This is a genomic window from Micromonospora sp. NPDC049049 (assembly GCF_040649115.1).
Taxonomy (GTDB): domain Bacteria; phylum Actinomycetota; class Actinomycetes; order Mycobacteriales; family Micromonosporaceae; genus Micromonospora.
Window position 1 is genome coordinate 1 of the sequence record NZ_JBEZEX010000038.1, and the last position, 54,552, is coordinate 54,552.

A 54,552-nucleotide genomic window follows, 5' to 3' on the forward strand; every position below is an offset into this window, starting at 1 on the left:
GCCGCGCGGCGCGACCCCGCCGCCGGACGACCCGGAGAGCGGGTCGTCGAAGTTCGGCGCGTACCGGACCGAGCTGGACGACCTGCGGCAGCGACCGCCGTGCCGCGTGCGGAGGATAGGCTCGCGGCATGACGGTGGCGGTACGGGTGATCCCCTGTCTCGACGTGGACGCCGGGCGGGTGGTCAAGGGGGTCAACTTCCTCGACCTGCGTGACGCCGGCGACCCGGTGGAGCTGGCCGCCGCGTACGACCGTGCCGGCGCGGACGAGTTGACCTTCCTCGACGTCACGGCGTCCTCCAGCGACCGGGGCACCATGCTCGACGTGGTGCGCCGCACCGCCGAGTCGGTGTTCATCCCGCTGACCGTCGGCGGCGGCGTCCGGCAGGTCGCCGACGTGGACACGCTGCTGCGCGCCGGTGCGGACAAGGTCGGCGTGAACACCGCCGCCATCGCCCGTCCGGAGCTGCTCGCCGAGATCGCCGACCGGTTCGGCAGGCAGGTGCTCGTGCTCTCCCTCGACGTGCGGCGGTCGCCGAACGGCGGCACGCCCAGCGGCTTCGAGGTCACCACCCACGGGGGTCGGCGTGGCACCGGCATCGACGCCGTGTGGTGGGCGCACCGGGGCGCCGAGTTGGGCGCGGGGGAGATCCTGCTCAACTCGATGGACGCCGACGGCACCAAGGCGGGCTTCGACCTGGAACTGATCGCCGCGGTGCGCGCGGTGGTGGACGTGCCGGTGGTGGCCAGCGGGGGCGCCGGTGAGGTGGCCCACTTTCCGCCGGCGATCGGCGCCGGCGCGGACGCGGTGCTCGCCGCCAGCGTCTTCCACTTCGGAGAGCTGACCGTCGCCGAGGTCAAGGACGCGCTGCGCCTCGGCGGCCACCCGGTGCGCTGAGCAGCTCAGCGCTCGCCGGAGTGCCCCTCCGGTGACCGACGCGGGGTGGGAATCGAACGGACCGCGTACTCCTGGACGGCGGCCGCGTGGTCGGCCTCGTCCAGGATCCAGTCCGCGCTGCCGGGCGCGTGCCGGCGGGTCAACACACCCTGCACGGTGTCCACTGTGGTCGCTACACCCGCACGGGGGCGGGTACGCCACAGCTGCTCACCCTCGGCGGTGATCCGGAACCAGCCGTCGGCGACGCTGACCAGCCCGGCGCCGACCAGCCGCTGGACCGCGGCCTCCACCTCGTGTCGCTGCGGAATCGCATGGTTGAGGTGGTCGGCTGTGGAGAGCACGTCGGTCAGGCGGACGCCCTCCGGCCGCCGGCTTGTCGCCGACCGACGGTGCCGTCCGGCGCCGCTCGCGATGACGAGCGACACGAAGATCCAGGCGTCGTTCCAGCGCCAACCGTTCTCCCCCATGCACAGATGATGACGGCGCGCGTCGCGGAAGGGAACACCCACCCGCGAACCGGTGCGCGGTACCACCCCCACGTACCGGTTTGCGGACGGTCGGTGAGGGTTCAGCCGGCCGGGGCGGCCGGCGCGGAGTCGCCCGGCGGGGGCGCGACAGTGACCGGTGCGGCGGCCTCCGGCACGGCGAACAGCGGGATGAAGAACTGGGCCAACGGACCGATGGCCAGTGCGTACGCGACGGTCCCCAGACCGACGGTGCCGCCGAGCAGCCAGCCCAGCGCCAGCACTGTGACCTCGATGACGGTACGCACCAGTCGGATCGACAGGCCGGGTCGGCGGGCCACGTACCCGGTCATCAGACCGTCGCGGGGGCCGGGGCCCAACCGGGCGCCGAGGTAGAGAGCGGTGGCGGCGCCGTTGGCGACGATCCCGCTGACCAGCATCGCGATCCGGACGCCGAGCGGCCCGCCCGCGGGCAGCAGGACCAGTGTGGCGTCCACGACCAGGCCGATCACCACGACGTTGCTGACCGTGCCGAGGCCGGGGCGCTGCCGCAGCGGGATCCAGAGCAGCAGGACCAGCGCACCGACGGCGATGGTGACAGTGCCGAAGGAGAGCCCGGTCCGCTTGGAGAGCCCCTGGTGGAACACGTCCCACGGGTCGAGGCCCAGGCCGGAGCGGATCATCAGGGCCATGCTGACGCCGTAGACAATGAGCCCGAGGTAGAGCTGAACCAACCGTCGAACCGGCCGGTGCCGCAGATTGCCAAGCAGTGCCATGCGTGCCACCCTAGGTGCCAATCCTCGTCGAGGAAGATGCCAATATTCGAGGAGTGGCTATGAGCGGGCAGGTTCGCGGTGTCCAATTGGCCCGTCTGCTCGGGCAGTGGCATGCCCTGCCGGGCCGCCGCCGCAGCCCCGACTACGCCGCGCTGGCCGGCTCGGTGCGCGGGCTCCTCGCCGACGGCCGGCTGCCGCTGGGCGTCCGCCTCCCGGCCGAACGGGAGCTGGCCGAGGCGCTGCGGATCAGCCGGACCACGGTGACCGCCGCCTACCGGCAGCTACGCGAGACCGGGCACCTGGCCAGCCGGCGGGGCGCCGGCAGTTGGACGATGCTGCCCGGCAACCACCGGGTGGCCAGCACCGGCCTGTGGACCCCGCTGGACGACCGGGAGATGCTCGACCTCGGCGTCGCCGCGCTGGCCGCACCGCCGCAACTGCTCTCGGCCGCGCGGGCCGCCGCCGAGGACCTGCCCCGCTACCTGAGCGGGGCCGGTTACCACCCGACCGGTGTCATCGAGCTGCGCGAGGCGGTGGCCGACGCGTACACCGCCCGGGGTCTGCCCACCTCGCCCGACCAGATCATGGTCACCAGCGGCACCCAGCACGCACTGGATCTGGTGCTGCGGCTCGCCCTGACCCCGGGCGGCACCGTGCTGGTCGAGTCCCCGACCTACCCCAACGCCCTCGCCGCTCTGGCCGGCCGTCGGGCCCGGATCAGCACCCACGGGCTGGCCGCCGACGCCGGCTGGGAGCCCGACCTGCTGCTGGGCACTCTCCGACAGACCCGGCCCAAGCTCGCCTACCTGATTCCCGAGTTCCAGAACCCGACGGGTCACCTGATGCCCGCCTCGCTGCGCGAGCGCGTGGTGGCCGCCGCGCACGCGGTCGGCACCGATCTGATCATCGACGAGTCCTTCGTGGACCTGTCGATGGACGGCACCGAGGTGCCACCCCCGGTCGCCACCTACGACCGGCACAGCCGGGTGATCAGCATCGGCGGGATGAGCAAGCCCTACTGGGGTGGCCTGCGGATCGGCTGGGTGCGCGCGTCCGCGCCGCAGGTGCAGCGGCTGGCCGCCGTGCGGGTCGGGGTCGACATGGCCAGCCCGGTGTTGGACCAGCTGGTCGCGGTGCACCTGCTCGCCCACGCCGAGGCCATCGTCGCCGACCGCCGCGTCCAGTTGGCCGTCCAGCGGGACGCCCTGCTCGGCGCGCTGGCGCACCAACTGCCGGAGTGGCGGGTCACCGTGCCGCGCGGTGGCGTGACGCTGTGGGCCGAGTTGGACGGCCCGGTATCGAGCGCGCTGGCCCGGGCCGCGGAGGAGGTCGGCGTACGGCTGGCCCCTGGCCCCCGGTTCGGGCTGGACGGCACCCTGGAGCGCTTCCTGCGGCTGCCCTTCACCCTGCCCGCCGCGGACCTCGTGGAGGCCGTCGGGCGTCTCGCGGCGATCCGCTACGACCTGGACCGGGCCGGCCGCCAGCGGTGGCGCGAGCCGTCTGTCATCGCCTGAGCCAGCGCCGAACCACCAGCGGCATCCGCTGGCGCCATTATGCCGGGAATGCGCCATCCGCCCCAGCTCGGCTGCCAGACTCCCCTGGTGGGCCAGGACAGCGGGACACGCGGGGTCCGCCGCAGTGCGCCGGGCTCGCGGGCGACCCCGCTGGAACTCTTCTACGACCTGGTCTTCGTCTTCGCGTTCCTGCACGTCACCACGGCCACCGCCGGTAATCCGACCGCCCGTGGCCTGGTCCAGTGCCTGGTGCTGCTGGCCCTGCTCTGGTGGTGCTGGTCGGCGTTCGCACTGCTGGGCAACCTGATCCGTACCGACCAGGGGATCGTCCCGGCGGTCGGCTTCGTCACCATCGCCGCCGCCTTCGTGCTGGCGCTGAGTCTGCCGAAGGCGTTCACCGACCGTCCCGGTGGGCTGTTCGGTCCGCTGGTCTTCGCGACCTGCTACTTCCTCGTCCGGGTGAGCGAGAGTGTGATCTTCCTGTGGATCGGCCGCCGGAACCGCGACGTGCGTCGACGCTGGCAGCTGCTCGCCCTGCCGGCGATCGTGGCCACGGCCCTCATCGTGGTCGCCGGGCTGCTGCCGCAGCGGCTCTTCGACGGAACAGCCGAGTCGGTGGCCCGCCTGCTGTGCTGGCTCGCGGCCCTCGGCGTGGAGTACGGGGCCGGCCTCGCGCTGCGGGGCACCGGGTGGACAGTGCTCTCCGCCGGGCACTGGGCGGAGCGGCACGGTCAGATCGTCCTGATCGCCCTCGGCGAGGCCATCATCGCACTCGGGTTCAGTCCCAGCGAAACCACTGGTCTACCGCTGACCTGGCCGGTGCTGATCGCCGCGGTGCTCGGCATCGCGGTGGCCGCCGCGATGTGGTGGGCGTACTTCGACACCCTGGCGCTCGGCATGGAACAGACCCTGCACCGCACCCGCGACCCGGACGCGCGCGCCATCCTGGCCCGGAACGCCTACAGCTACCTGCACCTGCCGGTCATCGCCGGCGTCATCCTGTTCGCGCTCGGGCTCAAGGGGCTGATCCACGAAGGCGCCGATCCCACCACACCGAGCTGGGGCGTTCCGCTGCCGAGCTTCGACCTGCTGGCGCTCTACGGTGGGGTCGCGCTCTACCTGCTCGCGCTCATCGTGCTCGGCCGGCGGATGCTCGGCGCCCCCCGCTGGCCCACGATCGGCGGGATCCTGCTGCTGATTGCGCTGGTGCCGGCTGCCGGGTCGCTACCCGAGCTGATCGCCTTGGCCATGTTGGCCCTCGCCGCGGCGGTGGCGGTGGCGGCGCAGACGGTTGTCGACTCCCGGCGCCGGGCCGGGGTCCGGCAGATGGCGTTCGAGGAGCAGCTCGCCGCGGAGGAGGAGCACACGAGGTGGCGGGGTCACCACCTGTGAGGGTCCCGTGCCGGCTTCCTCGCCGGCACGGGACCCTCGGTCGGCTCAGAGTTCGGCGAGGGTGCCGGCGTACATCTTGTCGATCTCGGTGGCGAAGTTGCTCTCCACCCCACGCCGCTTGATCTTCAACGACGGGGTGATCTCGCCGTCCTCGATCGTCAGGTCGCGCGGGAGAATGGCCACCTTCTTGATGGTCTCCCAGCGGTTGAGCTTGGAGTTGAGCTGGGCGACGTACTCCTCGACCATCGTCTGGGCCTCAGCCGACGCGACGATCTCGGTGTAGCTGCGCCCCTCCAGCGGGCCGCCGGCGACCCAGCCCCGGATGGCGTCCGGGTCCAGGGTGACGAGCATCGTGCAGAAGTTGCGGGCCTGACCCACAACGACTGCCTGCGAGGTGTACGGGCAGATGGCCTTGAACATGCCCTCGATGTGCGACGGGGCGATGTACTTGCCGCCCGAGGTCTTGACCAGGTCCTTCTTGCGGTCGGTGATGCGGAGGTAGCCCTGCTCGTCCAGGGTGCCGATGTCACCGGTACGGAAGAAGCCGTCCTCGGTGAACGAGGCGGCGGTCTCCTCCGGCAGGTTGTGGTAGCCGCGCATCACCGGCCGACCCCGCACCAGGATCTCCCCGTCGGTGTCGATCTTGCACTCCAGGTCGCCCATGGCCCGGCCCACGGTGCCGATCCGCAGCCCGGCCGGCGGGTTGACGAAGTTGCCCGCGCTGGTCTCGGTCAGGCCGTAGCCCTCGGAGATCGGCAGGTTCGCGGCGGCGAAGAAGGTGGCGATCTCCGGGCTGAGCGGCGCGGCACCGGACACCAGCACCCGCATCCGGCCGCCCAGACGGGCCTGGAGCTTGCTGAACACCAGCTTCTCGGCCAGCCCGTAGCGCACCTTCAACCCGGCCGGCACCGGCTTGCCGGCCTGCTCCAGGGCGATCTTCTCCTTGCCGACGCCGACGGCCCAGCCGAAGATCTTCGCCTTCGCGCCGCCGGCGCCCTGCGCGGTGGTCACTGCCTTGTTGTAGACCTTCTCGAACACCCGGGGAGCGCCGCACATCAGCGTCGGGCGGATGACCGAGAGAAGCTCGACCAGCTTGTCCACCCGCCCGTCGACGTAGGTGGGCAGGCCGACGTGGATGGCGCCGCAGAGCAGGGTCTTGCCGAACGAGTGGGCCAGCGGCAGCCACAGGTACTGCAGGTCGTCGTCGCGCAGCAGCCCGACCTCCGCCTGCGCCACCGCCTCCCAGCACCAGCCGCCGTGCAGCAGCTCGACGCCCTTGGGCTGGCCGGTGGTGCCGGAGGTGTAGATCAAGGTGGCCAGGTGGTCCGGGCCGATGCCGGCCACCAGCATGTCGATCAGCTCCGGCTCGGCGGCCAGCGCCTGGGTGCCGCGCTCCTCCAGGTCGGCGAGCGTCAACTGCGCGACAGCGGCGTCCGGGTCGGCGGCGCCGTCGAGAAGCACCACGTGGGTGAGCGCGGGCAGGGTCGCCCCGGCGATCTTCGCCGCCTGGGCCGGGTTCTCCGCGAACAGCACCTTCGACCCGGAGTCGGCGATGATGTACGTCGCGTCGGCCGGCTCGGTGGTCGGGTAGACGGTGGTGGTCGCGCCGCCGGCACACATGATGCCGAGGTCGGCGATCACCCACTCCAGCCGGGTGTTGGCGAGGATCGCGACCGGGTCCTCCTGGCCGACGCCCAGGCCGTGCAGGCCGGCGGCGACCGCCTTGGCGCGCTGACCGACCTGAGCCCAGGTCAGCCAGGCAGGCCCCGAGTCGTCGGGGTTCGGGGACGCGAACGCGTGCCGGTCGGGGGTGGCCGCCACACGCTTGAGGAACATGTCCGGGATGGAGCGGTACGGTACATCGAGAGCCATCGCTGTAGCCGCCTTCGGGGGTGGTGGCGTGACGGTCGTCACGTCATGATGGTTACCGAACAGTATTGCCTGTCACCGTGCATCGGCTAGCCCTGGTGATCGTCCGGCCGGCCCATCTCACCAACCGGTACGGCCGATCAGGCGTACCGGGCAGCCACCACTGACCAGTCGTAGGTGGCCCGGACCCAGTTGCGCCGAGCGGCCAGGGCGTCGCGGATCCCGTCGTCGTCGGTGGTCCGCAGCGCCTCCTCCGCGTCCAGGTACGTCGCCAAGCCCTGGTTGAACCGGTGTGCCGCACTCCGGAGCGCCGTCATCTCGTCCGCGTCGCTGCCCTGGGCGAGCACCGTGACGAGGTTGTGCGCGTCCGGGCCGGCCTGGCTCTCCTTGCCGTAGGAGAAGAGGTCGTTGCACCAGCAGACCAGGTCCACCGCCAGCAGGTCCAGGGCAACCAGCCCCGGGTTGGCGCGCTGGGTCGGCCCGGTGGGCCGCGTCGACGCCAGGTCGGTCAGGGTGAGGCAGGGATGCACGCCCCCGATGTGCCGGCGTAGCTGCACGTACTCCGCCACCTCGGGTACCCGCCCACGCTCCCGGTTGCCCGCCTCCCAGAGCAGCGCCAACAGGTACTCGCGCATCTGGCTGACGAACCGCAGCAGCAGCCCGGCGTGATCGTACAGTCGGGTCCGGCGGCAGAGGTCGTGCAGCGCGTCACCCAGTGGCCCGACGGCGGGCGGTGCGACGTACGGGTCACCACACCGGTCCAGCACGTCGAGCAGTGTGCTGATCGCCGGCCCCAGCCGGACCGGGTCGGCACCGAGGCCGTCCTCGTCGCAGGCGTCGTCCATGACGAAGAGCCAGCTGATCAGGTCAGTGAGCAGCCGCAGGCCCTCCACCGAGCCGTCCAGGCAGGCGCGGCCGGCCAGTCCGGCGGCGTCGGCCCGTTCCAGGCGGTGCGCCCGTTGGCTGGAATCGACCAGCCCGAACGTGCGCGCCCAGTCGATGCTCTCGCCCGCTACCTGGTCGGTGGCCCCGTGGCGTCCCGTGGGAAACGGGGGCTCCCGTAGCGCCGAGATCGCGAAGTCCCGCACAGTGAGCCCCCACTCCGTGCCGCCCGGCGCGGAGCGGCGCGGTGAAGCGTACGGGAGGAAGTATCTGCATGTTTCGCTGGGTGTGGGAAACTCCACACTCGCTTGGTGACCGTTTACGTACAGGCAGTCACATTCCCAGGTCGGCGGACCGCAGTCGCCGAGCCGCCTCCGCCGAGCCGTTCAGCTGGACCCGGGCCACCCGTTGTCGGCCGGAGAAGAACAGCACCAGCTCGGCCGGGGCCCCGACCAGGCGCAGTGGCTCCCCACCGCGACCGAGGGAGACCTCCCCGTGGCCGGGCGCCTGCACGTAGAGGTCCGCGGGAAAACGCCGCAGTGCCAGCCGGGCCATCGGGGCCGCGCGTTTCCAGAGAGCGCCCTGTAGGCCGGTGGACAGATCGCGCGGCTGCCACCCGGAGCCGGCCCGCCGCACGTCCTCGTGATGGATGAAGAACTCCATCGTGTTGGCCACCTCGTCGGTCAGCGGATTGCTGACCGGGCTCCACAGCGGCGGTCGGCGCACCTGTGCCACCAACTCGGGGTAGGGCCGTGCGGCGAGTCGTCGACGGACCCGCTCGGAATAGCCGCGCAGCGGCGGCAGCACGATGCCACCCGCCGCGTCCGGACGGCGCTCCCGCAGCACCAGATGCGCGGCGAGGTCGCGGGTCGCCCAGCCCTCGTTGACAGTAGGGGCGTCCGGCCCGAGGGCCAGTAGAAGATCGGCCAGCGCCTCGCGCTCGGCTCGGGCGTACCGCGGCATGGCCCGATCGTAGGCCCGGTGGACCGTCGGCGCGCGGCGGCGGACGCCGGTCGGCACCTGCGGCACGCCGCCGTCCGGTACGTGATGGTCGACATATGCAGTCAGGGTCGGCGGCACTGGCCCCAAGCGGTAAGGATGAGGGAGATAATTGCGGCTTACGGCGGGGGAGAGCGTGGCGAGCAAGACAAGTCGGGACGTTCTCAGTCGAGGGCTGGGCGTCCTGCGGCAGGCGATCCGTGAGCAGCCGCGGATCTTTTCGGTGGCGGTCGTCGGCAGCGTGCTCTTCGGCGGGATGATCATTGTCAGCGCCCGGGTCGTCGGGTCGGTCATCGGTGAGGTGGCGCTTCCGGCCATCGAACGCGGCGAGGTGGGCGCCGGCGCCCTGGCGCTGGCCGCGGCCGCGTTGTTCGGGATCAGCGTGCTGCGGGTGGCGGGCATCGTCGGCCGCCGGCTCGGCGCCGGCTACATGCAGTACCGCCTCCAGGCCTCCTACCGCCGCAGGGTGACCCGTCGGTACCTGGAGCTGCCGCTGTCCTGGCACCACCGCAACTCCACCGGCACCCTGCTGTCCAACGCCAACTCCGACGTGGAGGCGGCCTGGTACCCGATCGCGCCGCTGCCGTTCGCCGTCGGCACGTTGGTGATGCTGGTCGGCGCGATCGTGTCGCTCTTCGCCACCGACTGGGCGCTCGCCCTGGTCGGGCTCGCGGTCTTCCCCGCCCTGTTCGCGCTCAACGTCGTCTACTCCCGGCGGATGGCCCCCCGGCAGGCCCGGGCACAGCGCCTGCGCGCCGAGGTCAGTGGCATCGCCCACGAGAGCTTCGACGGTGCCCTGGTGGTCAAGACGATGGGCCGCGAGGCCCAGGAGACCGCCCGGTTCGCGGGCCGCGCCGGCGAGCTGCGTGACTCGCTGATCGCGGTCGGCCGGCTGCGCGGCATCTTCGACCCGCTGCTGGAGACGCTGCCCAGCCTCGGCACCCTGGCCGTACTGGTGGTCGGGGCGTTCCGGTTGCGCCAGGGCGCGATCAGCGTGACCGAGCTGGTCAGCGTGGCCTTCCTCTTCACCGTGCTGGCCTTCCCGGTGCGGGCCATCGGTTGGGTGCTGGCCGAGCTGCCGCGCAGCGTCGCCGGCTGGGACCGGGTGCGCCGGGTGCTCGACGCGACCGGCGAGATGCCGTACGGGCAGCGGGTGCTCGACCCGGACGGCGCCGGCCCGGCCACCCTCACCTTCACCGACGTGCACTACTCCTACCCGCCGGCCGAAGCGCACCCGCCCGGAGCGCAGGTCCTCGGCGAAGTCGGCTTCACGGTGCCGTCCGGTCGGACGGTGGCCCTGGTGGGGCCCACCGGCGCCGGCAAGTCCACCATCGCATCGCTGGCGGTGCGTCTCGTCGACCCGGACTCCGGCACCGTCAGCCTGGACGGCGTGGACGTGCGCGATCTGACCTCCGCGTCGTTGGCCGGCACTGTGGCCCTGGTCGCCCAGGTGCCCTTCATCTTCGACGACACGGTCCGCGCCAACATCGCCCTCGACCGTCCCGGTGTCGACGACGAGGTGGTCTGGGCGGCGCTGCGGCTGGCCGAGGCGGACGGTTTCGTCGCCGCGCTGCCCGACGGTCTGGACACCATGGTCGGCGAGCGGGGCACCTCGCTCTCCGGCGGTCAGCGGCAGCGGCTCACCCTGGCCCGCGCACTGGCCGGTCGACCGCGCCTGCTGGTGCTCGACGACGCGACGAGCGCTGTCGACCCGCGAGTGGAGGCGGCCATCCTGGCAGGGCTGCGGTCCTCGACCACGCAGACGGGCGTTCCCGCCGCGTCGATCCTGGTGGTGGCGTACCGCCGGGCCACCATCGCGCTCGCCGACGAGGTCATCTACGTGGAGCAGGGACGGGTGGTCGCCCGGGGCACCCACAGCGAGTTGTTGGCCACCGTGCCCGGCTACGTCGACCTGGTCACCGCCTACGAGCAGGCCGAGGTGGAGCGGGCACAGGAAAGTTCCTACGGCGACGACGTGGCGCCGCTGCCGTCGGGCCTGGAGATCGAGGTGGACCGGTGAGCGCGAGGAGTGCAGCGAAGCGGAGCCCCGTAGTCGCGAACGAAAGGCGTGCCCGGTGAGCGCGAGGAGTGCAGCGAAGCGGAGCCCCGCAGTCGCGAACGAAAGGCGTGCCCGGTGACGTCAACGGTGAACAAGGATGAGCCGGAGGCCCGGCAGGAGACGACCTGGCAGACGCTGCGTCGGGGCCTGGCGCTCTCCCCGGAGCTACGGATCGGTCTGGCCGGCACGTTGGCCCTGGCGTTGGTCTACATGGTGGGTCGGGTCGCCGTGCCGGTCGCCGTGCAGCAGGGCATCGACCGGGGCCTGGTCGGTGGTCTGAACCTGAACGTGGTGTGGACGGTGGTGGCCGTCACCGCGGCGATCCTGACGGTCACCACGATCTGCGGCTACCTGATGATGCGCCGGCTGTTCACTGTCAGCGAGACGGCGCTGGCCAACGTCCGGACGCGCGCGTTCCGCCACGTGCACGACCTGTCGATGCTGCACCAGCAGTCGGAGCGACGCGGTTCGCTGGTCTCGCGGGTCACCAGCGACGTGGACCAGATCACCCAGTTCCTCCAGTGGGGCGGGGTGATCCTGCTGGTCAACCTCGGTCAGCTGGTGGTCACCACAGCCGTCATGCTGGCGTACTCCTGGCAGTTGACACTTGTGGTGCTGGCCGCGTTCCTGCCGGCGGTGTTCGTCATCCGGCAGTTGCAACGTCGCCTCGGCGGCGCGTACGCGACGGTGCGTCAACGCACCGGGACGTTGCTCGGCGCGATCGGCGAGAGCGTGGTGGGCGCGCCGGTGATCCGGGCGTACGGGATCGCCGGGCGCACCGAGCGACGGTTGGACGAGGCGATCGACAGCCAGCGGCTGGCCCAGCAGCGGGCGATCCGGATCAGCATCGTGGGCAGCTCGGTCGGGGAGTTGGCGGCAGGGTTGGCGCTGGCCGGCGTGGTGGTGCTCGGCGTGCTGCTAGGGGTGGACGGCACGCTGTCGATCGGCCAGCTGACGGCGTTCCTCTTCCTGGTGACGCTCTTCATCCAGCCGGTGCAGATCGCCACCGAGGTGCTCAACGAGGCGCAGAACGCGATCGCCGGGTGGCGTCGGGTGCTGGACGTGCTGGACGTCGCCCCGGACGTGGCTGACCCGGGGGAGCAGGGGCGGGAGCTGCCGGGCGGGCCGCTGGACATCCGGTTCGCCGGTGTGCGGTTCGCCTATCCGGGTGGTCCGCCGGTGCTGCACGACATCGATTTGGAGATCCCGGCGAAGAGTCGGGTGGCGGTGGTCGGTGAGACCGGCAGCGGCAAGACCACGTTCGCCAAGTTGCTGACCCGGCTGATGGACCCGTCGGCCGGGGCGGTGCTGTTGTCCGGGGTGCCGCTGACCGACGTCCGGTTCGGCTCGCTGCGCTCCCGTGTGGTGATGGTGCCGCAGGACGGGTTCCTCTTCGACGCGACGGTGGGGGACAACGTTCGGTTCGCCCGTCCAGAGTTGACCGACGAGCAGTTGAGCGCCGCCTTCACCGAGCTGGGCCTGTCGGACTGGCTGGAGGGTCTGCCGGCGGGCCTGGACACCCCGGTCGGGGAGCGCGGTGAGGCGCTCAGCGTCGGGGAGCGGCAGCTTGTCGCTTTGGCCCGCGCGTACGTGGCCGACCCGGACCTGCTGGTGCTCGACGAGGCGACCAGCGCGGTGGACCCGGCGACCGAGGTGCGGCTGCAACGGACGCTGGACGCGGTGACCCGGGGTCGGACCACTCTGGCCATCGCGCACCGGCTCTCCACGGCGCAGTCTGCCGACGAGGTGATCGTGGTGGACCGGGGTCGGGTGGTGCAGCGCGGCCCGCACGACGAGCTGGTTCGTGACGCCGACTCGGTGTACGGCCTGCTCTACGCCTCCTGGCTGGAGCAGACCCGGTGAGGTGCGGCGGTGTGGTGGACGCAGGCGGGCGGGTGCTCTAGGCTCCGGCTTAGGTAAGCCTAACCTTCGAAGGAGGTCGCGCCCATGCGGCCCAACTCCGCCGAGATCGTTCGTACCCTCGTCGCCGGCCGCCTGCCCGGCCTCGTGCACCTGGCCCACCGGCCGGGCCCGCACCACGCCCGGCACGTCACCGACTCGGACGGGCGGGTGCTGCTGCTGGTGCCGGTGGCCAGCCACCTGGCCGCCGCCCTGCAACCGGCCGCCGGGGGCAGCGACGTCGCTGTCGTGCTCGACGTGCTCGACCTGCCGCCCGCCGCCGGTGCGCCCGGCCTGGGTCGCGCCTGGGTGTCCGGCTGGGCGGCCGAGCTGCGCGGTGACGAGGCCCGCCACGCGGCGGTCGAGTTCGCCGCGGTCGAGCCGACCGGCGACCTGCTCGACCTGGGCACCCGGTTCCGGCTGTTCCGCTTCGAGGTGGTCGAGGTTCGCTGGGAGCGGGCCGGCGTCGTGCACCGGATCGACCCGGTGGAGTACGCCGAGGCCGAGCCGGACCCGGTGCACCCGGTCGAGGCCCGGCTGCTCGCCGACCTCGCCGAGTGCCACGGCGCCCAGGTGACGGAGTACCTGCGCCAGCAGCTCGGGTTGACCGAGCAGACCCCGGACGGGCCGCCCCGGGTGGTGCGCATCGACCGCTACGGGCTGGTGGTGGCCCTCGGCCGACCCGGCGCCCGGCGTCGGGTCCGGCTGGCCTTCCCGGGCCCGGTGACCGACCCAGCCGACCTGCCGCAGCTGCTCCCACCGCTACAACCAACCGTCAACGCCCGCCCCCCGCACTAACCGCCCCGCCCTCCGCACCCGCGCCCCACCCCAGGCTCGCGCCGATCTTGCAGTTTGGGTTGTCGTTACGCGTGGTGTGTCCCTTTGGTCGGGACAGAAAGTGCAAGATCGCGGGGGTGTTCGAGGTTGAGCGGGGCGTTGTCGGGTCAGGTTGGCAGCGGGCCGGTGAGGTAGCGCTGGATCGTGGGGCCGATCGCGGCCACCAGGGTTTCCGGGTCCGCCGAGGCGACCGGCTCAAGGCGCACCACGTGCCGCATCATGGCCAGGCCGATCATCTGGGTGGCCACCAGGGAGCCCCGCAGCGGTAGCTCGACCGGGTCGACGTCGAGATTCTCCAACACCCGACGCAGCACCTGGGTGGTGACGAATTCGCGCAGCAGTCGAGCAGTCCACTCGTTGCTCACCGCGGAGCGCAGCAACGCCTGTGCGGCGCTGCCGGCCGGGGAGTCCCAGACGCCGAGGAAGATGCGCACCATCCGCTCACCGACGGCGTCCCGGTCGCCGGCGAGCACCCTCGGCACCAGCTGACCGGGGTCGACCGGAAAGTTCATCGCGGCAAGGAAGAGCTGGTCCTTGCTGCCGAAGTAGTGGTGCACGAGCGCCGGGTCGACCTGCGCCGTGCCGGCGATGCCCCGGATCGAGGCGGCGTCGTAACCACGTTCGGCGAACGCCGTCCGCGCCGCGTCGAGAATCGCCTCCCGGGTGCCCGGGTTGCCGGGTCGCCGGCCGGTCCGCCGCGTCATCGCCGCCCTTCGTTCGTCCGCCTCGGCCCGTCGTGCCGGCCCGGCCACGCCGGGGTCGGCTGCCGCGCCGGCCGCCGCCCCCCGGCGCTGGCGGTCAGCCGCTGCGTCGGCGCAGGGTGGCCGCCGCGAGCACCAGCGCCAGCACCACCGCGCCGAGAACCACGGCGACGTCGCGCCACATCCGGCCGGTCGGTTCGGCGTGGGCGCCGACCTCCTGCAACGCCTCGATGGCGTACGACAGGGGGAAGGCGTCGCTGAGCGCCTGGAGCCAGCCGGCCATCTGGTCACGGGCCACGAACAGCCCGCAGAGCAGCAGTTGGGGGACCACCACGACTGGCAGGAACTGTACTGCTTGGAACTCGGTGCGCGCGAAGGCACTGCAGAGCAGCCCGAGGGCGACGCCGAGCACGGCGTCGAGCACGGCGATCCCGAGTACCAGCCCGATGCTGCCGGCGGTCTCCAGATCGAAGATCCAGTACGCCACCGCGGCGGCGACGGCGGCCTGCACGGCGGCGGCCAGCCCGAACGCGATGCCGTACCCGAAGAGCAGATCGAGCTTGCCCAGCGGCGTGGTGAGCAGCCGCTCCAGCGTGCCCGAGGTGCGTTCCCGCAACATGGCGATGCTGGTCACCAGAAACATGATCACGAAGGGGAAGATGCCGAGCATCACCAGCGCGATCCGGTCGAAGGTGGTGGGTTGGCCGGGCGGGGTCGGTTGGTCGGCGTACATGAAGTAGACCAGGGTGAGCAGGACGGCCGGCACCACCACGAGCAGCGCGATGGTCCGCCGGTCGTGCCGGAGCTGACGGAGGATGCGCCCGGTGGTGGCGGCGAGAATTCGCGCGTTCATGCTGTCTCCCGTGCGGCTGCCGCGTCGGTGCTGGTGGAGGCGGCCTCGCCCGCCCGGATAAGCCGCAGGAACGCCTCGTCGAGGTCGTCCACACCGGCGGCGGCGCGGATCGCGGCGGGACTGTCGTCGGCGATCAACCGCCCCTGGCGGATCAGCAGCAGTTGGTCGCAGCGTGCCGCCTCGTCCATCACGTGGCTGGACACCAGCAGGGTGGTGCCGGCGGCGGCCATCGCGTGGAACCGGGCCCACAGATCGGCCCGCAGCACCGGGTCCTGGCCGACGGTCGGCTCGTCGAGGATGACCAGCTCCGGCTCCCCGACCAGGGCACACGCCAGCGAGGCTCGGCTGCGTTGACCACCGGAGAGGGTGGCGACCAGTTGACCGGCGGCCTCGGCCAGCCCGACGTCGCTGATCGCCCGGTCGGCCTCGGCGCGCCCTCGCCCGTACAGGGCCGCGAAGTAGCGGGCGTTCTCCCGGACGGTCAGGTCGGCGTAGACGCTCGGTGCCTGGGTCAGGTAGCCCACCCGGTGCCGCAGCGCGGGGGTGCCCGCCGGTTGACCGAGCACGGTGACCGTCCCGCCACTGACCAGCTGCACCCCGACCACCGCCCGCATGAACGTGGTCTTGCCACTGCCACTGGGGCCGAGCAGCCCGGTGACCGCGCCGCGCGGGACCCGGCAGCTGATGCCGTCCAGCACCCGCCGCCCACCCCGGTCCACGACCAGGTCTCGGACGGCTATCGCATCGTCCATCACGCACCTCCACAGAAACTCATCACCTGTTGAACTCAACGCTAGATGAAATCCCGCGCCGGGCGCAACGCCCGCGCCGACGTCCGGCCCAACCGTCGCGCGGAGCGTGAGAACGGGCAGTAGGCTCCGGACCGGACAGGAAGTCCGCCAACGGGCATTGCGCGCCGATCGGACGTACGGCACGATGGCGCGGTGGGTCACGCTCCGTTACCGGATAGCGGTTTTCTTGAGGATTGGGCCGTGCGGTTGCGGCAGGCCGCTGAGCGGCCGGTGGTCGGCATCCTGTTGCGCGGCAGCCACGCCCGCCGCGCCGCCACCGCGCACAGCGACGTCGACCTCGACGTGTTGGTCGGCGGTGCCCCGTACGCGGCCCGCCGGGCCTACCTGGACGAGTCCGCAGGCCAGGTCACTCACGTATCGGTGGCCGCCCGGGACATCCGGTCCTGGGTGCACCGTCTGGGCGAACCGGCCGACTGGGCCTTCGGGCTGCCGGTCACCGCGCCGGCACGGCTGCTCTGGGCCGACCCGCACTGGCGGCCCCGGATCGACCTGCCGGTGCTCTGCCAGCCCGCCGAGCCGCCCCGACTGGAAGAGATGATCGCCACGCTGGGTAAGGCCGCCGCCGCCCGCGCGGCCAGCGACCGTCTCGGGGTCCGGCTCGCCGTCGCCGACCTGGCGCGGCTCTGCCCCTCGGTCCTGCGGCCGGCCAACCCGTCCGTGCGGGTCCACTCCCGCCGGGCGGCCTTCGCGGCGGCCCTGGAACTGCCGGTGGCGCCACCCGGCTACCGGACCGACATGGTGCTCTGCCTCGGGCTGCGCCCGGGCGCGACCGGGCAGCTCTGGGCCGCCGCCGTACGGCTGGTCGCCGGCACGCTGCCGTTGATCAGGCCGTACGCCGAGGAGATCGCCGACACGGCCGGCGCGGACCTGGCCGCCGCCCTGGTCGATGGCCGGCTGGACCGCTACGTCGCCCAGCTGGCCCGGCCAGCCGGGCCCTCGTCGCAGTCCGGACCCCTGTCGCAGTCCGGGCCCTCGTCGCAGCCTCAGCCCTCGTCGCAGCCCTGGCTCTCGGGGTCTTCGCCGCAGCCGGGGCGGGAGCGGTCGGCGGTGCCCGCGCCGCGTGCGGGAGAATTCGTGACTGTGCCCGTACCTGATCCGCCGGTGACCGGCGTTCCCAGCGATCCGAACGAGCTGGCCGCGCCCGCGACGGCGCGCCCGTCCCGGCTCGACCCGGCCATCGCGGCCCAGTTGCGCCGCACCGCCGACGGTCTGGTCGCCGCCGTGGTGCGCGCGCACGACTCCGGTGAGGTGCTGATGGTCGCCTGGATGGACGACGAGGCGTTGCACCGCACCCTCACCACCGGCCGGGCCACCTACTGGTCGCGCAGCCGCCGCGAATACTGGGTCAAGGGCGCCACCTCCGGGCACCACCAGTACGTGCGGTCGGTCGCCCTGGACTGCGACGGGGACGCGCTGCTGGTGAGCGTGGACCAGGTCGGCGCGGCCTGCCACACCGGCCACCGGACCTGCTTCTTCACCGAGCTGCCCGTCTCTACTCCGGAGGCACTGCCATGACCGACGGCACCGTCAGCCCCGACCTGGCCACCTTCACCGAGCTGGCCGCCGACTGGCGGGTGGTACCGGTCACCCGGCGGCTGCTGGCCGACGCGGAGACCCCGGTCGGGGTCTACCGGAAGTTGGCTGGTGGACCGGGCACGTTCCTGTTGGAATCGGCCGAGCAGGGTGTGGGCTCGGCCGGCATGGCCTGGTCGCGGTACTCGTTCATCGGCGTACGCAGCAGCGCCACCCTGATCGCGCGTGACGGCGTGGCGACCTGGCTCGGCCAGCCGCCGGCCGGGCTGAGCACCGAGGGTGACCCGGTGCGGATGCTGCGGGAGACGGTGGCGGCGCTGGCCGGCCCGGTCGGGGACCCGTCCGACGGTCTGCCGCCGCTGACCGGTGGCATGGTCGGCTACCTCGGCTACGACCTGATCCGGCGCTTCGAGCGGTTGCCCGAGCTGACCGAGGACGACCTGGGCGTCCCGGAGCTGGGCATGATGCTCGCCACCGACCTGGTGGTGCTCGACCACTACGACGGCTCAGCGATCCTGGTCGCCAACGCGGTGCTGCCGCCGTTGGACGCACCGGACCGCGCCTCGCAGGTCGCCGCCGCCTACCACCACGCGGTGGGCCGGTTGGATGCGATGACCACGGCGCTGTCCCGGCCCATCCCGCCGATGATCTCCACGGTCGAGCGACCGCCGGCCGGCGAGGTGCTCTGCCGTACGCCCGACGGCGGCTACCCGAAGGCGGTGGACGCGGCCAAGGAGGCGATCAGGGCCGGTGAGTGCTTCCAGATCGTGCTCTCCCAGCGCTTCGAGCGGACGACCCACGCCGACCCGCTGGACGTCTACCGGGTGCTGCGCACCAGCAACCCCAGCCCGTACATGTACCTGCTGCGCTTTGACGGGTTCGACATCGTCGGCTCGTCCCCGGAGGCGCACCTGAAGGTCACCGGGGCCGCGGACGGGCAACGGCGGGCGTTGTTGCACCCGATCGCCGGCACCCGGCCGCGGGGCGGCACCCCCGCGGCCGACGCCGCCCTCGCCGCCGAGCTGCTCGCCGACCCGAAGGAACGAGCCGAGCACGTGATGCTTGTCGACCTCGGCCGCAACGACCTGGGTCGGGTCTGTCAGCCCGGCAGCGTGGAGGTGCCCGAGTTCGCCACCATCGAGCGCTACAGCCACGTGATGCACATCGTCTCCACCGTCACGGGCACGCTGCGTGACGACCAGAGTGCCTTCGACGCGTTGGCCGCGACTTTCCCGGCCGGCACGCTCTCGGGGGCGCCCAAGGTGCGCGCCATGGAGATCATCGAGGAGTTGGAGCCGGTCCGTCGTGGCCTCTACGGCGGCACCGTCGGCTACTTCGGCTTCGGCGGCGACCTGGACATGGCGATCGCCATCCGGACCGCGCTCATCCGCGACGGCCGCGCCTACGTCCAGGCCGGGGCGGGGGTGGTCGCCGACTCGGACCCGGCCGCCGAGGACCAGGAGACGCGGAACAAGGCGGCGGCCGTGCTGGCCGCGATCGCAGCCGCCGAAACCCTCCGGCCGGCTCGGTGAGCGCGGCGGCGAAGTGGTGCCTGGCAGTCGCTGACGATGGGATGAGCTCGTGAGCGGCGGGGAGCGGTCCGTCGTGGGCCGGCGCGCGTTGACGTACGCCGTGCTGCTCTGCCTGGCCGGCGCGGGCCTGGCGCTGTGGGCCGCGACGCGCGGTTGGTCGGTCGAGCTGACGGTACGTCCGGCGCCGCTGCCGCCGGTGCGCGACACCCGCAGCGGTGCGAGCCTGCTGCCCTGGCTGCCGGCGTTGGCCCTGGTGACCCTGGCCGGGGGTGGCGCGGTGCTGGCCACCCGGGGCCGCCTGCGTCGGGTGCTCGGGGCGCTGCTCGGCGTACTCGGTCTGGCCGTGGCGGCCGGCGGCGGGTACGGGCTGGTGGCCGACGTGAGCGGCGTTGTGAGCCGGCAGTGGCCGGCGCTGTGCCTGCTCGGCGGTCTGTTGGCCGCCGGTGGAGGCTGGTGGACGGCGGTGCGTGGCGGTGACTGGCCGGCGATGGGCGCCCGGTACGAGCGTCCGGCGCGGAGCGCGCCGCAGGACGCGCCGGCGCAGAGCGACCCGACCGGGCCAGCGACGCCGTTGGCGGGGCGTCGGACCACCGAGGCGTGGGACGCGCTGGACCGGGGCGAGGACCCGACGGCCGACTGACGCGGAGGGCGTCAGCCGACCGGCTGGCGCTCCCACTGGGTGCGGCTACTGGCGGCGCGGGCGGCGGTCAGCTCTTCGACCAGGCGGTTGAGTTCGGCACGCTGGTCGGCGCGGGCCCGGTCGGCGCAGACCGCTTCCCAGGCGTTGCCCCGTGCTGTCCGCATCCGTCCCTCGCCCACCACGGCCCGTTCCACGGTGTGCACCACGCCGACGGCGAGCGATGCCACCGTCCGCGAGATCGTGGTCAGTCCGATGGTCGGGTGCGGCTCGGAAATGCTCATGATCACCTCGCGCGAGGAGTTGCGACGGTCGGGGCAGGCGCGCCATCGAGTCTGCCTGAGGACGATGCTCGCCCGTCGACGTTTCGCCGCGGTGACCGCCCGGTCAACTGTCTCGCCTCGGCCGTGACCAGGACCGTCCGGCAAACCTTGAGCTTGCTCACAACATCGACTGGCGTCGTTGCTGTCGCGCGCCGCGCGGTAACTGGTGGCATGATCGATGGATCGGCCGCGGTCTGACCGTGGCCGCCGGGCTCCATACCGCGTGACGGTGATCGATACCGGAGGTGGCGCTGCGTGACAACCCCTTCACGGCAAGTCGGCCATTATGCCGCAGCCCTTTTCGTGAGCAGCGCCATACCCCCGGCATTCGGCGTCGGTCGGCTGCCCCTAGCATCGGCCCATGACGCCCGGAGAGGGGAGTCCGTTCGTGACTGCTGAGCATGCGCACGCGGAGGGGGACGAGGCCGGCCAGGCAGCGTCCGTAAGCGTGCTCGACGAGATTCTGGCCGGCGTGCGTGAAGACGTCGCCCGACGCCAGGAGCAGGTTCCGCTGGAGCGGATCCGTGAACTGGCAGCGGCGGCGCCGCCGCCCATGGACGCGTACGCGGCGCTGCGCAAGCCCGGCGTGGCCGTGATCGCCGAGGTGAAGCGTTCGTCGCCGTCCAAGGGCCGGCTGGCCGAGATCGCCGATCCGGCCGACCTCGCCGTCGACTACGCGGCCGGTGGGGCGCGGGCGATCAGCGTGCTGACCGAGGGGCGCTGGTTCGGCGGTTCGCTGGACGACCTTGCGGCCGTCCGTGCGGCGGTCACCGTGCCGGTGCTGCGTAAGGACTTCGTGGTCTCCAGCTATCAGATCCACGAGGCCCGCGCGCACGGCGCCGACCTGGTTCTGCTGATCGTCGCCGCACTCGAGCAGAACGTCCTGATGGGCCTGCTGGAGCGGATCGAGTCGCTGGGCATGACCGCTCTGGTCGAGGTGCACGACGAGGAAGAGGCCGACCGCGCGTTGGAGGCCGGCGCGCAGGTGATCGGGGTCAACGCCCGTGACCTGCGTACCCTGGAGGTCGACCGGTCGGTGTTCGAGCGGATCGCGCCCGGCCTGCCCAGCAGCGTCGTCAAGATCGCCGAATCTGGCGTTCGTGGCCCGCACGACCTGATCCGGTACGCCTCCGCGGGCGCCGACGCGGTCCTCGTGGGCGAGGGCCTGGTCACCCAGAAGAGCCCCCGCGAGGCGGTCGCCGAGTTGGTCAACGCCGGCAACCACCCGGCAACGCCCCGGCCGGTGCGCTGACCCCGCGCCGGGCTGACGTCCCACCGAGAGGATTCCCGATGAGCGCCGACGCGCTGGCCCCGGTGGCCGGCCCGCAGCCCGACTCCGCCGGCCACTTCGGCCGCTTCGGCGGTCGGTTCGTTCCCGAGGCCCTGGTGGCCGCGTTGGACGAGCTCGACGGGGCGTGGCGTACGGCGATGGAGGACGAGTCCTTCCGGGCGGAGTTCGGCGCGCTGTTGCGCGACTACGCCGGCACGCCGTCGCTGCTCTACGAGGCCCGGCGGTTCTCCGCGAAGGTCGGCGCGCGGGTGTTGCTCAAGCGCGAGGACCTCAACCACACGGGTGCGCACAAGGTGCGCAACGTGCTCGGCCAGGCGCTGCTCACCAAGCGGATGGGCAAGACCCGGGTGATCGCGGAGACCGGCGCCGGCCAGCACGGTGTCGCCACCGCGACCGCCGCCGCCCTGTTCGACCTCGAGTGTGTGGTCTACATGGGCGAGGTCGACACCGAGCGGCAGGCGCTCAACGTGGCCCGGATGCGGATGCTCGGCGCGACGGTCGTCCCGGTCACCAACGGCTCGCGCACCCTCAAGGACGCGATGAACGAGGCGATGCGCGACTGGGTGGCGAACGTCGACGAGACGCACTACCTGATCGGCACCGCCGCGGGCCCGCACCCGTTCCCGGCGATGGTGCGCGACTTCGTCCGGGGCATCGGTGACGAGGCCCGTCAGCAGTGCCTGGACCTCACCGGCGGGTTGCCGGACGCCGTCACCGCCTGCGTCGGCGGCGGCTCCAACGCGTTGGGCATCTTCCACGCGTTCGTGGGCGACGAGGCCGTTCGGCTGTACGGCTTCGAAGCCGGTGGCGACGGGGTGGCCACCGGCCGGCATGCGGCGAGCATCACCGGCGGGTCGGCCGGGGTGCTGCACGGCACCCGCACCTTCGTGCTCCAGGACGCCGACGGGCAGACCCTGGAGTCGCACTCGATCTCCGCCGGCCTGGACTACCCGGGCGTCGGGCCGGAGCACGCGTGGCTGCACGACACCGGCCGGGCGAACTACCTGCCGGTCACCGACGACGAGGCGATGGCCGCGTTCGAGCTGCTCTGCCGTACCGAGGGCATCATCCCGGCGATCGAGAGCGCGCACGCGCTCGCCGGCACCGTCACGCTGGCTCCGAAGCTCGCCGCGGAGCTGGGCCGGGAGCCCACCATCGTGGTCAACCTCTCCGGGCGGGGCGACAAGGACGTGCACACCGCCGGCGACTACTTCGGCATCCTCGACAAGGAGCGGTGAGATGAGCCGGATCGGGGTGGCCTTCGACAAGGCCCGCGCCGACGGACGGGCACTGCTGGTCGGCTGCATGCCGGCCGGTTTCCCCACCGTCGAGGGCAGCATCGCCGCGATGACCGCCATGGTCGAGGCCGGGGTCGACGTGATCGAGGTGGAGATCCCCTACTCGGACCCGGTGATGGACGGGCCGGTGATCCAGCGGGCCAGCGACATCGCGCTGGCCGGTGGCGTACGCACCGCGGACACGATGCGCATCATCGAGGCGGTGGCGGCCACCGGCGCCCCAGTGGTCACCATGACCTACTGGAATCCGGTCGAGCGGTACGGCGTGGACGTCTTCGCCCGTGACCTGGCCTCCGCCGGCGGCACCGGTCTGATCACCCCGGACCTCATCCCTGACGAGGCCGACGAGTGGCTGGCCGCCTCGGACGCGCACGGGCTGGACCGCACGTTCCTGGTCTCGCCGTCGTCCACCGACGCTCGGCTGGCGATGACGGTGCAGCACTGCCGCGGCTTCGTCTACGCGACCGCCGTGATGGGTGTGACCGGCGCCCGGGCGCGTACCTCCGACGCCGCCCCGACGCTGGTCTCCCGGGCCCGCGCGGTCACCGACCTGCCGATCGGCGTCGGCCTGGGTGTGGGTACCGGCGCGCAGGCCGGCACCGTCGCTGGTTACGCCGATGGGGTGATCGTGGGCAGCGCGCTGGTCCGGTGTGTGCTTGACGCGCCCACCGAGGCCGACGGGCTGGCCGCCCTTCGCACGCTCAGCGCCGAACTCGCCGAGGGCGTTCGTAACCCCACCCGCTGAGCCTGCGTCGCCCAGCCCGGCTCAACCCGGCCCGGCGCACCGCGTGTCCTGGTCGGCCGTCGGCCGGCCGTCCTCGGCTGGGCGGGCCGTCGGCAGCGACGCGGTGGTGACGGTGCCGGGCGCACAGTCGATGTCGCGGAGTACGCCGAAGCGGCCGTCGGTCACGTCGGTGACGGCGGCTCGGGTGAGCGGGGTGACCACCGCGGGCAGCGCGTCGGGGGAGTGCCAGGACAGTCGGCAGCCCGGCGGTGGGTCGGTGGCGGGTTGGACCCCGGCGGCGCGGGCCCGGAACACGTGCACGAGGACGTCCGGCAGCGGGCCGGCGCGTCCGGCGGCGGCCTCCCCCGAAGGGCGGCTCACCTGGTAGATGCCGACCAGGCCGGTCAGCTCGATGTCCCAGCCGGTCTCCGCGCGAATGTCCCGTAGCGCCGCCCGCACCGGGCTCTCGGCCGGGCGCAGCCGCCCACCGGGCAACGCGTGGCGGCGGTCCCCCCGACCCTGCTGGCAGAGCAGCACCCGACCGGTGTCGTCGGTGACGACCGCGGCGACCGCCCAGGTGAGCGCGCTCATGGACAAAGAGCCTACGGCGGCGCAAACCAGAAGTCACCGGGATGCGCCCTCCGGCGGCCCGGGGTGCCGCTGCGGGGGTGTGCAGCGGTAGCGTGTGCACCCGTGACCCTCGCCTCGCTCTCCCCCCAGGCGGCCCTGCCCAGCCCCAGCACCGCGGTCTGGCAGCTCGGGCCGGTGCCGATCCGGGCCTACGCGCTCTGCATCATCGCCGGCATCGTGCTGGCCTGCTGGGTGACGGAGCGCCGGCTGCGGCAGCGCGGCGTCGCGCCCGGCGCGGTGCTCGACATCGCCGTCTGGGCGGTGCCCGCCGGCATCATCGGCGCCCGGATCTACCACGTGATCACCTCACCCGAGAAATATTTCGGGGCCGGTGGTGATCCGATGAAGGCGTTCGCCATCTGGGAGGGCGGTCTCGGCATCTGGGGCGCGGTCGCCGGTGGCGCGGTCGGTGCCTGGATCGCGGCCCGACAGCTCGGCATTCCGTTCGGCGTGGTGGCTGACGCGTTGGCCCCCGGGCTGCCGCTGGCCCAGGCCGTCGGCCGGCTCGGCAACTGGTTCAACAACGAGCTCTTCGGTGGCCGGACGACAGTGCCGTGGGGTCTGGAGATCCACCGGATGGACCCGGACAACCCCGGGCACGCCCTCCGCGACGACGCCGGACAGCCGATCCTCGAACCGGGCCTCTACCAGCCCACTTTTCTCTACGAGTTGCTGTGGAACATCGGCGTCGCCGCTCTGGTCCTCGTCCTCGACCGCCGGTTCAAGCTGGGCCGGGGCCGGGCGTTCGCGCTCTACGTGATGGGTTACACCGTCGGCCGGTTCTGGATCGAGCTGATGCGCACCGACGAGGCCAACCAGATCTTCGGCGTCCGGCTCAACGTCTGGACCGCCGCACTGGTCTTCCTCGGCGCCCTGATCTACTTCGTACGGGTGCGTGGCCCTCGGGACTACCTGATCCCACTCGGCCCGGCGGGGACGACGACCCCGCCCCCCACGTCCGACCTGTCCCAGGTCGACCTCTCCGAGCGGGAGACCCCCGCGCGGGCCGCCGCGCCGGAGGGCTACCGGGTGGTGAGCGAGGAGCAGTACGCGGCCTGGCAGGACACCGGCGTCGTACCGCCGGCGGACGACGACTCCGGGCCGGATGACGGCGAGCCGTCCGGCGACGCGGCCGCCGACGACCTCGCGCCGAGCGACGACGAGCCGGCGGACGCTCCGTCCGCCGTTCGCACCGACCGGGCCGACGCCACTGGCGCGCGTCCCGCCGACCGGGACAGCTGAGCGACACCGATGCGAAGCGCGGTGGTGGTCGGCGCAGGGGTCGGTGGCCTCGCGGTGGCCGGCGCGCTGGCGCGTTCCGGCTGGCAGGTCACCCTGTTGGAACGCGCCGAACGGGTCCGCCCCGAGCCCACCGCTGTGGTGCTCTGGCCCAACGGTGTCCGCGCGCTCCAGGCCCTCGGCCTCGGTGCCGGCCTGGCCGCCATCGCCACCCCGTTGCCCGACGGCGGGGTTCGTCGCCCGGACGGGCACTGGCTCGTGCAGCCCCGGCCCGTTCCGGCCGACCGGATGCCGGTGGTGGTTCACCGGGAGGATCTGCACGACGCGCTGATCGCCGGCCTCGGCGAGCGGGTCGAGTTGCGGACCGGAGAGACGGTGCGCCACGTCCGCGTCGAGCCGGGCGAGCGGCCGGGCGTCAGCGACGGGCGGCACACCATCGAGGCCGATCTGGTGGTGGCCGCCGACGGCACCGACAGCGGCATCCGCCGCCAACTCGCGCCCGAGTCCCGGGTGGTCAGCTCCGGATGCGCTGCCTGGCGGGCCGTCATCCCCTGGTACCAGGCACCTCGGCTCCCCGACGATCAGCCGTTGGCCGGCGAGATCCTCGGCGCGGGTTACCGGTTCGTGGCCGCGTCGCTGGGCGAGCGGGGCTCCTCGGGCGGGTCCACCCGGGGCGGCATCTACTGGGTGGCCACCGCCGCCGGCGCGCCCCGCCCGGAACCACCGGAGACCCAGCTCGCCCTGCTGCGCCGCTGGTACGCGGGCTGGCCCGCGCCGGTCGGCGCGCTTCTCGACGCCACCAACCCGGCCGACCTGGTCCAACAGGAGGTTCGCGAGCTGCGCCCGCTGCCCCGGGCGTACGGCTTTCCGGTCGGGCCCGGTGGGGTGGTGCTGCTCGGCGACGCGGCGCACGCTATGCCGCCGCACCTCGGGCAGGGCGCCTGCCTGGCGTTCGAGGACGCCGCGACGCTCGCGTCGCTGCTGCGGGAGGCTCGGCTGCCCGACGCCGTCCAGACGTACGACCGGGTGCGCCGCCCCCGGGCCGCGACGGTGGTCCGGCAGACCCGGCGGATGTCGGCGGTGCTCCAGACCCGGGGCCGGTTGGCGCTGCGCGCCCGGGACGCCGCACTGGGCACGATCAACTCCCGACTGCTCTCCAGCGCCGCCGCCTCCGCCGCCCAGTGGCGCCCACCGACCTGACCTCGGCCGCGACGCAGGTCGGTGGAGCGGGGCAGCTCAGGGGATGAGGGCGGCGGGTTCCGCGATGCAGGCGGTGCCGATTCGGCGGAAGCCGACCCGCAGGTAGACCCGCGCGATCTCCTCGCTGCCCGCGGAGAGAAAGACCAGCTCGGTGCCGGCGGCGAGGAGTTCCCGGGCCAGGGTGGCGGTGAGCGCGGCGCCCAGCCCGCGTCGTCGGGCGGACGGCAGGGTGGCCACCCCGGCGACCTCCGCGACGGCGTCCACCCGCATCGCCATGCCGCTGGCCAGCGCGCCCTCGGTCGGCGTGCCGGCCAGAGCGGAGATCCGTCGCCCGTCGGCGATCCGGACGCGCTCCTCCTCGAGCGCGGCCAGTTCGAGTTCGGTGACGGCGGCGTCGCGTTCGGCCGGACCCGCCTCGCCGGGCGCGGTGCCGGCGGCGGCGAACGCCACCGCTGCCACCGCACGCCGTGCGGCGACATCGGCGGCGAAACCGGGGGAGTCAGCGGCCAGCACCCGCACCGCCGCGTCGGAGAGCGTCGCCGGGTCGGGCAGCGCGCTCGGGTCGAGCACCATCAGCGGCGCCTCCAGCACGCTGAGCCCCGCCGAGCGGGCCACCGCCAGCAGCTCCGGGGTCGTCTCGTGCACCCACTCGAAGGCCTCCGGCAGGCCCAGCTTCCGCTGGCGCTCGCGGACCGAGACCACGTCGGCCAGCGACGGCGGCTCGGTGGCGTCGATCCGGGGGCGGGCATAGAACGGCCAGCCGGCGCCTTCGCGGACGAACAGCACCAACCCGCCATGCTCCTCCGCAGCGGCGACGTCGCGGGGCACCGCGTCGTAGAAGCGTTCCAACCGGTCGAAGACGTGCCTGTGTAGCGGATCCACCGCGCGAGACTACACGTCCCAGCCTGTGGACGGTGTGATCAATCTCGGGTGGCCGTGCGACCCCGGCCCTAACGTAGACTCAATAGACCCACGGGCCGACGTCGTCCCCACCATGATCCAACCTGAGTGACGACAGGAGGCCCGGTGGCTCAGCCGTACGCGGACACAGAACAGCCGCACCCCCACAGCCCGCAGGCGTCCCCGACGCCCCACCCCCGTCCGTCCGCCCAGGGTCTCTACGACCCAGCGCAGGAGCACGACGCCTGCGGCGTGGCCTTCGTGGCGGACCTGCACGGCCGGCGTTCACACTCGGTCGTCGCCAACGGGCTCGGCGCGCTCTGTCGGCTGGACCACCGGGGCGCCCGAGGCGCGGAGCCGAACACCGGCGACGGCGCCGGCATCATGATCCAGGTGCCCGACGCGTTCCTGCGCGCGGTGGCCGACGTCGCGCTTCCCCCAGCGGGCGAGTACGCCACCGGGCTCGTCTTCCTTCCCGACGACGATGCCGCCGAGGCGCGTGCCCGCCGGGTCGTCGAGAAGTACGCACTGGTCGAGGGCGCCGATCTGCTCGGTTGGCGGGACGTGCCGATCGACCCGAGTGACCTGGGTGAGACCGCCCTGGCGGCGATGCCCCGGGTCCGGCAGCTCTTCCTGGCGGCGCACCGCCTCACCGACACACCCGACGGGCCGGCCGGCTCCCCGCTGCGCGGCCTTGAGCTGGACCGGGTGGCGTTCTGTCTGCGTAAGCAGGCCGAGCGGGAGACCGCCGAGCGTGGCGTTCCGGCGTACTTCCCGTCGTTGTCCAGCCGCACCATGGTCTACAAGGGCATGCTCACGCCCGACCAGTTGCCGGCGTTCTACCCGGACCTGCGCGACGAGCGGGTGGACAGCGCCATCGCGCTGGTGCACTCCCGCTTCTCCACGAACACCTTCCCGTCCTGGCCGCTGGCGCACCCGTACCGGTTCATCGCCCACAACGGCGAGATCAACACGATCCGGGGCAACCGCAACTGGATGCAGGCCCGCGAGGCGCTCCTACGCTCGCCGAACGTGCCCGGCAACATCCGACGGGTCTTCCCGGTCTGCACCCCTGCGGCGTCCGACTCGGCGAACTTCGACGAGGTCCTGGAGTTGCTGCACCTGGCCGGGCGGAGCCTGCCGCACGCGGTGCTCATGATGATCCCCGAGGCGTGGGAGAACGACCCGGGGATGGACCCGGCCAAGCGCGCCTTCTACCGCTTCCACGCCAGCCTCATGGAGCCGTGGGACGGCCCGGCGTCGGTGGCCTTCACCGACGGCGAGATCGTCGGCGCGGTGCTGGACCGTAACGGGCTGCGTCCGGGGCGCTGGTGGCAGACCGACGACGGGCTCGTGGTGCTCGGCTCCGAGGCGGGCGTGCTCGACCTCGACCCGGCCCACGTGGTCGCCAAGGGGCGACTCCAGCCGGGCCGGATGTTCCTGGTCGACACGGTGGCCGGGCGGATCGTGCACGACGAGGAGATCAAGTCCGAGTTGGCCGCCGCCCAGCCGTACGCCGAGTGGCTGCACGCCGGGCTGATCGAGCTGAACGACCTGCCGGCGCGCGAGCACACCGTCTACACGCACGACTCGGTGCGCCGCCGGCAGCAGACCTTCGGCTACACGCAGGAGGAGCTGAAGATCCTGCTCGGGCCGATGGCCCGCACCGGCGCCGAGCCGCTCGGCTCGATGGGTACGGACACCCCGATCGCGCCGCTGTCCACCCGACCGCGGCTGCTCTACGACTACTTCCACCAGCTCTTCGCCCAGGTCACCAACCCGCCGTTGGACGCCATCCGCGAGGAGTTGGTGACCAGCCTGGCGTCGACGATCGGGCCGGAGGGCAACCTGCTCGACCCGGGTGCCGCGAGCTGCCGTCAGATCGTGCTCCCGCATCCGATCCTCGACAACGACGAGCTGGCGAAGATCCTCTCCATCGACGAGGACGGCGACCTGCCCGGCTTCAAGGCGGTCCGGGTCTCCGGGCTGTACCGGATCCGGGAGGGCGCCGCCGGGATCAAGGCGCGGCTGACCGAGATCTGCCGGCACGTCTCCGAGGCGATCGAGGACGGGGTGCGCATCCTGGTGCTCTCCGACCGGGACTCCAACGCCGACCTGGCGCCGATCCCGTCGCTGCTGCTCACCGCCGCCGTGCACCAGCACCTGGTCCGCGAGCAGACCCGTACGCGGGCGGCGCTGATCGTCGAGTCCGGGGACTGCCGGGAGGTGCACCACGCGGCGGTGCTGATCGGCTACGGCGCGGCGGCGGTCAACCCGTACCTGGCGTTCGAGTCGGTCGAGGACATGATCGCCACCGGCACGTTGGCCGGGGTGGAGCCCGCCGCCGCGGTGCGCAACTACGCGAAGGCGCTCGGCAAGGGCGTCCTGAAGATCATGTCCAAGATGGGCATCTCGACGGTCTCCTCGTACTGCGGTGCGCAGGTCTTCGAGGCGGTCGGCCTGGACAGCCGGCTGGTCGAGCGTTACTTCCGGGGCACTCCCAGCCGCATCGGCGGGGTGGGTCTCGCGGGCGTGCACACCGAGGTGGCCGCCCGGCACGCGCTGGCCTGGCCGCCGGCCGGCACCGCCACCTCCGACCGGTTGGAGGTCGGCGGCGAGTACCAGTGGCGCCGCGAGGGTGAGTTGCACCTGTTCAACCCGGAGACGGTGTTCCTGCTGCAACACGCCACCCGCAGCCGGCAGTACGACGTCTTCCGGCAGTACACCGCCAAGGTCGACGCGCTCGCCGCGCAGGCCGGCTCGCTGCGCGGGTTGTTCACACTGCGCACCGGCGTCCGTCCGGCGGTGCCGATCGAGGAGGTCGAGCCGGCCACCGAGATCGTCAAGCGGTTCGCCACCGGCGCCATGTCGTACGGGTCGATCTCGGCGGAGGCGCACGAGACGCTCGCCATCGCCATGAACCGGCTCGGCGGCAAGTCCAACACCGGTGAGGGCGGCGAGGACGTCGAGCGGCTGCACGACCCGGCCCGCCGTTCGGCGGTCAAGCAGATCGCCAGCGGCCGCTTCGGTGTGACCAGCGAGTACCTGGTCAACGCGGACGACCTCCAGATCAAGATGGCCCAGGGCGCCAAGCCGGGCGAGGGCGGTCAGCTGCCCGGTAACAAGGTCTGGCCGTGGATCGCCCGGACCCGGCACGCCACCCCCGGCGTGGGTCTGATCTCCCCGCCGCCGCACCACGACATCTACTCCATCGAGGACCTCGCCCAGTTGGTGCACGACCTGAAGTGCGTCAACCCGGCGGCCCGGGTGCACGTCAAGCTGGTCAGCGAGGTCGGCGTCGGCACCGTCGCCGCCGGGGTGGCGAAGCTCAAGGCGGACGTCATCCTGATCTCCGGCCACGACGGCGGCACGGGCGCCTCCCCGATGAACTCGCTCAAGCATGCCGGCACCCCGTGGGAGCTGGGGCTGGCCGAGGCGCAGCAGACGCTGTTGCTCAACAAGCTGCGCGACCGGGTCACGGTGCAGGTCGACGGCCAGCTCAAGACCGGCCGGGACGTCCTGGTCGCGGCGCTGCTCGGCGCGGAGGAGTTCGGCTTCGCGACCGCGCCGCTGATCGTCGAGGGTTGCGTGATGATGCGGGTCTGCCACCTGGACACCTGCCCGGTCGGCATCGCCACGCAGAATCCGGTGCTGCGGGAGCGTTTCACCGGCAAGCCGGAGTTCGTGGAGAACTTCTTCCTCTTCCTCGCCGAGGAGGTCCGGGGTTACCTGGCCGAGCTGGGTTTCCGGTCGATCGAGGAAGCGATCGGGCAGTCCGAGCTGCTGGACGTGGCCCCGGCTCTGACGCACTGGAAGGCGCACGGGTTGGACCTGGCGCCCGTCCTGCACCTGCCGGAGCTGCCCGCCGACGCGGCCCGACGCGGGGTCCGCGCGCAGGATCACGGCCTGGAGCAGGCGCTCGACAACGAGCTGATCGCGTTGGCGCGTCCGGCTCTGACGGACGGGGCGCCGGTGCGGGTCGAGGTGGCGGTGCGCAACGAGCACCGCAGCGTCGGCGCGATGCTCGGTGGCGAGGTGACCCGTCGTTTCGGTGGCGCCGGCCTTCCCGAGGACACCGTCGAGTTCGTGCTGCACGGCACGGCTGGGCAGTCGTTCGGCGCGTTCCTGCCGCGCGGCGTGACCCTGCGCCTGCACGGCGACGCCAACGACTACGTGGGCAAGGGCCTCTCCGGGGGTCGGCTCATCGTCCGTCCGGACGCCGCCGCGCCGTTCCTCGACCCGGACGCCGAGCCGGGGCAGCGGGCCGAGGATCAGATCATCGCCGGCAACACCATCCTGTACGGGGCCACGGCGGGCGAGGTCTTCCTGCGCGGCCGGGTGGGGGAGCGGTTCGCGGTACGCAACTCCGGCGCGGTCGCCGTGGTCGAGGGTGTTGGTGACCACGGCTGCGAGTACATGACCGGCGGCACCGTGGTGGTGCTGGGCGCTACCGGCCGGAATTTCGCGGCGGGTATGTCCGGCGGCACGGCGTTCGTGCACCGCCTGGATCGGGCCCGGGTCAACGCGGAGCTGGTCGACCTGCTGCCGGTGGGCGAGCAGGAGCAGTCGCTCCTGCACGAGCTGGTCCAACGGCATGTGGCCGAGACCGGGTCGGCGGTCGCCGAGGAGCTGCTCAAGCGGTGGCCGGAGGCGGTGGCCGAGTTCACCGCTGTGGTACCCCGCGACTACCGCCGGGTGCTGGAGATCATGCGTGCCGCCGAAGCAGCCGGCCGCGACGTCGACGACGCGGTGATGGGCGCGCTGAGCGCGCCGGCCGCGCCGGTGCCGCCCGCCCCGCGGGTGGCTGCCCAGGAGGTGGCACGTGCCTGACCCGAACGGTTTCCTGCGCTACGACCGGCGGCTGCCGGCCCGCCGCCCGGTGCCGGTGCGGATCAGCGACTGGCGGGAGGTGTACCCGCCGGCCGGCGAGGAGTTGGTCCGTGAGCAGGCCACCCGATGCATGGACTGCGGCATCCCGTTCTGCCACGACGGCTGTCCGCTGGGCAATCGCATCCCGGACTGGAACGACCTGGTGCGTACCGGCAACTGGGACGCCGCGGTGGAGTCGCTGCACGCCACCAACAACTTCCCGGAATTCACCGGCCGGCTCTGCCCCGCGCCCTGCGAGGCGGCCTGCGTGCTCGGCATCTCCGGCGGTCAACCGGTGACCATCAAGCAGGTCGAGGTGGAGATCGCCGACGCCGCCGCGGCGCGCGGGTTCACCCCCCGCCCGGTGCCGGCGCCGTCGGGCCGGTCGGTCGCCGTCGTCGGCTCCGGGCCCGCCGGGCTCGCCGCCGCCCAGCAGCTGGCCCGCGCCGGTCACGCGGTGACGGTGTACGAACGCGACGACGCGATCGGTGGCCTGCTCCGGTACGGCATTCCCGACTTCAAGTTGGAGAAGCGGCACATCGATGCCCGGTTGGCCCAGCTCACCGCCGAGGGGGTGCGTTTCCGCACCGGCGTGAACGTCGGCGTGGACGTCACCGCCGAGCAGTTGCGCGCCGAGCACGACGCGGTGCTGCTGGCCTGTGGGGCGTTGCAGGGCCGGGACACCCCGGAGACCCCGGGGCGGGCGCTTCGGGGCGTACACCAGGCGATGGCGCACCTGGTCGCGGCGAATCGCGCGGTCGCCACGGCGGCGACCGACCAGGCCGGCGTGGTGGCCACCGCCGAGCGTCGGCTGGCGCCCGCGGTGTTGCCCGACGGCACGCCGATCGACGCGGCCGGCAAGCACGTGGTGATCATCGGCGGAGGTGACACGGCGGCCGACTGTCTCGGCGTCGCGCACCGCCAGGGCGCCGCGGGCGTGCACCAGCTCGACCTGTACCCGCAGCCGCCGCAGGAGCGCGACGAGGCACGGGATCCGTGGCCGACCTGGCCGTGGGTGCTGCGTAGCTACCCGGCGCACGAGGAGGGTGGCGAGCGGGTCTTCGCCGTGGCGGTGCAGGAGTTCGTGGACGACGGCACCGGCCAGGTGCGGGCGGTGCGGATCGCCGAGGTGACAGTGGAGAAGCGCGACGGCCGGCGGGTCGTCACTGTGGTGCCGGGCTCCGAGCGGGAGTTGCCGGCCGATCTGGTGCTGTTGGCGATCGGTTTCGAGGGCACCGAGCAGCAGCCGCTGCTGGCCCAGTTCGGCGTGGCCCGCAACCCGCGGGGCGCCATCGACGCCCGCGACGACTGGCAGACCGACGCCGACGGGGTGTTCGTGGCTGGTGACATGCACCGGGGCGCTTCGCTGATCGTCTGGGCCATCGCCGAGGGGCGGGCGGTCGCCGCGGCCATCCACAGCTATCTGGGCGGTGTCGGTGCCTTGCCGGCCCCGGTGGGCCCGGCCGCGCAGGCTCTCGCCGCTCGCTGAGGTGCGGGCGTCCGGTCGGTGCGGCAGGTCCGCCGCCGCATCGGCCGGGCATTCCCGCTGGTGAAGCCGCTCACACATGTGGGCAAAAAGGTTTAAGCCGGCAAGACTTGCCGGCTGCCGAACCGCGCCGCGATCGGTGTGAATGATCATGCTGCCGATCGCTGGAGGTTCGTCGTGGCCAGAGGTGCCACCTTCGCCGCGTTGCGCCACCGCAACTACCGGATCTGGGCGCTCGCCGGCTTCGTCTCCGTCATCGGCACCTGGATGCAGGTCCTCGGGGTCAACTGGTACGTCCTGAAGGAGACCGGCTCCGCGACGTCAATGGGCTTCGCCGTGCTGCTCCAGGCGGCGCCCACGCTGCTGCTCAGCGTCTGGGGTGGTGTGCTGGCCGACCGGCTGCCCGCCCGCCCGTTGCTGATCGCCGCCCAGTGCGCCCACGCGGTGCTCGCCGCCGGACTGGCGGCGGTCGCCCTGACCGGGGTCGGCGGTCTGCCGCTGATCTTCGCGATCTCGCTGGCCACCGGTGCCGTCTCGGCGATCGAAGGCCCGGTGATGGGGCGCTGGGCCGCCAGCCTCGTCGACCGGGAGACGCTGGGCAACGCGCTGGCGCTCGGCTCGCTCAGCAACTCCGCCGGCCGCATCCTCGGCATGAGCCTCGGCGCCGTGGTGGTGGCCGCCGTCGGACCCGCCCTGCTGTTCGGCATCAACGCGGTCAGCTTCGCCGCCGTGGTGGTGGCGCTGTTCGCCGTACGCCCGGCGGGCGTGCCCGGGCTCCCGGTCCCGGAGGTCGCCCGGACGCGGGGCGGTGCCCGCGCCGGGTTCGCCTACCTGCGCGGGCAGCCGGTGCTGCTCCTCGCGCTCGCCCTGTCGTTCGTGCTCGGCAGCCTGGGCCGCAACTACCAGGTGACCATGGCCGCGATGAGCGACGGGCCGCTGGACGCCGGTGCCTCCGGGTACGGCCTGCTGTCGACGGTGTTCGCGGTCGGCACCGTGGTGGGCGCGCTCGTCGCGGCCCGGCGGCGTTCCCTGGGTTACCGGACGCTCGTCGTCGCGGGCCTGTTCGCCAGCGGGTTGCAGATCGTCGCCGGCCTCGCGCCCGGCACCTGGAGCTTCGCCGCGGTGATCCTGCCGATCGCCGCCGCCGCGGTGGTCATCGACACCACCGTCGGTACCCGCGCCCAGCTCGACACCGACGGCGCGATGCGGGGCCGGGTGCTCGCCGCCCTGGCGGTCACCGGCTCGGTCTCCGCCGCGGTCGGCGCCCCGCTGCTCGGCTGGCTCGCCGAACATGCCGGGCCCCGGCAGACGCTCGTCCTCGCCGGAGCCGCAGCGGCGATCGCCACGACGGCGGCTGGCGTCGCCCTCGATCGGCAGCGCGGCCGTGCGGCGACCCTCGCGCTCGTCGTTCCGCGACCCCGCCATCCGGTACGACGAGCGGCGTTCCGGGCCGCCCGCATCGTGCGGCCCACCGGTGCGGTCTGCGTCATCGTGCCCGCCGAGGCCGGTGCGGTGCGGTCGGGCGGGGTCCGGCTCCGGGAGTTGGCCACCGCCGGGCCGGTGGCGAACCGCTGAGACAGCGGTCACCCTCGGTGGCCCGCTTCCGGGACAGGGCAGACTGAAGATCATCGTTACGCTGCGATCATGGACAATGAGGAGCGGCTACGGCGAACCCGCCGATGGCTGTGGGTCGTGCTGATCGGGCTCTTCCTGAGCGGTGTCACCGCGTTTCCGCTGGAGATCGAGGTGCGCTGGCTGCTGCGCGTACTGGATCCGCTCGCCGGCCACCTGCCCGCGCTGGTCGCCTGGATCGAGCGGGTGCACACCGGGCTCGTGACGGCCGGCGAGGACTACCCGTTCCTGCTCTACGGCACCGACTGGCTGGCCTTCGCCCACCTGGTGCTGGCAGTGGCCTTCTGGGGGCCGCTGCGCGACCCGGTGCGCAACGTCTGGGTGGTGCAGGTCGGCATGATCGCCTGCGCCGGCATCGTTCCGCTGGCGCTGATCTGCGGCCCGATCCGGGACATCCCCTGGTTCTGGACGCTCATCGACCTGTCCTTCGCGGTCGGTGCGTTCCCGCCGCTCTGGTTCGCGTACCGGCACATCCGCGCCGTAGAAGCCGCGACCCGGTAACCCCGGCCGCGCGACCCCCGCCGGTCGATCATGGAGTTGTGGTGGGCAGAAGATACGCCCTTACCTGATATGTCAGGCACCACAACTCCATGATCGACGTGGCCGGGGTGGGGTGGGGTGGGGTGGGGTGGGGCGGGGCGGGGGTGGGGCGGGGTGGGTTAGTGGGACATCAGCTCGTGGGACTCGCGGATCTTGGCCCAGGATCTGGGCTCGGTCGGTGGGGCGGCCTTGCGGGCGGCGCTGGCCACCTCGGGTCGGCCGGCGGTGAAGAGCCAGGTGGTGAACAGGTCGTCCAGGTCCAGTCCGGAGACCCGCTCGGCCAGGGCCTGGAACTGCTCGATGGTGCCGTTGCCGTACCGGCGCTCGGCGGTCCAGGTCGGCAGGATCTCGAAGAACGCGTCGTCACCGACGGCCAGCCGCAGCTGGTGCAGTGCCATCGCACCCCGGTCGTAGACGGCGTTGTCGAAGACCCGGGCGGCGCCCGGGTCGCCGGGCAGCACCTGCCAGAACCCGTCGTCAGCCGGGTAACTGGCGTAGGTGAAGTCGAAGACCTCCTGGGCGGTGCCCTCGCCCTGCTCCTCCGACCAGAGCCACTCGGCGTACGAGGCGAAGCCCTCGTTGAGCCAGATGTTGCGCCAGTCGGCCACCGAGACCGAGTCGCCGAACCACTGGTGGGCCAGCTCGTGCGTCACCACGTAGGTGTTGGCGCCGCGTCGCCAGAAGCCCGGCCCGTACACCGGGCGGGTCTGCGTCTCGAGGGCGAAGCTGATGCCGTCGATCGGCCCGGCCACACCGCCCTGCGCCTCGAACGGGTACGGGCCGAAGATCCCGCTCTCCCAGTCGACGATCTCGGCGGTCCGCTCGATGCTGGCCCGCGCGGCCGGCCCGAGAGCGCCCAGCGACGTGCTGTACGCGTTGATCACCGGCTGGCCGCCAGGGGTGGTGTCGGTGACGATGTCGTACTGGCCGATGGCCATGAAGGCCAGGTAGGTGGCGGTGGGGGAGGTGGTCCGCCAGATCCACCGGGTGCGGTTGCCGGCCTCGGCCAGCGGCGGCCTCGGCTGCACGCCGTTGCTGATCACCTCGACGCCGGTGGGCACCGAGACCGAGATGTCGTAGGTGGCCTTGTCCAGAGGGTGGTCGTTGCTCGGGAACCACCACCACGCCGACTCGGGCTCGTTGACGGCGAGGGCGCCGTCGTCGGTACGCGTCCAGCCGGTGTAGCCGTTGACCAGGGCCTCCGACGGGATACCGGAGTACCGCACGACGATGGTGAGCTGCTGGCCCCGGGTCACCGTGCGGGCCGGGGTGACCACCAACTCGTGCGCCCCAGCGGTGGTGCTGCTCGCCGCCCAACCGTTGACCCGGACCGACTCGACGTCGAGCAGGAAGTCCAGATTGAACGTCGAAAGGTCCTCAGTGGCGGTGGCGAGGATCGTGGTGGTGCCGGTGAGCAGGTCGGTGGCCGGTTCGTAGCGCAGCCGAACGTCGTAGTGCTCGACGTCGTAGCCGCCGTTGCCGTAGTCGGGGAAGTAACTGTCGCCCAGTCCGGGCGCGCCGGGTTGCGGCGCTGCGGAGACGACCGGACGGCCCCAGCCCGTCGGGGCGGCCTGGGCGGGGGTGCCGGCGAGCATGGTGCCGGCGGTGGTGAGGGTCAGGGCGGTGGTGGCCGCCGTGAGGACTCGTCGCACGGGGTGGACTCCCTCCATCGGGTGTTCGCCACGTCAACCTAATCGACAACTGTGAACGTCGCTGGCCGCCACACCCATCGTCGGCCGTCGTCCTCTGGCGTGCGTTGCACCGCAAGGTCACACTGTGTTGATCGGAGGTGACACGTGCGGCGCTCGGAGTTACCCAGGCGGGAGTTGACCGGCCAACGACAGTCGACCGCTGGTCGGGAACGCCTGCCGGCCGGCGGCTTGGAGTTGTTCACGCTGCTCGCCCGACTGTTGCGGCGACCCCGCCGCGGCGAGCGCCGGCTGCCCCTGCTGTGGCTGGTCCGCTCCGACACCGCGGATCTGATGGTGCCGCTGCGCCGGTTCCTCGGCCAGGGCCCCCGGCGGCGGGTCCCGCACGCCGTGCTGGACGCCGACGCGCCGACCGGCGCTGGGGACGTGCCGGCGCTGCTGCGCGAGCTGCACCGGCAGCTCTCCCTGGAGGCCTTCGGTGCCGCCCGGCTGCGCTTCCGGCACTATCCGCTCGCCGACTGGCTGATGCAGCAGAGCCTCAACCTGGGCATCGACGCCGACGACAGCCGCGCGGCCCTGGTCCGCCGGCTGCGCGACCGCAGGGGCCCGCGCACGCCGGAGTCGGTGCCCTCCGGCGGCGACGCGGTCAGCATCGTCTCGCAGGTGCTGCTCTGGCTGGTCCGTCGCGCCGTGCCGGGCGTGCTCTTCCGCGCCGCCGTCTCCGGTCGGGTTCCGGTGCTCGGGCGGCACTACAACTGGTTCATGCGCCAGCAGTATCTGGCGCCCCGGCAATCGGTCACCTTCCTCGGCTTCGCCGAGCGTCTCACCGCCGGCTGGCGCGACGGGGAGCAACCCGACCAGGTCAACAAGCTGCTGCTGCACGCGTTCCTGGAGGACCTGCGGCAGGCGTACCGGCGTCGCCCGTGGCGCCTTTCGGACTGGCGGCGCACCGCGTACCCGGCTCTGCTGATCGATCACGTCGCCCCCGGCAACGTCGGCGGGGAACTGGTCCGCCTGATCGGCGACGTCCGCACCGAGACCGGCCGCAACGACCCGCTGCTGATCGTCGCGTCCGGTGGGCAACCCCCACCGGACCTGCCCGAACCGCACCCGTTGACCGAGGCCGACGAGGCGTACGACGAGTGGGCCGGTGCGCTGCCGGAGATGCGACGGCTGCGCCGCCCGGCCACCTGGCTGGTGGCGCTGCGCCCCGACGAGACCGACACCGGCCCACCGTCGCGTGGCGGGCTGCGGCCCTTCTCCGCGCCCGACCCGCCGTGGTGGTCGCGGCGCTTCCTGCCGACGGCGCTCTGCCTGGTGCTGGTGGCGGTGCTCGGCCTGTGGGTGGCCAGCCGGTGGGGGCCGGGCTGTCACCCCTCGCTCACCGGCCAGGTCTCGGTCGAGGTGGCCGGCAGCGGCGAGTGTGTCGGCTACAGCGACAGCGCCGCCCAGGTGTTCAACAACGACCCCGGCCAGGACCGGCTGCGCACAGTCCAGGAGCGCATCTTCGCGCAGAACCGCGCCGCCGAGGAGGTCTGGCAGCGCAGCGACCGGCGGCGGCCCTTCCTCACCCTGGTCTACCTCGGCACCCTCACCGGCAACCGGACCCGCGCGGACGAGGAGTCGTACGTCTCCGAGCGCGAGGAGCTCGAAGGGATGGCCACCGCCCAGTACGCGTTGCTGAAGGAGTCGGCCGGCGCCGACGGCGCCGCGCTGCTGCGGATCGTGGTCGCCAACGCCGGCCGCCAGATGATCTACGCCGACCGGGCGGTGGCGATGCTGGCCGAGCTGGCCCGGGACGACCCCACGGTGCTCGGGGTGGTCGGGCTGGTGGAGAGCCGCACCAGCACTGCCCGCGCGCTGCGCGAGCTGAACCAGGTCGGGCTGCCGGTGCTGGCGCCCACCCTCTCGGCCGACAAGATGGACGCCAACTCCCGCCTCTACCTCCAGATCTCCGCACCGAACAAGGACCAGGTGAAGCTGGTCGACGCGTACGCCAGGCAGGTGCTGAAGGTCGACGAGGCGCACGTCTTCTACACCACCCTGGAGGGCAGCACGCTCACCGAGGACCTCTACGTCGGCACCCTCGTCGACGGGCTCCGACAACAGTTCGGCCCCCGGATCACCCGCCTCGACGAGTGGCGCACCGGGCAGCGGCTGACCGACGAGTGCGGCTACCCCGGGCTGCTCTTCTACGCGGGCCGATGGTCGGAGTTCGACGGTTTCCTGCGGGCGTTGCGCGAGTGCGGCGGCAACCCGCCCCGACACCTCGTCGCCGACGACTCGGCCAACCGGTACATGGCCAACCCGGGGCTGCGCGCCGCCGCACCCGGCAACCTGCCCGTCACGTACGTCTCCAAGGCGGCCCTGGCCACCTGCGCGGCGCTGCGGGCCGCCCAGGACCGGCGCGACGACGCCCGGGCGACCTTCCTGTCCTGGATCCAGGCCGACGACCTGCTCGACCCGCCGCGCTGCCGGCCCGACTCCGAAGAGCAGGTCGGTGAGCGGGTCAGTCTCGCCTACGACGCGTCGATGATGCTCATCCGGGCCGTGGAGAGCCTCGCCGCCCGGCTGCACCACGCCGACCCGCGGCAACGCTGGGAACCGGACTCGGTCAACCCGGTGGCCGTGCACGCGGAGGTGCTCCGGCAGAACGCCGGGCAGGGCTACCCGGGGGTGGCCGGGCTGATTCGGTTCACGCCCGACTCGGGGGAGCCGGTCGACAAGCGACTGGCCCTGATGCGGGTCGAGCAGGTGCCCGACGTGGCGAGGGCGCCGGTGGAGGTGTTCCGCTGCGGGGCGGCCGACGGGTCCGCCCCGGCGGCGTGCGGCCCCGCCTGACCGGTCCGGCGTGACACGTCCTCGCAGGACTGTCCGGGTGCCACCGGTGTCCGTTAGGGTTCCTGGGACCAGGCGGCCGTGGCGTTGGGGGCAGAGGGTGGGCAGGCTCGCGTCGGCGTACGGGCAGGCGGTCAACTCCCACCGGGCGGCTCGCGCGCATCTGGACACCGCCCGCAACGCCCTGGGAGCGGCACCGACCGCCGTCGCGCCGGCCGGCGCCGACGACCTGGTGACCCGCCTCGCCCGCCTCGGCGGTGCCCTGGCAACCCCGGCCCCGGGCGTCACCCCGCTGACCGACGAGCCGGCCGCGGTGCGGATCGGCGAGGCGTCCACAGCGGACGGCGGCTTTCCGGTGCTGGTCCCGCTCGGCGGCGGCCACCACCTCGCCCTGGACACCGACGCCCGGGACCCGCAGGTCGCCGGGCTGCTGCGGGCGCTGGTGCTGCGGTTGGTCGCCACCGCGCCGCCCGGCCAGGTCCGCGTCGCCGGCATCGACACCGCCGCGCTCGGCGCCACCTTCGGCCCGCTGCGACCACTGCTCGACGCCGGGGTGCTCGACCCGCCGGCCACCGGCGAGGCCGAGGTGGCCGCACTGCTGGACGCCGCCGAGCAGCACGCCCGCGCCGCGCAGCACGGCCAGCCCGCAGCCCGTCGTCTGTTGGTGGTGGTCGCCACCGACGCGCCGCCGCCCCGCGAGCTGGCCCGGCTCGCCGCGCTCACCCACGCCGGCCCGGCCGCCTCCGTGTGCGTGCTGCTCGCCGGCCACCCGTCCCGGCTGCCCGGTGCGACCGTGCCCCCGCTGGGCGGCACCACAGCCGTGCGGCTCAACCAGGGGTACGCGCACGTCGGCGACCCACCAGGCACCCCGTTCAGCGCCGACGGCAGCGGGCTCGCCGCACCCGTCCTGCTCGACGGCGACCCGCCGCCGGCCTCGGTCCGCGCGCTCGCCGAGCACCTCGGCACCGCCACCCGTCGCGCCGACGCGTTGCCCTTCACCGACCTGCTGCCCGAACGGCGCTGGGCCGAGTCCGCCGGCAACGGCCTGCGTACGGTGGTCGGCCGGGTCGGCGGCGGCGCATCCTTCGACACCGCGCTGACGCTCGCCTTCGACGACGCCACCCCGCACTGGCTGGTCGGCGGGCGTACCGGCGCCGGCAAGACCGTCTTCCTCCTCGACGTCCTCTACGGGTTGGCCGCCCGCTACTCGCCGGCCGAGTTGCAGCTCTACCTGCTCGACTTCAAGGAGGGCGTGAGCTTCACCGAGTTCGTGCCCACCGACCGGGACCCGTCCTGGTTGCCGCACGCCCGTGCCGTCGGCATCGAGTCCGACCGCGAGTACGGTCTCGCCGTGCTGCGCGAGCTGCGCCGGGAGGCGCAGCGCCGGGCCACCGCGCTCAAGCGGCACGGCGTCACCAAGCTCGCCGACCTGCCCCGGGACAATCCGCTGCCGCGCATCGTGGCGGTCATCGACGAGTTCCACGTGCTGCTCGCCGGCAACGACGCGCTGGCCCGGGAGGCCGTCGACCTGCTGGAGGACCTGGCCCGCAAGGGCCGCTCGTACGGCATCCACCTGGTGCTCGCCAGCCAGAGCATGACCGGCATCGAAGCCCTCTACGGGCGGGCCGAGGCGATCTTCGGGCAGTTCGCGTTGCGGGTGGCGCTGCCCGGCGGTGGTGGGGTGCTCGACCAGCTCAACGACGCCGCCGCGGCCCTGCCGGTCGGCTCCGCCGTGGTCAACACCGCAGCCGGCGCGGTCGGCGCCGACACCGTGCTGCGCTTCCCCGACGCGCACGCCGCCACGGCGGACCTCGCCGCGTTACGCCACGACCTGTGGCAGGCCCGCCCGCCGGGCTCGCGGGCCCCGGCGGTCTTCAAGGGGTACGAAGCCGCACGGATCGAGGACGACAGCACGTTCGCCGGGTTGCGCCCCGGTGGTCGACGCCCGATGGCACTGGTCGGTCGGACCGTCGACGTGCACGGCACCACAGCACTGTTTCTGATGGACACCACCCCCGGTCGGCACCTCGCCGTGGTGGGCACCGCGCCGACCGGCGCGGATGTGCTGCGGGCCGCGACGCTCAGCCTGGCCCGCCAGCACACCCCAGGCGACGCCCGGTTCGAGCTGGCTTGCCTGGTCGGTGCCGCCGACGCGGTCGCCGACGACACCGAAGCCGTCCTGCGGGCCGCCGGCCACCCGGTCGGACGCCTCGACGCGGCGGGGCTGCGCGACCGGATCGCCGCGCTGGCCGCCGAACCCACCGGCCGCGAATACCTTGTGGTGTTCGGCATGGACGCCGCCGCGCCCGTCCTCGGTGCCACCGACCCCGGCACGTTCCGTTCCGGCCTGGACGACCTGCGAACCCTCCTGCGTCAGGGCCCCGGGCAGGGGGTGCACCTGCTCGGTTGGTGGCGAGGGCTGCGCCGGCTCGGCGACGACCTCGGCGGCACCCAGAACCGCGACGACGTCGCCTGCCTGGTCGCGCTCAACGTGCCCGGCGCCGAACTGGCCCTGTACCTCGGAGCGCACGACCTGACCTACACGCCCCGCCCCGACCGGGCACTGCTGATCGACAGGCACGACCAGCGCACCCGGCTGATCGTCCCGTTCGTCGGCGACGGGCACGACCCGGACGGGGAGCGCTGACAGTGTCCTTCGAGGAGTACGCGGCCCTGGCCCGGCAACTCTCCGCCCAGCACCGCGCCGGGGAACAGCACGCCGCCGCCGAGTCCGCGCGCCGCCGCGACCTGCACGCCGCAGTCGACTACCTCCAGCAGCGGCTCACCGCTCAGGGGCAGCGCCTCGACCAGCTCGGCCGAGCCATCGGCGTCGACCAACCACCCGCCGCCCCCGCTGCTCCCTCCGGCCCGAGCGCGGGTCAGGGGACGGGAACGCCAGGCGAGACCGCCGCCTGGCCCGCCCCGCCGTCCGGCACCGGGTCACCCTCCGCTGCCACCGCACCCGGAACCGGGGACGGGGAACCCGCCGGCGCAGCCGGCGCGCCGGGGCGGGCGGGGGTCGGGGCGTACCCCCAGCTGCCGGCGGGGGAGGCGCGGCTGGCGCTGCCGACGGCGGTGAGCCCGGCGGGCGGCGGGGTGCCCGCGCAGCGCGCGGCCGCGGCGGACCCGGCGATGGAGTTGGAGCTGGCCCGGCGGATGGCCGACGAGGCCGACCGGCACGGGCAGCAGGCGGAGTTGCTGGCCCAGCGCCCGGCGCTGCTGCCGACGTGGTCGCCGCTGGCGAGAGCGGTCGCCGTTTACGCCGGGTGCGGCGCGGCGGCCGGGGTGCTCGTGCTGATGCTGGTGCTCGCCTCCGGGGTCGGCCTGGTGGACGGGTTCACCCTCGGAGCGTGGATCTGCGCGGGGTTGCCGGCGGTGGCGTTCTTCGGCGGCTACCTGGTGCTGGGCCGCTGGGGGCGGCCGGCAATGGTCGCCGGCACCCCGCCGCGATATCTGCCGCTCGGGTTCCTGATCTGTTTCCTGGTGGTGCCGATGGCCTACTGCGCGTACCTGCTGATGGTCCGCGGTCTGCGCTGACGACCGACCTGGAGTGGCGCCTGGTCGTCACCGCACACGGGCGCCGACTGTTGGGCACGGATCAGTCCAGGTGGTAGATGACGCCGCCTTCGTCGCTGAACTGCTGCTCAATGCCGCTGGTCGAAGGGCTGAAGACGCGGCAGGAGCAGTCATCGGCGGGAGGCCCCGCCGACGCCTCGGCGTAGTACCAGACCTGACCCACCTCGGCCCTGAACGTGCGAGTGCTGGCCCGTCCCACCTCGATCGCCCGGTGCGGTTCACACTGAGCGTCGAAGATCCACAGCACGTACGGCTCACTGCCCGTCGAGGCAGTGCCCCGCAGCGGTTCTCCCCACCGGCTTTCGGGGATCTCCCGTCGGAAGTAGACCAACGCGTCGTCGCCATGGATCTTGGCGATGCAGGACCGGTAGAGCGCTGCCCGAGACGCCGGGTTCGGACTGGGCGCGGCTGTTGCCGACGACGACGACTGAAGGCTGCTGAGGATGCTCTGCCCGTCGCCGGTCGCGACGGAGACGGCCAGCAGGAGGGCGAGAAGCCCGAGGAGAGCGCCGGACAGCCCAATGACGCGAGCTCGGCGACCACGACCAGCCGATGTCGTGTCTGTCCTCTGAACCGTCACACCCCGTCACTCCCTCGGCAAGCTGTCACCGAGTCTAGGAGGCATCGCACTCGGGCGTGGTCCCGAGCTTGGGATCGCTGCTTGCCGACGGCATCCGCGTTCACATCAAGTCCGGCGAACTTGCGCCGGGAGACAAGCTGCCCTCGACCTCTGGCCCCAATTTCGTGGTGCCACTTCAGATCTTGGACAGTTTCCGTTATGAGCTAACGGAAACTGTCCAAGATCTGATCGCGTTCCGACTCGGTCGGGCCCCAGTGGGCAAACTCCGTCAGAGTCGCCAGCGTGGACGACAATGCCCACGGTGACGCGAGGGCGAGCGGCCGGTCGCGCTGGGTGCGCCAATCTCGTACGCTCCCATGTGGTCTCTGCCGGTGCGGTGGTGGAGGCGATGGTCGATCACTGGGAGGTGCGCGTGAGCGCAGCACAGATCATCGCGAGACTGGCGGCGGCGTCGCAGAAGCTGGACGAGGCGAAGGCCAAGACCGCAGCGGCAGCACAGGACGCCGCCGAGGCGCGAGCACTCGTCGCCGGCGCGCTGGAGGGCGTGGCCGCCGGTCCACTGGTCGGAATCATCGACTCGTACCGTCAGGCGCTCGCACAGGCGTCGCAGGGTGGCGACCCGGCCAAGCAGCACGTGCAGGAGACGATCGCCAAGGTGCGAGCGCTGGGAAACTGATCCCGTCACCGCTGCCGACTTCGGCTGTTCGCTCCGGCGGCAGTGATCAGGTGATGAAAAGTAGGTGTCGGAAGTGGTTCTGACCTACTTCTCATCACTTGATCATCGGGTCCCCCCCGGCGGCGTCCTGCGGCGATGGTTTGGCCGCGCTTCAACGGGTGATGCGGAACGTCTGCTCGAAGTTCGGGTAGTCGCAGACGTCCTGGTTGCACAGCTCGAATCCGCCGCTGATCAGCGCGACACCCTTGTGGAGGACCAGCCCGTCGGGCTGCACCCACGCTCTCCCGGTCACGGCTTGCGGCTCGCCGGTGCAGCTGTTGAGGGGCGCCCAGCCACCTGCGTAGGCGGCCCTGTCGCCCGACCGCTGCCGGACGATCAGCTCGGTCGCGCCGGACAGGCCGGCTGGGCAGGTCACGGTGAGGGTGATGTCCACAGCGACGCCGCGGGCGACCAGGGTCGCGGACGTGACGTCGACGCTGCTTGCCGCGCTTGCCGGCGTCGGCGCCAGCACGATGGAGAGTGACAGCCCGAGTAGTGCGATGGCGGTGATGATGCGGCGCACGACGGTCCTCCTTGCCGGAGTGGGTGCTTACCTTCCGTCACCCTAGCCCTCCGCGGCACTGAGGGATATCAATCGATCGTGGGTTCGCGTTCGATGACGACGGTGCCTCCGTCCGCGCCGTCGGTCCGCACGTAGCGCCGAAAGAATCAGAGCGCCCGAAAGAATCAGCCGCGCGAGCGGGGCAGGCAGCACTTCTTGTACTTGGCGCCGGAGCCGCACCAGCAGGCGTCGTTGCGGCCGGGTGGCCAGGCGGTCACGCCGGCCTCGTCGAGGCTGTCGGCGTACTCGTCGAGGGTTTCCTCGGCGGTGGGGTCGCTGCCGGTGCGTTCGGCGAAGGCCGCCAGACCGTCGACGGTCCCGGCGACCACGCCCAGGTCGGCGCCGCCCATCGCGGACGCGTCGACGAGGGCGCGTTCGAGTTGGGCGCGGTGCTCGTCCCAGGTGGGCGGGTAGCTGTCGGCCAGCGCCGGCCAGCGCAGCAGCAGGGCGTCGAATTCCGCCTGCGGCCAGAAGAGCAGCGTCGCCGGGCCGTCGTCGACGGCGTCGAGCGCGTGGGTGCTCGCGGCGCGCAGCCGGTCGGCGAGGTTGTCGTACTCGTCGTGGGGTAGGCCTGCCTCTTCGCGGAGGTCGTGCCGCCGCTGGGCCAGGCCGTAGATCATGGCCGCGGCCTCGTCCTGGGCGTCCTCGGACGCGTGCTGCTGGGTGCGGGTCCGTTCCAGGATCGCGTCGAGCGCCCCGGTGAGCCACTCCAACGCCGTGTCGGTGTGGCCGGACTCGGCCAGCTCGTCGACCAGGTACGTGGCTGCGGGGTCGGTTTCCAGCAGCGGACGCAGGGCGGTCAGCTCGGCCATTCCCTCGTCCGAGCGGCCGAGGCGCAGCAGCAGACCGCCGCGCACCGCTCGGGCGTACGCGTTGTCGTCCGGCTGCTCGGCGATGGCGCGGGTGGCCAGGGCGAGCGCGTCGGCCAGGTCGCCGGCCTGTTCCAGGATGTCCGCGGCGACCAGCAGGGCGTACCCGGTGTCGTCGGGGTCCGCTACCCGCCCCTCGTCGACGGCGCCCACCAGTTCGGCGACGAACGCGGCCGGGTCGGGGCTCTTGAGGCCCAGGGCGCCGATCTCGTCGATGCGGTCGGCGGTCAGCAACTCGGGCATGGGCGCTTCCTGAGGAACGACGGACGGGGAGCGGTCAGCGTACTCCGGAATGCGTCGCGGCCCGGGCGGCGAACCGCCCGGGCCGCGACACGTTCTGTTAGCGGGTCGCCGGCATGGTGGCGAACTCGCCGGCTAGCTCCGACTCGACGATCGTCGCGGCGGACGGCCGGCGACCGGCCGACGCCCGCCGGGCGGACGGGACGGCGAGGGCCGCGAGCGCGGCGGCCAGGGCGATCGCCGTGAGGACGAGAAACCCCGTCGTGAAGCCGGCCTCCCGGGGCAGACCGTTGGCCTGCGGGTGGGCGGTGATCACGCCGCTGACCACTGCCGCGCCGATCGCGCCGCCGATGGTGCGGATGTTGGCGTTCATGCCGGTCGCCACGCCGGTCTGGCTGGCGGGCACGCTGGCGACGATCAGGTTGGCCATCGAGGCGAAGGCCAGGCCGATGCCGAGGCCGACCAGGCCACCGGCGATGGCGACCTCCCAGCGGGTGGCGTGCGCGGTGGCGAGCATCGCGGAGGCGGCCACGTTGAAGGTGGCACCGGTGGCGAGTTGCGCCTTGGCGCTGAAGACGGCTTGGAGTCGCCCGGCGACGACGCCGGCGACGAACATCGCGCTGACCATCGGGAGCATGAGCAGACCGGCCTGGCTGATGCTCGCCCCGAAGCCGTAACCGGCGGCGGTCGGGGTCTGCAGGAACTGCGGGAGGAACGCGTACATGGAGAACATCGACGCGCCGTAGAGCAGGGCGACCAGGTTGGTGGTCCAGACACCCGGAAGGCGCATCATCCGCATGTCGATCAGCGGATTCTTCGACCGCAGCTCGGTGACCAGCCAGCCGACCAGCAGCACCACGGCGAGGGCGAGCAGGCCGAGCACCCGGGTGGAGGTCCAGCCCCAGGCGGCGCCCTGGCTGATCGGCAGCAGCAACGCGACAAGCCAGCCGGAGAGCAGCAGTGTGGCGCGCCAGTCGATGCGACCGGGGGTGCGGACCGGCGACTCGGGCACGAACAGGTGCGCGGCCACGGCGGTCAGTCCGACCACGATCATCGGGATCCAGAACAGCCAGCGGTAGTCCAGGGTGCTGACGATCGGGCCGGCCAGCACGATGCCCAGGCCACCGCCGACGGCGACGATGGCCGAGATGGCGGCCACCGCTGTGGAGACCCGGGCAGCCGGGAACTCGTCGCGGATGATGCCGAACGACAGCGGGAAGACCGCCCCGCCGATGCCCTGCACGACCCGGGCGAGGATGAGGATGCCGATGTTCGGCGCGATGGCGGCCAGCAGGCAGCCGAGGGCGAGGGCGGCGAGCGAGACGACAAGCATCCGCTCCTTGCCGACCATGTCGCCGACGCGTCCGAGGATCGGCGTGAAGATCGACGCGCTGAGCAGGTAGGCGGTCAGGACCCAGGTCACTGTGTTCTGGGTGGTGTGCAGGTCCTGCTGGATGGTCGGCAGCACCGGGGTGATCAGCGACTGGAGCATCGCGAAGAACCCGGCGCCGGCCGCGAGCACGGTGAAGGTGAGCCGACGCGAGCTGCGCCGGGAGGTCACTGCCACGAGAGAAAACTCCCTGATTACGTACGGGAATGAAGGCTTGTCGCCCGTCGTCCGTGACGGGGTGGTCTGTCGGGGTCCGGGCGATCGGGGTGGCCAGGCGGCGATCGGGCGGGTCCCGAGGTAGAGTAACCGGAGGCAGGCCTCCGGGATTCCGGAGGGGTGCCTCCGCTAAGCTAGCGGAGGGCGTCCTCCGGATGCAAGCAGAGTGAGGTGACGCACGTCATGACCAGCCCGGGGCAGGCGCCCGAGGTCTTCGCCCAGCGGCCCAAGCGGGCCGACGCGCGGCGTAACTACGACGCCCTGATCGCGGCTGCGCGCGAGGCGTTCGCCGAGAACGGCGCCGCCGCCTCCCTGGAGGACGTGGCCCGCCGGGCCGGCGTGGGCATCGGCACGCTCTACCGCAACTTCCCGACCCGCCGGCACCTGTTCGAGGCCGTCTACGTCGAGGAGGTCCGGGCGCTGTGTCACTCCGCCGAGGGTCTGGCCGAGCTGCCACCCTGGGACGCGCTCGTCGCCTGGCTGCACCGCTTCGTCGCGTACGTCGCCACCAAGCGGGCGCTCGCCGAGCAACTGCTGCACGACTCCGAGATCTTCACCAGCTGCCGGGCGGAGATCTTCTCCGCCGGTGAGCCGCTGATGCGTCGGGCGCAGGTCGCCGGTGTGGTCCGTGACGACATCGGCTTCGACGACGTGGTGCGGCTGATCAGTGGCCTGACCATGGCCCAGTTCCCGTCACCCGAGCAGCGTGACCGGGTCCTCGGCGTGGCCCTGGACGGCCTGCGCCCGCCCGCCGCCCCGCGCTGACGCTCTGTCCGACCGCGCGGCGCTGAACGCCTCACCCGGTCGCGCGGCGCTGAACGCCGCGTCCGCCCGGCGCTGAACGCCCGCCCGCCGATCAGCGGTCGACCAGCAGCAGCCACTCGTCGTCGAGGCGCTCCACTGTCGTGCCCGCCGGCCAGCGGTGGCCGCTGTCGGCCACCGCCCGGGCCTGCTCGACCTGCGGTGGCCGGCTGAATTCGGTGTCGCGGAAGCTGACCATGCTGTGGAACCGGGCCCGGCCGAAGTTCGCGGCGTCGACGAAGCGGGCCCTGTCGAACAGCGCCTCCGCGCCGAACACCGTCCAGCGGAACAGCGCCATGTTCGTGAAGCGGACGGCGTGGAAGCTTGCCGACCGGCCGAACTCGGTGTGCTCCATCGACAGGGCGCCCTCGAAGACGGCCTCCCGAAACGAGGTGACGTCCTCGAAGCGGGTCGCGTCGAAGCTGGTCGGCTGGCCGAAGGTCACCCGGCGGAACGAGGTCGGGCCGGTGAAGCCGGCTCGCCGGCAGGACAGACCGCCGGGAAAGGCGGCACCGTCGAAGCTGGCCTCGCCGCCGACGCGAATGCCGTCGAGGACGACCTCGCCGCCGGCCACGAGCCCGTCGAAGACCACCTCGTCGAAGGTCGCCGCACCGAAGAGCAGCCGCCCCCGCGACGTCGCGCCCGCGAAGGTGGTCGTACCGGTGAACACCGCATCGCTGAAGGTCGCGTCGACGAGCGTGCAGCCGACGGCGTCGAAGTCGACGAGCGTGGCGCCGGCCAGGTCGAGCGTCAGCTCCGGCCAGTGGGCCGCGTCGTCCGCGCGCAGGTGCCGGGTCAGCACGCGCTGCGCGCTGCGCCGGACCTCCGTCTCGCGCGGCTCGCCGTCAGGCGCCGGCATCCGCAGGTACGCGCACAGCACCGCCGCGATGGTCGGGCGCTGCCCCGGGTTGTCCTGGCCGAGGCGTTCCAGCGCGTGCAGGCCGCCGAGGCGTACCGCCGCGCTGTCGTTGCCGAGCAGCTCGACCGCCCGGGTGTAGAGCTCGGTCAGTCGACGCTCCGCCGCGTCGTGCTCGGCGGCCCCGGACTGCCGGTCCTGGTGGCGCTGCGCGGCCTCGGCCACCGCTTCAGCGTGTGCCTGCACCCGGTCCCGGTGCACCTGGTCGCGTGCGGCGACGCTCTCCTCGTGCCGTTGCGCGCGTTCGGCGATCCACTGGCGGCGGGCGGCGAGCAGCAGTGCGAGCCCTCCGCCAGTGCCGGCGACGACGGTCAGGCCGGTGCGGATCGCGTCGATGCGCAGCGTGGCGCGGGTGTCCGGTTGGCTGGCCCGGTCGGCCTCGCTGAGCAGCAGGTCCAGCACCAGCCAGCCCAGGGCGATGGCGACCAGCAGGCCAACCAGGACCAGCCACCACGGCATTACCCGCAGCTCGCGCTCGGTGGGTTCATCGACAGCCACGGCGACAGCATGCCAGCGACCGGCAGCGTCCGATATGGAGCGGAGCGGTATGACCGTTTACGCCCCCGCCGGAACAACGGGTTACCGGCGCGTAACAAGTCATTGACGTTTCTAAATTGTTGCGGGCATGATCGTCGCACGGTCGACCGGACACCCCCACCCACCTGCCCGGTTCGCCGGGTGCCTCCCCCCGGAGGTGCAGCCATGCTGCTCCGAAAGACCGCCCTCGTCCTGGCCCTCGCCACCGCCGCGCTTCTCGCGTCCACCGCCACGGCGACCGCCGCCCCCGCTTCCACCACCGCCACCAGCACGACGCCCTTCGCCGCCGCGGCGGCCAACCCCGTGATCGTGGTCGGCGGGCTCAGCGGCGTCGCCGTCGCGTACGAGCCGATCGCCGCCCGGCTGCGCGCCGACGGCTACCGCGCCTTCATCTACCAACTACCCGGCCTGGGTCTCGGTGACATCCCCACCTCGGCGCGCGCGTTCGCCAACTACGTCGACCAGGTACGCGCCACCACCGGCGCGGCGAGCGTGGACGTCGTCGCCCACTCCGAAGGGGGCCTGGTCAGCAGGTACTACCTCAAGCGGCTCGGCGGCACCGCCACCGTCGGTCGCTACGTCAGCCTGGGCACACCCCAGTACGGCACGTACGTCGCCAACATCGTGGCGTTCCTCGGCCTGGGCAGCTGTGCCGGCGTCGTGGCCTGCCAACAGATGACAATCGGCTCGGCGTTCCTCGCTGACCTCAACGCCGGCGACGACACCCCGGGCGCGGTGCGCTACACCACCATCCGCACCCTCCAGGACGAGTTGGTCCGTCCGACCGGAAACGCCGCCGTCAACGACGGTGCGAAAAACGTGCTGATCCAGTCGTACTGCCCGCTGCGGGTGGTGGGGCACCTCGGCCTGGTGCTCGACGGCACCGCGTACACCATCGTGCGCGGCGCCCTGGTCGATGGCTCGGTGCGACCCAACTGCCTCGCGCTCTGACCCGCTCCGGTGCGGCGGTCCCGAGGGGACCGCCGCACCGCACCCGCGACACGGAGTGTCGGGTGCGCGACGATCCCCGGAAACGGTGTGGCAGACATCAGATGCCCTCGATAGCCTGCTCCGGCTGTCCATTCCCGACAGTGGATGACGCCCGCCGAGAAGGAGCAGCGCTCATGACCGAGCCGCCCACCGTGCCGCCGGAGAACACCCCGCCGACCGTGCCGCAGCTCGACGTCCGGGCCGCCCAACCGCCGTCGGCCGACACCCCGCCACCCACCGGTGGGTTCGCCGACCGCCCACCGGGCTACCCGAGCGCGCTGGTCTGGCTGCGTGCCGGGATCCTGCGGGACTGGCGCGGCGTGCTCGGCGCGTTCCTCGCCACCTGGTTCTACCTGCCGGTCGCGCTGCTCCTGGCGTTCTGGGGCGGTCTCACGTTCGGCGTCGTCGGGCTCTTCGCCGTCGGGACCGGCGCCGACGACCAGGTGCCCCAGGTGCTGCGCGACGTCCCGCTCATCGGCCCCCTGGTCGAGGCGTTCCTGACCCGCTCCGGTGGGATGCTCGGCGGCGTCGCCGGCTTCGCCATCGGCTTCCTGGTCGGCTTCCTCGCCGTGCTGGCCCTGCCCTGGATGGGCGTTGCCGACGAGCCCTTCGCGCTGCTCACCGGCCTGATCGGCACTGTCGTCGCGGCGGCGCTGATCGGGGTCCTCTACACGCTCTACCGGGTGCTGCTCGAACCCCGCCTGCTGGTCGTCTCTGGTGCGCGCCAGCCCAGCCGCCGCGAGTACGCGCGGCTTCGCCCCGTGCTCGACGACTGCGCCCGACGGCTCGGCCTGCCCAGCGTGCCCCGGCTGCTCATGGAGGACGACCCGGTCCTGAGCAACGCCCGCACGTACGCCCGGCACGTGGTGGTCACCACCGCCGTGCTGGCCGAACCGGACGACGAGGTGGCCGCGCTGCTCAGCCACGAGCTGGTGCACTGGCGCACCGGGGACGAGATCACCAGCGCCTTCGTCCGCGGTGTCGGCCTGCCACTGACCCTCGCGCACGCCCTGCCGACCTGGCTGATGCGGACGTTCCCCCATCCGGGCACCAACTTCGTGGTCTTCGTGCTCTTCTGGCCGGTGCTGCTCACCATGCGGTACGTGGTGCTGCCGCTGCACGCCCGCGACGTGCGCGCGGCCGAGTACCGGGCCGACCTCGGCGCCGTGCTCACCGGGCACGCCGACGGGCTGCGGCGCATTCTGGAACGGCGGCTGTCCTTCGAGACCGGCCGCAGCGGCTGGGACGAGGCGGTCTGCGCCACCCACCCGCCGCACGAGCTGCGGCTCGACGCGTTGGAGCGGGCCTCGGTGGCCGGTATGCCCTCCGGCGCGACCGAGCCCGTCACCGTCGACCGGCTGTTCAACGACTCCGGCCCGGTCGGCACCCGCCGCACGTTGCTGCTGGTCGGCGCCGTCACCCTGGTCGCCTGCCTCGGCACCAGCGGCCTCGGCGTGGTGCAGTGGGCGTTCTTCCGCCCCCAGGCGGCGATCGACGGCTACTTCTCCGCGCTCGCCGACCGGGACAGCGAGGCTGCCCTCGGTTACCTGACCGACCAGGGCAACGGCACCGACCGCGACCTTCTCGCCAAACTGCTGCGCGGCAAGGGCTACCAACCACCGACCGACGTCGAGATCAGCTCGTTGGAGCGCGACGGCGACACCGCCACCGCCACCGTTGCGTACCGGCTGGGTGACGCGCGCCAGAGCAGCACCCTTACCCTGCGCCGCGAGGACGAGACCACCGCTGGCCTCTTCCACGGCTGGCGGTTGAGCGGTGGGCCCACCCCGCTCAACGCCGCGATCGCCGACCCCGGGGTGCGGCTCAACGGGGTGGAGCTGCCGGTCGCCACCGAGGGCGCTCCGCTGGTGCTGCTGCCCGGCGGCTACACCGCGACCGGCCCGTCCAGCGCGCTCAGTGAGACGCCGGGCGAGACAGTGCTGGTGGGCCCGGGGGAGACCGCCGCCACCCTGCAACTGGCGCCGGTGCTCAAGCCGGCGGCGATCGAAGCGGTCGAGGCCCGGGTACGCGCCTGGTTGGACGAGTGCGCGAAGCAGACCGTGGCCGCCCCACCCGGCTGCCCGTTCCGCTACTACGGCGGCACCACGCAGAAGATCACCTGGAAGATCCTGGAGTACCCGAAAATCGCCGTCGAGTTGACCGGCCCGAGCACCGCCCGGGTGTCCACCCCGGTGGAGACCCAGGGCAGGGTGCAGGTCAGCGGCACCACCACGTACTTCGGCAGCAGCTCACCGTTCACCGACGACGACGCGCTGACCGTCACGGGCGTCGCCACCGCCGACGGGGACGACGTCACCTTCCGACCCTCCGACAACTGACCGGGAGACAGACCGTGACCGACAGCGACATCGCAGCCCGGCTGCCCGTCCGGCTGACCATCAACCCCCGGCAGCGGCAGTCTCCCTCGGTCGATCTGCTGACCTGGATCCACCGCCGCCCCGAATACCGGCCGGTGGTGCGCACGGCCGGCGGCGGCGGGGGCCGGCCGGGCTTCAGCGACGCGGTGATCATCGCGGTGCTGGCCCAGGGGCTGCTTCCGGGGCTGTTCAACCTGTTGCAGTCCTGGGTCGACCAGCAGCGCACCGAGGCCAGCATCCGGATCCAGGCCGGGGACACCGAAGTGGAATTGCAGGTGAGCGGGCGCACCGACTCGGCGCGGCTGCTGGCCCAGGCGACGGAGGCACTTCGCGCCGCCCGGGAGCCAGGCTCGGAGCCCGGCTCGGATGCCGCCGGCTGAACTGACGGCGTCCCGCTGCCCGGACGCCCCGGGCTGCCCCGGCACCGTCCCTCGGTCCGGACGCCGCCGGCCGAGCACCTGGCCGAGCGGTACCAACAGTTCCTCCTCATCGCTCTCGGCGAGGCGAT

43 protein-coding genes and 1 pseudogene are annotated in these 54,552 nt (G+C 72.7%); 27 read left to right on the forward strand and 17 right to left on the reverse strand.

The window, feature by feature from the left end; all coding sequences use genetic code 11:
• Positions 1-128: 128 nt before the first annotated feature.
• Positions 129-896 (forward strand): imidazole glycerol phosphate synthase subunit HisF, encoded by a 768-nt coding sequence (hisF, locus tag AB0B68_RS28115; protein WP_357196935.1) that lies wholly within the window; start codon positions 129-131, stop codon positions 894-896.
• 5 nt (positions 897-901) lie between these two features.
• Here the strand turns inward: hisF and AB0B68_RS28120 are convergent, their stop codons facing one another.
• A complete protein-coding gene (locus tag AB0B68_RS28120) occupies positions 902-1,363 on the reverse strand; it encodes a hypothetical protein (RefSeq protein ID WP_357196937.1) in 462 nt (153 codons plus the stop codon).
• 101 nt (positions 1,364-1,464) lie between these two features.
• Positions 1,465-2,136 carry a hypothetical protein gene (locus tag AB0B68_RS28125; RefSeq protein ID WP_357196940.1) on the reverse strand — a complete coding sequence of 224 codons (672 nt, stop codon included), beginning with the start codon at positions 2,134-2,136 and terminating at the stop codon, positions 1,465-1,467.
• Positions 2,137-2,195: 59 nt separating this feature from the next.
• On the opposite strand from AB0B68_RS28125, the gene AB0B68_RS28130 reads away from it, so the two are divergent.
• A complete protein-coding gene (locus AB0B68_RS28130) occupies positions 2,196-3,650 on the forward strand; it encodes a PLP-dependent aminotransferase family protein (RefSeq protein WP_357263855.1) in 1,455 nt (484 codons plus the stop codon).
• A 48-nt stretch (positions 3,651-3,698) separates the two neighbouring features.
• Positions 3,699-5,042, forward strand: a complete 1,344-nt coding sequence (locus AB0B68_RS28135) for a low temperature requirement protein A (protein WP_357263858.1) — start codon at positions 3,699-3,701, stop codon at positions 5,040-5,042.
• 45 nt (positions 5,043-5,087) lie between these two features.
• On the opposite strand, the gene AB0B68_RS28140 is transcribed toward AB0B68_RS28135, so the two are convergent.
• From AB0B68_RS28140 to AB0B68_RS28150, 3 genes are all read right to left on the reverse strand, one after another.
• Positions 5,088-6,914 (reverse strand): long-chain fatty acid--CoA ligase, encoded by a 1,827-nt coding sequence (locus AB0B68_RS28140; RefSeq protein ID WP_357196949.1) that lies wholly within the window; start codon positions 6,912-6,914, stop codon positions 5,088-5,090.
• A gap of 137 nt (positions 6,915-7,051) precedes the next feature.
• Positions 7,052-7,999, reverse strand: coding sequence for a terpene synthase (locus tag AB0B68_RS28145; RefSeq protein ID WP_357196952.1), 948 nt, complete (start codon positions 7,997-7,999; stop codon positions 7,052-7,054).
• 127 nt (positions 8,000-8,126) lie between these two features.
• The gene (locus tag AB0B68_RS28150; RefSeq protein WP_357196955.1) at positions 8,127-8,756 is read right to left on the reverse strand and encodes a TIGR03085 family metal-binding protein; all 630 of its coding nucleotides are present in this window, start codon (positions 8,754-8,756) and stop codon (positions 8,127-8,129) included.
• A 172-nt stretch (positions 8,757-8,928) separates the two neighbouring features.
• On the opposite strand from AB0B68_RS28150, the gene AB0B68_RS28155 reads away from it, so the two are divergent.
• The 3 genes from AB0B68_RS28155 (at position 8,929) to AB0B68_RS28165 (ending at position 13,548) form a co-directional block, all read left to right on the forward strand.
• Positions 8,929-10,812, forward strand: a complete 1,884-nt coding sequence (locus tag AB0B68_RS28155) for an ABC transporter ATP-binding protein (protein ID WP_357263861.1) — start codon at positions 8,929-8,931, stop codon at positions 10,810-10,812.
• A gap of 114 nt (positions 10,813-10,926) precedes the next feature.
• Positions 10,927-12,714, forward strand: coding sequence for an ABC transporter ATP-binding protein (locus tag AB0B68_RS28160; protein WP_357263864.1), 1,788 nt, complete (start codon positions 10,927-10,929; stop codon positions 12,712-12,714).
• A gap of 84 nt (positions 12,715-12,798) precedes the next feature.
• Positions 12,799-13,548, forward strand: a complete 750-nt coding sequence (locus tag AB0B68_RS28165) for a DUF2470 domain-containing protein (RefSeq protein ID WP_357196964.1) — start codon at positions 12,799-12,801, stop codon at positions 13,546-13,548.
• Between the two features lie 146 nt (positions 13,549-13,694).
• Here the strand turns inward: AB0B68_RS28165 and AB0B68_RS28170 are convergent, their stop codons facing one another.
• The 3 genes from AB0B68_RS28170 to AB0B68_RS28180 all read right to left on the reverse strand — a co-directional run bounded on the left by AB0B68_RS28170 (position 13,695) and on the right by AB0B68_RS28180 (position 15,893).
• Positions 13,695-14,291, reverse strand: a complete 597-nt coding sequence (locus AB0B68_RS28170) for a TetR family transcriptional regulator (protein ID WP_357196967.1) — start codon at positions 14,289-14,291, stop codon at positions 13,695-13,697.
• 94 nt (positions 14,292-14,385) lie between these two features.
• On the reverse strand, positions 14,386-15,141 hold the full coding sequence (locus AB0B68_RS28175) for an ABC transporter permease (protein ID WP_357196970.1): 756 nt from the start codon (positions 15,139-15,141) through the stop codon (positions 14,386-14,388).
• On the reverse strand, positions 15,138-15,893 hold the full coding sequence (locus AB0B68_RS28180) for an ABC transporter ATP-binding protein (RefSeq protein ID WP_357263867.1): 756 nt from the start codon (positions 15,891-15,893) through the stop codon (positions 15,138-15,140). Before AB0B68_RS28180 ends, AB0B68_RS28175 begins: the two co-directional genes overlap by 4 nt.
• 594 nt (positions 15,894-16,487) lie before the next feature.
• On the opposite strand from AB0B68_RS28180, the pseudogene AB0B68_RS28185 reads away from it, so the two are divergent.
• The 4 genes and pseudogenes from AB0B68_RS28185 to AB0B68_RS28200 all read left to right on the forward strand — a co-directional run.
• Positions 16,488-16,772 (forward strand): annotated as a pseudogene (locus AB0B68_RS28185) (phosphoribosyl-AMP cyclohydrolase); the annotation flags it as partial.
• Between the two features lie 282 nt (positions 16,773-17,054).
• On the forward strand, positions 17,055-17,468 hold the full coding sequence (hisI, locus tag AB0B68_RS28190; protein ID WP_357197031.1) for a phosphoribosyl-AMP cyclohydrolase: 414 nt from the start codon (positions 17,055-17,057) through the stop codon (positions 17,466-17,468).
• Complete coding sequence (locus AB0B68_RS28195; protein ID WP_355007639.1) at positions 17,465-19,018, forward strand: anthranilate synthase component I; 1,554 nt, start codon at positions 17,465-17,467, stop codon at positions 19,016-19,018. Before hisI ends, AB0B68_RS28195 begins: the two co-directional genes overlap by 4 nt.
• A gap of 49 nt (positions 19,019-19,067) precedes the next feature.
• A complete protein-coding gene (locus tag AB0B68_RS28200) occupies positions 19,068-19,658 on the forward strand; it encodes a Trp biosynthesis-associated membrane protein (RefSeq protein ID WP_357196977.1) in 591 nt (196 codons plus the stop codon).
• An 11-nt stretch (positions 19,659-19,669) separates the two neighbouring features.
• Here the strand turns inward: AB0B68_RS28200 and AB0B68_RS28205 are convergent, their stop codons facing one another.
• Complete coding sequence (locus AB0B68_RS28205; RefSeq protein ID WP_357196980.1) at positions 19,670-19,939, reverse strand: hypothetical protein; 270 nt, start codon at positions 19,937-19,939, stop codon at positions 19,670-19,672.
• Between the two features lie 487 nt (positions 19,940-20,426).
• Here AB0B68_RS28205 and trpC point away from each other — a divergent pair, with 487 nt between their 5' ends.
• Genes trpC through trpA form a run of 3 tightly spaced genes read left to right on the forward strand, consistent with a single transcriptional unit; the run spans position 20,427 to position 23,312 of the window.
• Positions 20,427-21,230, forward strand: coding sequence for an indole-3-glycerol phosphate synthase TrpC (gene trpC, locus AB0B68_RS28210; RefSeq protein ID WP_030334428.1), 804 nt, complete (start codon positions 20,427-20,429; stop codon positions 21,228-21,230).
• A 38-nt stretch (positions 21,231-21,268) separates the two neighbouring features.
• A complete protein-coding gene (trpB, locus tag AB0B68_RS28215; RefSeq protein ID WP_357263870.1) occupies positions 21,269-22,507 on the forward strand; it encodes a tryptophan synthase subunit beta in 1,239 nt (412 codons plus the stop codon).
• Position 22,508: 1 nt separating this feature from the next.
• Entirely contained in the window at positions 22,509-23,312 is an 804-nt protein-coding gene (gene trpA, locus AB0B68_RS28220) for a tryptophan synthase subunit alpha (RefSeq protein ID WP_091407799.1), read from the forward strand.
• A gap of 21 nt (positions 23,313-23,333) precedes the next feature.
• Here trpA and AB0B68_RS28225 read toward each other — a convergent pair whose 3' ends face one another.
• Positions 23,334-23,882, reverse strand: a complete 549-nt coding sequence (locus tag AB0B68_RS28225; RefSeq protein ID WP_357263873.1) for an NUDIX hydrolase — start codon at positions 23,880-23,882, stop codon at positions 23,334-23,336.
• 102 nt (positions 23,883-23,984) lie between these two features.
• Here AB0B68_RS28225 and lgt point away from each other — a divergent pair, with 102 nt between their 5' ends.
• Positions 23,985-25,163, forward strand: coding sequence for a prolipoprotein diacylglyceryl transferase (gene lgt / locus AB0B68_RS28230; protein WP_357196989.1), 1,179 nt, complete (start codon positions 23,985-23,987; stop codon positions 25,161-25,163).
• A gap of 9 nt (positions 25,164-25,172) precedes the next feature.
• On the forward strand, positions 25,173-26,360 hold the full coding sequence (locus AB0B68_RS28235; protein WP_357263876.1) for an NAD(P)/FAD-dependent oxidoreductase: 1,188 nt from the start codon (positions 25,173-25,175) through the stop codon (positions 26,358-26,360).
• Positions 26,361-26,396: 36 nt separating this feature from the next.
• On the opposite strand, the gene AB0B68_RS28240 is transcribed toward AB0B68_RS28235, so the two are convergent.
• Positions 26,397-27,242, reverse strand: coding sequence for a GNAT family N-acetyltransferase (locus AB0B68_RS28240; RefSeq protein ID WP_357263879.1), 846 nt, complete (start codon positions 27,240-27,242; stop codon positions 26,397-26,399).
• 144 nt (positions 27,243-27,386) lie between these two features.
• On the opposite strand from AB0B68_RS28240, the gene gltB reads away from it, so the two are divergent.
• The 4 genes from gltB to AB0B68_RS28260 all read left to right on the forward strand — a co-directional run bounded on the left by gltB (position 27,387) and on the right by AB0B68_RS28260 (position 35,748).
• Positions 27,387-32,090, forward strand: a complete 4,704-nt coding sequence (gene gltB / locus AB0B68_RS28245) for a glutamate synthase large subunit (protein ID WP_357196997.1) — start codon at positions 27,387-27,389, stop codon at positions 32,088-32,090.
• On the forward strand, positions 32,083-33,618 hold the full coding sequence (locus AB0B68_RS28250; protein WP_357263882.1) for a glutamate synthase subunit beta: 1,536 nt from the start codon (positions 32,083-32,085) through the stop codon (positions 33,616-33,618). The genes gltB and AB0B68_RS28250 overlap by 8 nt, the downstream gene beginning before the upstream one ends.
• 174 nt (positions 33,619-33,792) lie before the next feature.
• Positions 33,793-35,190 carry an MFS transporter gene (locus tag AB0B68_RS28255; RefSeq protein ID WP_357197003.1) on the forward strand — a complete coding sequence of 466 codons (1,398 nt, stop codon included), beginning with the start codon at positions 33,793-33,795 and terminating at the stop codon, positions 35,188-35,190.
• 69 nt (positions 35,191-35,259) lie between these two features.
• A complete protein-coding gene (locus tag AB0B68_RS28260; RefSeq protein ID WP_357263886.1) occupies positions 35,260-35,748 on the forward strand; it encodes a hypothetical protein in 489 nt (162 codons plus the stop codon).
• A 158-nt stretch (positions 35,749-35,906) separates the two neighbouring features.
• On the opposite strand, the gene AB0B68_RS28265 is transcribed toward AB0B68_RS28260, so the two are convergent.
• Entirely contained in the window at positions 35,907-37,439 is a 1,533-nt protein-coding gene (locus AB0B68_RS28265; RefSeq protein WP_357197008.1) for a M1 family metallopeptidase, read from the reverse strand.
• A 144-nt stretch (positions 37,440-37,583) separates the two neighbouring features.
• Here AB0B68_RS28265 and AB0B68_RS28270 point away from each other — a divergent pair, with 144 nt between their 5' ends.
• The 3 genes from AB0B68_RS28270 to AB0B68_RS28280 all read left to right on the forward strand — a co-directional run bounded on the left by AB0B68_RS28270 (position 37,584) and on the right by AB0B68_RS28280 (position 43,811).
• The gene (locus AB0B68_RS28270; RefSeq protein WP_357263890.1) at positions 37,584-40,277 is read left to right on the forward strand and encodes a hypothetical protein; all 2,694 of its coding nucleotides are present in this window, start codon (positions 37,584-37,586) and stop codon (positions 40,275-40,277) included.
• 97 nt (positions 40,278-40,374) lie between these two features.
• The gene (locus AB0B68_RS28275; RefSeq protein WP_357263893.1) at positions 40,375-42,921 is read left to right on the forward strand and encodes an FtsK/SpoIIIE domain-containing protein; all 2,547 of its coding nucleotides are present in this window, start codon (positions 40,375-40,377) and stop codon (positions 42,919-42,921) included.
• A gap of 2 nt (positions 42,922-42,923) precedes the next feature.
• Entirely contained in the window at positions 42,924-43,811 is an 888-nt protein-coding gene (locus AB0B68_RS28280) for a hypothetical protein (protein WP_357263896.1), read from the forward strand.
• A 61-nt stretch (positions 43,812-43,872) separates the two neighbouring features.
• On the opposite strand, the gene AB0B68_RS28285 is transcribed toward AB0B68_RS28280, so the two are convergent.
• Positions 43,873-44,430, reverse strand: a complete 558-nt coding sequence (locus AB0B68_RS28285) for a hypothetical protein (RefSeq protein WP_357263899.1) — start codon at positions 44,428-44,430, stop codon at positions 43,873-43,875.
• A 412-nt stretch (positions 44,431-44,842) separates the two neighbouring features.
• Here AB0B68_RS28285 and AB0B68_RS28290 point away from each other — a divergent pair, with 412 nt between their 5' ends.
• Positions 44,843-45,106, forward strand: coding sequence for a DUF6244 family protein (locus AB0B68_RS28290; protein ID WP_357197022.1), 264 nt, complete (start codon positions 44,843-44,845; stop codon positions 45,104-45,106).
• A 151-nt stretch (positions 45,107-45,257) separates the two neighbouring features.
• Here AB0B68_RS28290 and AB0B68_RS28295 read toward each other — a convergent pair whose 3' ends face one another.
• From AB0B68_RS28295 to AB0B68_RS28305, 3 genes are all read right to left on the reverse strand, one after another.
• Complete coding sequence (locus AB0B68_RS28295) at positions 45,258-45,668, reverse strand: hypothetical protein (RefSeq protein ID WP_357197025.1); 411 nt, start codon at positions 45,666-45,668, stop codon at positions 45,258-45,260.
• 164 nt (positions 45,669-45,832) lie between these two features.
• Positions 45,833-46,819, reverse strand: coding sequence for an SEC-C domain-containing protein (locus tag AB0B68_RS28300; protein WP_357263902.1), 987 nt, complete (start codon positions 46,817-46,819; stop codon positions 45,833-45,835).
• Between the two features lie 97 nt (positions 46,820-46,916).
• Positions 46,917-48,383: an MFS transporter gene (locus tag AB0B68_RS28305; RefSeq protein WP_357263904.1), complete on the reverse strand. Its 1,467-nt coding sequence runs from the start codon at positions 48,381-48,383 to the stop codon at positions 46,917-46,919.
• 222 nt (positions 48,384-48,605) lie between these two features.
• Between AB0B68_RS28305 and AB0B68_RS28310 the strand changes: the two genes are divergently transcribed.
• Positions 48,606-49,187, forward strand: coding sequence for a helix-turn-helix domain-containing protein (locus AB0B68_RS28310; protein WP_357207659.1), 582 nt, complete (start codon positions 48,606-48,608; stop codon positions 49,185-49,187).
• Positions 49,188-49,278: 91 nt separating this feature from the next.
• Here AB0B68_RS28310 and AB0B68_RS28315 read toward each other — a convergent pair whose 3' ends face one another.
• The gene (locus tag AB0B68_RS28315) at positions 49,279-50,637 is read right to left on the reverse strand and encodes a pentapeptide repeat-containing protein (protein ID WP_357263907.1); all 1,359 of its coding nucleotides are present in this window, start codon (positions 50,635-50,637) and stop codon (positions 49,279-49,281) included.
• Between the two features lie 204 nt (positions 50,638-50,841).
• Here AB0B68_RS28315 and AB0B68_RS28320 point away from each other — a divergent pair, with 204 nt between their 5' ends.
• The 3 genes from AB0B68_RS28320 (at position 50,842) to AB0B68_RS28330 (ending at position 54,424) form a co-directional block, all read left to right on the forward strand.
• Positions 50,842-51,627, forward strand: coding sequence for an alpha/beta fold hydrolase (locus AB0B68_RS28320; protein WP_357263910.1), 786 nt, complete (start codon positions 50,842-50,844; stop codon positions 51,625-51,627).
• Between the two features lie 173 nt (positions 51,628-51,800).
• Positions 51,801-54,005 carry a M48 family metalloprotease gene (locus tag AB0B68_RS28325; protein WP_357263913.1) on the forward strand — a complete coding sequence of 735 codons (2,205 nt, stop codon included), beginning with the start codon at positions 51,801-51,803 and terminating at the stop codon, positions 54,003-54,005.
• 14 nt (positions 54,006-54,019) lie between these two features.
• Entirely contained in the window at positions 54,020-54,424 is a 405-nt protein-coding gene (locus AB0B68_RS28330; RefSeq protein ID WP_357263916.1) for a hypothetical protein, read from the forward strand.
• Positions 54,425-54,552 lie beyond the last annotated feature (128 nt).

What these genes read in the sequence shown, in the direction of transcription:
- hisF (WP_357196935.1), top strand. Translation starts at nt 129, where the DNA reads ATGACGGTGGCGGTACGGGTGATCCCCTGTCTCGACGTGGACGCCGGG.
- AB0B68_RS28120 (WP_357196937.1), bottom strand. Translation starts at nt 1,363, where the DNA reads ATGGGGGAGAACGGTTGGCGCTGGAACGACGCCTGGATCTTCGTGTCG.
- AB0B68_RS28125 (WP_357196940.1), bottom strand. Translation starts at nt 2,136, where the DNA reads ATGGCACTGCTTGGCAATCTGCGGCACCGGCCGGTTCGACGGTTGGTT.
- AB0B68_RS28130 (WP_357263855.1), top strand. Translation starts at nt 2,196, where the DNA reads ATGAGCGGGCAGGTTCGCGGTGTCCAATTGGCCCGTCTGCTCGGGCAG.
- AB0B68_RS28135 (WP_357263858.1), top strand. Translation starts at nt 3,699, where the DNA reads ATGCGCCATCCGCCCCAGCTCGGCTGCCAGACTCCCCTGGTGGGCCAG.
- AB0B68_RS28140 (WP_357196949.1), bottom strand. Translation starts at nt 6,914, where the DNA reads ATGGCTCTCGATGTACCGTACCGCTCCATCCCGGACATGTTCCTCAAG.
- AB0B68_RS28150 (WP_357196955.1), bottom strand. Translation starts at nt 8,756, where the DNA reads ATGCCGCGGTACGCCCGAGCCGAGCGCGAGGCGCTGGCCGATCTTCTA.
- AB0B68_RS28165 (WP_357196964.1), top strand. Translation starts at nt 12,799, where the DNA reads ATGCGGCCCAACTCCGCCGAGATCGTTCGTACCCTCGTCGCCGGCCGC.
- AB0B68_RS28170 (WP_357196967.1), bottom strand. Translation starts at nt 14,291, where the DNA reads ATGACGCGGCGGACCGGCCGGCGACCCGGCAACCCGGGCACCCGGGAG.
- AB0B68_RS28175 (WP_357196970.1), bottom strand. Translation starts at nt 15,141, where the DNA reads ATGAACGCGCGAATTCTCGCCGCCACCACCGGGCGCATCCTCCGTCAG.
- AB0B68_RS28180 (WP_357263867.1), bottom strand. Translation starts at nt 15,893, where the DNA reads ATGGACGATGCGATAGCCGTCCGAGACCTGGTCGTGGACCGGGGTGGG.
- AB0B68_RS28195 (WP_355007639.1), top strand. Translation starts at nt 17,465, where the DNA reads ATGACCGACGGCACCGTCAGCCCCGACCTGGCCACCTTCACCGAGCTG.
- AB0B68_RS28205 (WP_357196980.1), bottom strand. Translation starts at nt 19,939, where the DNA reads ATGAGCATTTCCGAGCCGCACCCGACCATCGGACTGACCACGATCTCG.
- trpB (WP_357263870.1), top strand. Translation starts at nt 21,269, where the DNA reads ATGAGCGCCGACGCGCTGGCCCCGGTGGCCGGCCCGCAGCCCGACTCC.
- trpA (WP_091407799.1), top strand. Translation starts at nt 22,509, where the DNA reads ATGAGCCGGATCGGGGTGGCCTTCGACAAGGCCCGCGCCGACGGACGG.
- AB0B68_RS28225 (WP_357263873.1), bottom strand. Translation starts at nt 23,882, where the DNA reads ATGAGCGCGCTCACCTGGGCGGTCGCCGCGGTCGTCACCGACGACACC.
- AB0B68_RS28235 (WP_357263876.1), top strand. Translation starts at nt 25,173, where the DNA reads ATGCGAAGCGCGGTGGTGGTCGGCGCAGGGGTCGGTGGCCTCGCGGTG.
- AB0B68_RS28260 (WP_357263886.1), top strand. Translation starts at nt 35,260, where the DNA reads ATGGACAATGAGGAGCGGCTACGGCGAACCCGCCGATGGCTGTGGGTC.
- AB0B68_RS28300 (WP_357263902.1), bottom strand. Translation starts at nt 46,819, where the DNA reads ATGCCCGAGTTGCTGACCGCCGACCGCATCGACGAGATCGGCGCCCTG.
- AB0B68_RS28310 (WP_357207659.1), top strand. Translation starts at nt 48,606, where the DNA reads ATGACCAGCCCGGGGCAGGCGCCCGAGGTCTTCGCCCAGCGGCCCAAG.
- AB0B68_RS28320 (WP_357263910.1), top strand. Translation starts at nt 50,842, where the DNA reads ATGCTGCTCCGAAAGACCGCCCTCGTCCTGGCCCTCGCCACCGCCGCG.
- AB0B68_RS28325 (WP_357263913.1), top strand. Translation starts at nt 51,801, where the DNA reads ATGACCGAGCCGCCCACCGTGCCGCCGGAGAACACCCCGCCGACCGTG.